Origin of the sequence: Lysobacter soli, assembly GCF_009755585.1 — a bacterium.
Classification (GTDB): domain Bacteria; phylum Pseudomonadota; class Gammaproteobacteria; order Xanthomonadales; family Xanthomonadaceae; genus Lysobacter_J; species Lysobacter_J soli.
Map to the genome: position 1 here is coordinate 2,225,882 of NZ_CP046603.1, position 53,503 is coordinate 2,279,384.

60 protein-coding genes (1 of these 60 only partly in view) are annotated in these 53,503 nt (G+C 68.3%); 33 read left to right on the forward strand and 27 right to left on the reverse strand.

Going from position 1 to position 53,503, the window contains the following annotated elements; all coding sequences use genetic code 11:
* A protein-coding gene (locus GOY17_RS09950) for a MipA/OmpV family protein (protein WP_157030291.1) crosses the window boundary here: on the reverse strand, window positions 1–144 show its 5' end (the start). The gene continues 1,296 nt to the left of window position 1, outside the view; the window shows 144 of its 1,440 coding nt (coding positions 1–144); it begins with the start codon at window positions 142–144; its stop codon lies beyond the left edge, outside the window.
* Window positions 145–374: 230 nt separating this feature from the next.
* Between GOY17_RS09950 and GOY17_RS09955 the strand changes: the two genes are divergently transcribed.
* Together GOY17_RS09955 and GOY17_RS09960 are read left to right on the forward strand one after the other, a co-directional pair.
* Window positions 375–833, forward strand: a complete 459-nt coding sequence (locus tag GOY17_RS09955; protein WP_198173644.1) for an outer membrane lipoprotein — start codon at window positions 375–377, stop codon at window positions 831–833.
* A gap of 99 nt (window positions 834–932) precedes the next feature.
* Window positions 933–1,409, forward strand: a complete 477-nt coding sequence (locus GOY17_RS09960; protein ID WP_157030292.1) for a DUF6491 family protein — start codon at window positions 933–935, stop codon at window positions 1,407–1,409.
* 2 nt (window positions 1,410–1,411) lie between these two features.
* Here GOY17_RS09960 and GOY17_RS09965 read toward each other — a convergent pair whose 3' ends face one another.
* The gene (locus tag GOY17_RS09965; protein ID WP_157030293.1) at window positions 1,412–3,145 is read right to left on the reverse strand and encodes an alpha/beta hydrolase; all 1,734 of its coding nucleotides are present in this window, start codon (window positions 3,143–3,145) and stop codon (window positions 1,412–1,414) included.
* 81 nt (window positions 3,146–3,226) lie between these two features.
* Window positions 3,227–4,222, reverse strand: a complete 996-nt coding sequence (locus GOY17_RS09970) for an AraC family transcriptional regulator (RefSeq protein ID WP_157030294.1) — start codon at window positions 4,220–4,222, stop codon at window positions 3,227–3,229.
* Window positions 4,223–4,296: 74 nt separating this feature from the next.
* Between GOY17_RS09970 and GOY17_RS09975 the strand changes: the two genes are divergently transcribed.
* From GOY17_RS09975 to paoC, 5 genes are all read left to right on the forward strand, one after another.
* Window positions 4,297–5,526 (forward strand): MFS transporter, encoded by a 1,230-nt coding sequence (locus tag GOY17_RS09975; protein WP_157030295.1) that lies wholly within the window; start codon window positions 4,297–4,299, stop codon window positions 5,524–5,526.
* 10 nt (window positions 5,527–5,536) lie between these two features.
* Window positions 5,537–6,568, forward strand: coding sequence for an NADPH-dependent curcumin/dihydrocurcumin reductase (locus GOY17_RS09980; RefSeq protein WP_157030296.1), 1,032 nt, complete (start codon window positions 5,537–5,539; stop codon window positions 6,566–6,568).
* A 93-nt stretch (window positions 6,569–6,661) separates the two neighbouring features.
* Window positions 6,662–7,348 carry an aldehyde dehydrogenase iron-sulfur subunit PaoA gene (gene paoA / locus GOY17_RS09985; RefSeq protein ID WP_157030297.1) on the forward strand — a complete coding sequence of 229 codons (687 nt, stop codon included), beginning with the start codon at window positions 6,662–6,664 and terminating at the stop codon, window positions 7,346–7,348.
* Entirely contained in the window at window positions 7,345–8,301 is a 957-nt protein-coding gene (locus tag GOY17_RS09990) for an FAD binding domain-containing protein (protein ID WP_157030298.1), read from the forward strand. Before paoA ends, GOY17_RS09990 begins: the two co-directional genes overlap by 4 nt.
* A complete protein-coding gene (paoC, locus tag GOY17_RS09995) occupies window positions 8,298–10,496 on the forward strand; it encodes an aldehyde oxidoreductase molybdenum-binding subunit PaoC (RefSeq protein WP_157030299.1) in 2,199 nt (732 codons plus the stop codon). Before GOY17_RS09990 ends, paoC begins: the two co-directional genes overlap by 4 nt.
* A gap of 31 nt (window positions 10,497–10,527) precedes the next feature.
* On the opposite strand, the gene GOY17_RS10000 is transcribed toward paoC, so the two are convergent.
* The 4 genes from GOY17_RS10000 to dmeF form a co-directional block, all read right to left on the reverse strand.
* The gene (locus GOY17_RS10000; RefSeq protein WP_115842303.1) at window positions 10,528–10,839 is read right to left on the reverse strand and encodes a hypothetical protein; all 312 of its coding nucleotides are present in this window, start codon (window positions 10,837–10,839) and stop codon (window positions 10,528–10,530) included.
* Between the two features lie 59 nt (window positions 10,840–10,898).
* Window positions 10,899–11,477, reverse strand: coding sequence for a TetR/AcrR family transcriptional regulator (locus tag GOY17_RS10005; protein ID WP_157030300.1), 579 nt, complete (start codon window positions 11,475–11,477; stop codon window positions 10,899–10,901).
* Window positions 11,478–11,503: 26 nt separating this feature from the next.
* Entirely contained in the window at window positions 11,504–11,998 is a 495-nt protein-coding gene (locus GOY17_RS10010; protein ID WP_157030301.1) for a hypothetical protein, read from the reverse strand.
* A gap of 83 nt (window positions 11,999–12,081) precedes the next feature.
* The gene (gene dmeF / locus GOY17_RS10015; protein WP_157030302.1) at window positions 12,082–13,038 is read right to left on the reverse strand and encodes a CDF family Co(II)/Ni(II) efflux transporter DmeF; all 957 of its coding nucleotides are present in this window, start codon (window positions 13,036–13,038) and stop codon (window positions 12,082–12,084) included.
* Window positions 13,039–13,089: 51 nt separating this feature from the next.
* Here dmeF and GOY17_RS10020 point away from each other — a divergent pair, with 51 nt between their 5' ends.
* Complete coding sequence (locus GOY17_RS10020) at window positions 13,090–13,362, forward strand: metal/formaldehyde-sensitive transcriptional repressor (protein ID WP_115842306.1); 273 nt, start codon at window positions 13,090–13,092, stop codon at window positions 13,360–13,362.
* Window positions 13,363–13,695: 333 nt separating this feature from the next.
* A complete protein-coding gene (locus tag GOY17_RS10025; protein ID WP_198173645.1) occupies window positions 13,696–14,907 on the forward strand; it encodes a S1 family peptidase in 1,212 nt (403 codons plus the stop codon).
* Window positions 14,908–14,982: 75 nt separating this feature from the next.
* Here the strand turns inward: GOY17_RS10025 and GOY17_RS10030 are convergent, their stop codons facing one another.
* The 4 genes from GOY17_RS10030 to GOY17_RS10045 form a co-directional block, all read right to left on the reverse strand.
* Window positions 14,983–15,990, reverse strand: coding sequence for a bestrophin family protein (locus tag GOY17_RS10030; RefSeq protein WP_157030304.1), 1,008 nt, complete (start codon window positions 15,988–15,990; stop codon window positions 14,983–14,985).
* 36 nt (window positions 15,991–16,026) lie between these two features.
* Entirely contained in the window at window positions 16,027–16,797 is a 771-nt protein-coding gene (locus GOY17_RS10035) for an SDR family oxidoreductase (protein WP_157030305.1), read from the reverse strand.
* Between the two features lie 141 nt (window positions 16,798–16,938).
* Window positions 16,939–17,982 (reverse strand): LysR family transcriptional regulator, encoded by a 1,044-nt coding sequence (locus GOY17_RS10040; RefSeq protein ID WP_157030306.1) that lies wholly within the window; start codon window positions 17,980–17,982, stop codon window positions 16,939–16,941.
* Window positions 17,979–18,245 carry a sigma factor-like helix-turn-helix DNA-binding protein gene (locus GOY17_RS10045; RefSeq protein ID WP_157030307.1) on the reverse strand — a complete coding sequence of 89 codons (267 nt, stop codon included), beginning with the start codon at window positions 18,243–18,245 and terminating at the stop codon, window positions 17,979–17,981. Before GOY17_RS10045 ends, GOY17_RS10040 begins: the two co-directional genes overlap by 4 nt.
* 153 nt (window positions 18,246–18,398) lie before the next feature.
* Here GOY17_RS10045 and GOY17_RS10050 point away from each other — a divergent pair, with 153 nt between their 5' ends.
* The 7 genes from GOY17_RS10050 to GOY17_RS10080 all read left to right on the forward strand — a co-directional run bounded on the left by GOY17_RS10050 (window position 18,399) and on the right by GOY17_RS10080 (window position 23,269).
* Entirely contained in the window at window positions 18,399–18,809 is a 411-nt protein-coding gene (locus GOY17_RS10050) for a cupin domain-containing protein (protein ID WP_157030308.1), read from the forward strand.
* Window positions 18,810–18,880: 71 nt separating this feature from the next.
* Window positions 18,881–19,777, forward strand: coding sequence for an RNA polymerase sigma-70 factor (locus GOY17_RS10055; RefSeq protein WP_157030309.1), 897 nt, complete (start codon window positions 18,881–18,883; stop codon window positions 19,775–19,777).
* A 106-nt stretch (window positions 19,778–19,883) separates the two neighbouring features.
* Entirely contained in the window at window positions 19,884–20,705 is an 822-nt protein-coding gene (locus GOY17_RS10060) for an alpha/beta fold hydrolase (RefSeq protein WP_157030310.1), read from the forward strand.
* Window positions 20,706–20,859: 154 nt separating this feature from the next.
* Window positions 20,860–21,066 carry a hypothetical protein gene (locus tag GOY17_RS10065; RefSeq protein ID WP_115842315.1) on the forward strand — a complete coding sequence of 69 codons (207 nt, stop codon included), beginning with the start codon at window positions 20,860–20,862 and terminating at the stop codon, window positions 21,064–21,066.
* Window positions 21,067–21,145: 79 nt separating this feature from the next.
* Entirely contained in the window at window positions 21,146–21,913 is a 768-nt protein-coding gene (gene modA / locus GOY17_RS10070) for a molybdate ABC transporter substrate-binding protein (protein ID WP_157030311.1), read from the forward strand.
* 2 nt (window positions 21,914–21,915) lie between these two features.
* Window positions 21,916–22,632, forward strand: a complete 717-nt coding sequence (gene modB / locus GOY17_RS10075) for a molybdate ABC transporter permease subunit (RefSeq protein ID WP_157030312.1) — start codon at window positions 21,916–21,918, stop codon at window positions 22,630–22,632.
* Complete coding sequence (locus GOY17_RS10080) at window positions 22,619–23,269, forward strand: ATP-binding cassette domain-containing protein (protein ID WP_157030313.1); 651 nt, start codon at window positions 22,619–22,621, stop codon at window positions 23,267–23,269. Before modB ends, GOY17_RS10080 begins: the two co-directional genes overlap by 14 nt.
* On the opposite strand, the gene GOY17_RS10085 is transcribed toward GOY17_RS10080, so the two are convergent.
* Window positions 23,259–24,050, reverse strand: coding sequence for a molybdenum-dependent transcriptional regulator ModE (locus GOY17_RS10085; protein WP_157030314.1), 792 nt, complete (start codon window positions 24,048–24,050; stop codon window positions 23,259–23,261). The two genes, GOY17_RS10080 and GOY17_RS10085, sit on opposite strands and share 11 nt — an antisense overlap.
* 82 nt (window positions 24,051–24,132) lie before the next feature.
* Here GOY17_RS10085 and GOY17_RS10090 point away from each other — a divergent pair, with 82 nt between their 5' ends.
* The 6 genes from GOY17_RS10090 to GOY17_RS10115 all read left to right on the forward strand — a co-directional run bounded on the left by GOY17_RS10090 (window position 24,133) and on the right by GOY17_RS10115 (window position 28,937).
* The gene (locus tag GOY17_RS10090) at window positions 24,133–24,762 is read left to right on the forward strand and encodes an NAD(P)H-binding protein (protein ID WP_157030315.1); all 630 of its coding nucleotides are present in this window, start codon (window positions 24,133–24,135) and stop codon (window positions 24,760–24,762) included.
* Between the two features lie 65 nt (window positions 24,763–24,827).
* A complete protein-coding gene (locus tag GOY17_RS10095; protein ID WP_157030316.1) occupies window positions 24,828–25,502 on the forward strand; it encodes a type 1 glutamine amidotransferase domain-containing protein in 675 nt (224 codons plus the stop codon).
* Between the two features lie 271 nt (window positions 25,503–25,773).
* Window positions 25,774–26,193 carry an organic hydroperoxide resistance protein gene (locus GOY17_RS10100; RefSeq protein ID WP_115842321.1) on the forward strand — a complete coding sequence of 140 codons (420 nt, stop codon included), beginning with the start codon at window positions 25,774–25,776 and terminating at the stop codon, window positions 26,191–26,193.
* 79 nt (window positions 26,194–26,272) lie between these two features.
* Entirely contained in the window at window positions 26,273–26,809 is a 537-nt protein-coding gene (locus GOY17_RS10105; protein ID WP_157030317.1) for a thioredoxin family protein, read from the forward strand.
* Between the two features lie 56 nt (window positions 26,810–26,865).
* A complete protein-coding gene (locus tag GOY17_RS10110; RefSeq protein WP_157030318.1) occupies window positions 26,866–27,606 on the forward strand; it encodes a response regulator in 741 nt (246 codons plus the stop codon).
* Window positions 27,603–28,937, forward strand: coding sequence for a sensor histidine kinase (locus tag GOY17_RS10115; RefSeq protein WP_157030319.1), 1,335 nt, complete (start codon window positions 27,603–27,605; stop codon window positions 28,935–28,937). Before GOY17_RS10110 ends, GOY17_RS10115 begins: the two co-directional genes overlap by 4 nt.
* 13 nt (window positions 28,938–28,950) lie before the next feature.
* On the opposite strand, the gene GOY17_RS10120 is transcribed toward GOY17_RS10115, so the two are convergent.
* Complete coding sequence (locus tag GOY17_RS10120; RefSeq protein ID WP_157030320.1) at window positions 28,951–30,195, reverse strand: MFS transporter; 1,245 nt, start codon at window positions 30,193–30,195, stop codon at window positions 28,951–28,953.
* A 367-nt stretch (window positions 30,196–30,562) separates the two neighbouring features.
* On the opposite strand from GOY17_RS10120, the gene GOY17_RS10125 reads away from it, so the two are divergent.
* On the forward strand, window positions 30,563–32,833 hold the full coding sequence (locus GOY17_RS10125; protein ID WP_157030321.1) for a methyl-accepting chemotaxis protein: 2,271 nt from the start codon (window positions 30,563–30,565) through the stop codon (window positions 32,831–32,833).
* 114 nt (window positions 32,834–32,947) lie between these two features.
* Window positions 32,948–34,030 carry an OprO/OprP family phosphate-selective porin gene (locus tag GOY17_RS10130; RefSeq protein ID WP_157030322.1) on the forward strand — a complete coding sequence of 361 codons (1,083 nt, stop codon included), beginning with the start codon at window positions 32,948–32,950 and terminating at the stop codon, window positions 34,028–34,030.
* A 2-nt stretch (window positions 34,031–34,032) separates the two neighbouring features.
* Here the strand turns inward: GOY17_RS10130 and GOY17_RS10135 are convergent, their stop codons facing one another.
* The 3 genes from GOY17_RS10135 to GOY17_RS10145 all read right to left on the reverse strand — a co-directional run bounded on the left by GOY17_RS10135 (window position 34,033) and on the right by GOY17_RS10145 (window position 35,396).
* Window positions 34,033–34,407: a DUF4124 domain-containing protein gene (locus GOY17_RS10135; RefSeq protein ID WP_198173646.1), complete on the reverse strand. Its 375-nt coding sequence runs from the start codon at window positions 34,405–34,407 to the stop codon at window positions 34,033–34,035.
* 139 nt (window positions 34,408–34,546) lie between these two features.
* Window positions 34,547–34,834: a hypothetical protein gene (locus GOY17_RS10140; RefSeq protein WP_198173647.1), complete on the reverse strand. Its 288-nt coding sequence runs from the start codon at window positions 34,832–34,834 to the stop codon at window positions 34,547–34,549.
* A gap of 34 nt (window positions 34,835–34,868) precedes the next feature.
* Window positions 34,869–35,396, reverse strand: a complete 528-nt coding sequence (locus GOY17_RS10145) for a phage baseplate assembly protein V (RefSeq protein ID WP_115842330.1) — start codon at window positions 35,394–35,396, stop codon at window positions 34,869–34,871.
* A 206-nt stretch (window positions 35,397–35,602) separates the two neighbouring features.
* Here GOY17_RS10145 and GOY17_RS10150 point away from each other — a divergent pair, with 206 nt between their 5' ends.
* The 4 genes from GOY17_RS10150 to GOY17_RS10165 all read left to right on the forward strand — a co-directional run bounded on the left by GOY17_RS10150 (window position 35,603) and on the right by GOY17_RS10165 (window position 37,576).
* The gene (locus tag GOY17_RS10150) at window positions 35,603–35,935 is read left to right on the forward strand and encodes an ArsR/SmtB family transcription factor (RefSeq protein WP_232338397.1); all 333 of its coding nucleotides are present in this window, start codon (window positions 35,603–35,605) and stop codon (window positions 35,933–35,935) included.
* On the forward strand, window positions 35,932–36,375 hold the full coding sequence (locus GOY17_RS10155; protein ID WP_157030324.1) for an SRPBCC family protein: 444 nt from the start codon (window positions 35,932–35,934) through the stop codon (window positions 36,373–36,375). The genes GOY17_RS10150 and GOY17_RS10155 overlap by 4 nt, the downstream gene beginning before the upstream one ends.
* Before the next feature lie 13 nt (window positions 36,376–36,388).
* Window positions 36,389–36,925, forward strand: a complete 537-nt coding sequence (locus GOY17_RS10160) for an SRPBCC family protein (protein ID WP_157030325.1) — start codon at window positions 36,389–36,391, stop codon at window positions 36,923–36,925.
* Window positions 36,926–37,123: 198 nt separating this feature from the next.
* Entirely contained in the window at window positions 37,124–37,576 is a 453-nt protein-coding gene (locus GOY17_RS10165; RefSeq protein WP_157030326.1) for an FKBP-type peptidyl-prolyl cis-trans isomerase, read from the forward strand.
* A 10-nt stretch (window positions 37,577–37,586) separates the two neighbouring features.
* Here GOY17_RS10165 and GOY17_RS10170 read toward each other — a convergent pair whose 3' ends face one another.
* A complete protein-coding gene (locus GOY17_RS10170) occupies window positions 37,587–38,576 on the reverse strand; it encodes an LLM class flavin-dependent oxidoreductase (protein WP_157030327.1) in 990 nt (329 codons plus the stop codon).
* A gap of 120 nt (window positions 38,577–38,696) precedes the next feature.
* Entirely contained in the window at window positions 38,697–39,185 is a 489-nt protein-coding gene (locus tag GOY17_RS18790; RefSeq protein WP_198173648.1) for a hypothetical protein, read from the reverse strand.
* Window positions 39,186–39,322: 137 nt separating this feature from the next.
* On the opposite strand from GOY17_RS18790, the gene chrA reads away from it, so the two are divergent.
* Window positions 39,323–40,483, forward strand: a complete 1,161-nt coding sequence (chrA, locus tag GOY17_RS10180; RefSeq protein ID WP_198173649.1) for a chromate efflux transporter — start codon at window positions 39,323–39,325, stop codon at window positions 40,481–40,483.
* Between the two features lie 57 nt (window positions 40,484–40,540).
* Here chrA and GOY17_RS10185 read toward each other — a convergent pair whose 3' ends face one another.
* On the reverse strand, window positions 40,541–42,145 hold the full coding sequence (locus GOY17_RS10185; RefSeq protein ID WP_157030329.1) for a serine hydrolase: 1,605 nt from the start codon (window positions 42,143–42,145) through the stop codon (window positions 40,541–40,543).
* Window positions 42,146–42,290: 145 nt separating this feature from the next.
* Between GOY17_RS10185 and GOY17_RS10190 the strand changes: the two genes are divergently transcribed.
* Complete coding sequence (locus tag GOY17_RS10190) at window positions 42,291–43,538, forward strand: TIGR03862 family flavoprotein (RefSeq protein WP_157030330.1); 1,248 nt, start codon at window positions 42,291–42,293, stop codon at window positions 43,536–43,538.
* A 533-nt stretch (window positions 43,539–44,071) separates the two neighbouring features.
* On the opposite strand, the gene GOY17_RS10195 is transcribed toward GOY17_RS10190, so the two are convergent.
* The 6 genes from GOY17_RS10195 to soxR all read right to left on the reverse strand — a co-directional run bounded on the left by GOY17_RS10195 (window position 44,072) and on the right by soxR (window position 48,542).
* Window positions 44,072–44,713: a hypothetical protein gene (locus GOY17_RS10195; RefSeq protein WP_157030331.1), complete on the reverse strand. Its 642-nt coding sequence runs from the start codon at window positions 44,711–44,713 to the stop codon at window positions 44,072–44,074.
* 78 nt (window positions 44,714–44,791) lie between these two features.
* On the reverse strand, window positions 44,792–45,532 hold the full coding sequence (locus tag GOY17_RS10200) for a sulfurtransferase (RefSeq protein WP_157030332.1): 741 nt from the start codon (window positions 45,530–45,532) through the stop codon (window positions 44,792–44,794).
* A 53-nt stretch (window positions 45,533–45,585) separates the two neighbouring features.
* Window positions 45,586–46,239, reverse strand: coding sequence for a DUF998 domain-containing protein (locus GOY17_RS10205; RefSeq protein ID WP_157030333.1), 654 nt, complete (start codon window positions 46,237–46,239; stop codon window positions 45,586–45,588).
* Window positions 46,239–46,748: a DUF1993 domain-containing protein gene (locus GOY17_RS10210; protein ID WP_115840427.1), complete on the reverse strand. Its 510-nt coding sequence runs from the start codon at window positions 46,746–46,748 to the stop codon at window positions 46,239–46,241. The genes GOY17_RS10205 and GOY17_RS10210 overlap by 1 nt, the downstream gene beginning before the upstream one ends.
* Before the next feature lie 90 nt (window positions 46,749–46,838).
* Window positions 46,839–48,032, reverse strand: coding sequence for a glycosyltransferase (locus GOY17_RS10215; RefSeq protein ID WP_157030334.1), 1,194 nt, complete (start codon window positions 48,030–48,032; stop codon window positions 46,839–46,841).
* A gap of 66 nt (window positions 48,033–48,098) precedes the next feature.
* The gene (soxR, locus tag GOY17_RS10220; RefSeq protein WP_157030335.1) at window positions 48,099–48,542 is read right to left on the reverse strand and encodes a redox-sensitive transcriptional activator SoxR; all 444 of its coding nucleotides are present in this window, start codon (window positions 48,540–48,542) and stop codon (window positions 48,099–48,101) included.
* Window positions 48,543–48,609: 67 nt separating this feature from the next.
* Here soxR and GOY17_RS10225 point away from each other — a divergent pair, with 67 nt between their 5' ends.
* Complete coding sequence (locus tag GOY17_RS10225; protein WP_198173650.1) at window positions 48,610–49,605, forward strand: NADP-dependent oxidoreductase; 996 nt, start codon at window positions 48,610–48,612, stop codon at window positions 49,603–49,605.
* Window positions 49,605–51,062: an MFS transporter gene (locus tag GOY17_RS10230; protein WP_157030336.1), complete on the forward strand. Its 1,458-nt coding sequence runs from the start codon at window positions 49,605–49,607 to the stop codon at window positions 51,060–51,062. The genes GOY17_RS10225 and GOY17_RS10230 overlap by 1 nt, the downstream gene beginning before the upstream one ends.
* On the opposite strand, the gene GOY17_RS10235 is transcribed toward GOY17_RS10230, so the two are convergent.
* Both GOY17_RS10235 and GOY17_RS10240 read right to left on the reverse strand, forming a co-directional pair.
* Window positions 51,059–51,280 carry a hypothetical protein gene (locus GOY17_RS10235; RefSeq protein ID WP_157030337.1) on the reverse strand — a complete coding sequence of 74 codons (222 nt, stop codon included), beginning with the start codon at window positions 51,278–51,280 and terminating at the stop codon, window positions 51,059–51,061. The genes GOY17_RS10230 and GOY17_RS10235 overlap by 4 nt on opposite strands.
* Before the next feature lie 48 nt (window positions 51,281–51,328).
* Window positions 51,329–52,258: an AraC family transcriptional regulator gene (locus tag GOY17_RS10240; RefSeq protein ID WP_157030338.1), complete on the reverse strand. Its 930-nt coding sequence runs from the start codon at window positions 52,256–52,258 to the stop codon at window positions 51,329–51,331.
* Window positions 52,259–52,432: 174 nt separating this feature from the next.
* On the opposite strand from GOY17_RS10240, the gene GOY17_RS10245 reads away from it, so the two are divergent.
* Window positions 52,433–53,431, forward strand: a complete 999-nt coding sequence (locus GOY17_RS10245) for an aldo/keto reductase (RefSeq protein ID WP_157030339.1) — start codon at window positions 52,433–52,435, stop codon at window positions 53,429–53,431.
* The last annotated feature ends 72 nt before the right edge of the window (window positions 53,432–53,503 follow it).

Genomic DNA, 53,503 nt, shown 5'->3' on the forward strand with positions numbered 1-53,503 from the left:
GCCCATCATCGCGTCCTGCGCGAACGCCGCGATCGGAGTGGCGAGCATCGAGGCGAGCAAGGTCGCGGCAAGCGTGCGGCGGCGCAGCGTGGCGCGATGCCGCAAGGCGGCCGACCGGCGGCGGGTGATCGCTGGCATCGTCATGGCACCGTCCCTCCGGGGACGCCGAGCGCAGCGTGCGCCGCATTCCTCGCGCACGAGCAGCGACAGTCGTTGATTTCGCGTGGGCGCCGCGTGAAGCCTTCGTCACGTCCGGCAGCGGGCCGTCACAAGCGTTTCACCATCGCGTCACTCCGACCGGAGTAATCCGGCGACCACAAGCGCAAGCCGTTGTGGGGCCGGCACCACGCCGGAATGGACATGGAGGCACCGCAATGAAAGTCACCGCAATCAAGGCGACGCTGCTCGTCGTCGGGCTGGTCCTGGCTTCGGGCTGCGCAACGCACAGCACGCCGTCGACGTTCAACCGATCGGAAGTCGGTGCCGCGCGCACCGTCGAGATGGGCACGGTTCGCGGCCTGCGCGATGTTGCAATCCAGAACGACTCGCGTGGCATCGGCACCGCCACGGGCGCGGCGCTGGGCGGTATCGCCGGAAGCACCATCGGCAGCGGCACGCGCGCGAATACGGCCGGCGCAGTGGCCGGTGCCGTCGCTGGCGGCGCGGCCGGCAACGCGATGTCGCGGAACCAGCGCGCCGGCGTGGAGATCACGGTCGAACTCGACTCGGGACGCACCATCGCCGTCACGCAGGACGGCACGAGTCAGCAGTTCCGCGTCGGCGATCGCGTGCAGGTCTCGTCCGACGGCACGACCACACGCGTCACGCGCTGATCCTGCGCGAAACGGAGCCGGCCGGCTCGCGGCCGGTTCCACATCTCGTCGGCGTTCGTTCGTCGGACACGGATTCCATCGGACATGGACGGTAGCGACATGAAACCTCACGCCCTGATTGCCCCGATGCTGGCGGCGGTTGCACTGGCCGCCTGTTCGCACGGCCCGACATTGACCACGCAGGAACGCCTGGATCTGTATCGCGCGCACGCCGGCGCGCCGGTGATGTCGTTCCGGCTGGATCGCATGACCGGCATGCAGCAGTGGACGCCGCTGGGCGACCAGGCGCTGGCGGTGTGGTCCAGCGCCAGCCGCGGGCATCTGCTCGAACTGCGCAACCGGTGTCCGTCGATGCTGTCGGCCGGCGGCATCTCGATCACCAATTCGCTCGGCAACGTCAACGCACGGATGGACAGCGTGGTCCCCCGCACCGCCGGCATGCGCACGTCGTGTCGCATCGACTCGATCCGTCCGATCGACGGCAGCGCCTTGCGCGATGCGAAGCGCGAACTTCGCGACGCGCAGATCGTCGATCGCAGCACGGCGCCAGCGGACGAAGGCACGCCGCAGCCGTAGATTCAGCCCCCGCCTTCGTCTTCGTCGCGCGCGATTTCCGCGGCACGCCGCGCGTCGAGCATGCGCGACAGCCGCGCCAGATCCGCCTCGGACCAGCCGTCGATGCCGGCGACCTGCCGCCACGCGGCGACGTAGTGCGACGGCGCGAAGACGTGGCCGAAACCCATCGGCGCGTCGTCGGCCAGCATCATGTCGAGCACCAGCTGCATCGTGGATACGACCGGATACCAGCGCATCTGCGGCGCCACATCGGGACCGCGCGGATGCAGCCAGTCGGGCGCGCTGAAAAGATCGCGGTGATCGAAGAAGGTGATCGCGTCGCTGGCGTATTGCAGGTACATCACGCGCATCGGACCCCACGGCGCGTCCGTCGGCACGGGCGATCCATCCTGGTTCATGAAACGCACGAAGCGGCCGTCGCGGAATTGCGGCAGCCACGCAGGCGATCCGGGATTGCGCGTGTGCGTCATGCGACGCCATTGCCGCGCCGCGAATGGCGGCCCGCTCCACAAGGCGCCCTGCGGCGGATCGCCAAGCACGTCGAACAGTTCCAGCGAGCGCTCGGAGTTCAGCGCACCCAGACTCAGGCCGTGCAGGTAGAGCCGCGGGCGCGCCTCGCGCGGCAGCGTTCTCCAGTAACCGTAGATCGCCTCGAACAACGCCTGCGAGCTCTCTTCGCCGTACTCGGGTTCGATCAACAGCGAGAACGGGCTCGACAGATACGAGTACTGCATCGCCACGCTGGCGACGTCGCCGCGGCGCAGATACTCGATGGCCTCGATGCCGGCCGGATCGACCCAGCCGGTTCCCGTCGGCGTGATGATCACCAGCGCGCCGCGCGAGAAGCCGCCGACGCGTTTCAGTTCTTCCAGCGCGAGTTGCGCGCGCGCCTGCGCCGAATCCGCCGACGGCAGGCCAGCGTACACGCGCAGCGGCGTGCGTGCGGGCGCACCGGCGAGCGCGCCGATGTCCGTCGTCGTCGGCGCGGACGACACGAAGCGGCGCCCCATCCGCCCCAGGTTTTCCCATGCGATGAGCGATTGCGGGCCGCCCGTTTGCAAGGCGCCGATCGGTGGCGCAGTGTCGGGCGGAATCAGCGCATCGGCCTGGCGGAACGACGAGTCGATGACCTGCAGTGCGATGCGCAGCACGATGCTGTTGCTCAGCACGATCACCACCACCAGCACCGCCGAGACGCCCAGCACGCTGGCGACGCGCCGCGGCAGCACCTTCGCCAGCGAAAGCGAGAACACCACCGCCATCGCGCGAAGCACGCGTGCCAGGGCGAGCCACGCTCCGAACGCGACCAGCGCTGCAGCCGCGACGGTGAACGAATCGGCGCCCTCCTCGGCCGGCATGCGCAGCGCGGCGCGAACGTGGTTCTGCCAATGCGGCGCGCGCCACAGCGCCCACAGCGCGACGAGGGCGCAAAGCCAGTACAGCGCACGCTTCACACGCCACGGCGTGCGCCCGCGCGAGGGCGGCAATTCGAGGTATTCCCACAGCCAGCGCAGGAACACGCCGATGCCGTAACCTGCTGCGAATGCCGTTCCGCCCAGCACGCCCTGCATCGTCGGCGTGCGTGGAATCAGGCTCGGCGAGAACGAGGCGACGAGGAACGCGGTGCCGATCAGCAGGCCTGCCGGCGAGAGCGGCGCGACCAGCCGCGCGAAGGCCGCGGCCCGTTTCCGCGACACTGCGACGATGCCGTTCCGATCGGCGATCTCCGCGCGCATGGCCCCTTCGCGATGGCGTGTCGGGATCGCTGGAGCTTAGGTGGACGCGGCGTTAAGCGCCCGTGATCCGTCTTTGATCGATCACGCGCGCAGCGGTCCCTCGGCCGCACGCACCGCGCTGGGCGGCATCCCCATGATGCGCTTGAAGGCGCGGCTGAAGGAGGCTTCGGAGTCGTAGCCCAAGCGCTCGGCGGCGACGGTGACGCGCATGCCTTCGTGCTGGATCCAGCGCCGCGCCTGGAACATCTTCACCTTCGCGACATAGCGCGCGGGACTTTCGCCGACGGTGCGCGTGAACGCTTCGGCGAAGCGCGAACGCGAGGCGCCCATCAACCGGGCCAGTGCCGGCACGTCCCAGTCGCGTTCGGGCTCGGCGTGGATCGCGGCGATCACCTTGCCCACCTTCGGGCACTGCACCGCGGCGATCCAGCCGGTGGAATCGCTGCAACCGCATTCGACCCAGGCGCGGATGATGCTCGCGGCGAGCACGTCGGCCAGCCGCGCGAGGATCCCGCACGCGCCGATGCGATCGAGCGACACCTCGCGCTCCATGGCTTCGAGAACCGCGAACACAGCCGGATCGCGTTGGACCAGATCGCCCGCGTGCATGAGGTCGGGCATCATCGCCAGCAGCGGATGCAGTGGATCGAGGTTGAAGCGCATCGCGCCGCAGAACATGACATCCGCATCGGCCGGATCGCGCGGCGCATCGTCGGTGGAACGCACCAGGTACAGGTTTTCCGACACCGGTTCGCGCGCGAGTTCGTGGATGTCGACGGCGGGAACGTCGGGCGAACTCGCCATTACGTGGAAGCTGCCGCGCGGCAGCAGCACGGCGTCGCCGGGCCCCAGCCGCTTCCATTCGTCCGCCGCCGTCCACAGCCAGGCAGTGCCGCGTGCGACGAAATGGAACCGCGCGTCGCGCTGCGCCGGAAACGCGATCGCCCACGGCTCGTGCATCACGCAGCGGCCGTATTCGACGCCGTCCAGCCGAAGTCCAAGCAGCACGCGGGTCAGCAGGTCGCTCGCTTCGGGGGGCCGCACGGCAGCCACGTGGCGGGAGGAATCGTCATGCATTGCGGTCGTTCCGGCATTCAAACACCTGCATCGTACGCCTAACCTGCGCTGCCCTTCCCCACTGGCAGCTCCTCGTGTCCTCAACCGAGTGTTCTGTTCCTGATGGCGATGCCGCGCCTGAGGCGTCGTCGGATGCCGCGCATTGGCCGGCCGTCGCGTCCCTCACCCTTGGCGTCTTCGGGCTGGTCACGGCCGAGTTCCTCCCCGCAAGCCTGCTCACCGCAATGGCCGCCGACCTGCGCATCAGCGAAGGCGCCGCAGGCCAGACCGTGACCGCAACGGCGCTCATCGGCGCCATCGCCGCGCCTTCGATTCCCGTGCTCACGCGACGCATGGATCGCCGGCGGGTGATGCTCGCCCTCACCCTCGCGCTGTTGCTGTCGAACACCATCGCGGTCTTCGCCTCGAACCTGACGACCTTGCTGGTCGCACGGGTGCTGCTGGGCGTCGCGCTCGGCGGGTTCTGGTCGATGGCGGCACCGCTCGCGCTGCGGCTGGTGCCCGAGCCGCTGTTTCCGCGCGCGATGTCGCTGATCCTCACCGGCGTATCGGTCGCGACGGTCTGCGCGGCGCCGATCGGCGCGTGGATGGGCGATGCGTGGGGCTGGCGCAGTGCGTTCGTGGCGGCGGGCGCGGTCGGCGTGATCACGCTGGTTGCCCAGTGGCTCACCCTTCCGGCGCTGCCGCCGAAGACGCAGCCGGACCTTCGTGTGCTCGCCGAACTCGTCACGCGAGGACCGGTACGCGCCGCGCTCGTCGTCGTGCTGCTGGTGATCTCCGGGCACTTCGCCGGTTTCACCTACATCCGGCCGCTGATGGAGAACGTCACGCACCTGTCGATCGGCGCGGTCTCCGCCGTGCTGCTGGGTTACGGCATCGGCGGCTTCTTCGGCAACCTCGCGGGCGGCTACGTCGCCGGGCGCAGCGAACGTCACGCGATCGTGTTCGGCAGCGTCGCCATCGCGGCACTTGCCGTCGCGCTGCTGATCGCCGGCCAGTCGGCGGGCGTCGCGTCCGTGGCGATCGTGCTGTGGGGCTTCGCGTTCGGCGCGTTTCCGGTCGGCTTCCAGATCTGGATCGTGCGCGCTGCGCCGGACCAGGCCGAAGGCGCGAGCGGCCTGCTGGTGGCGGCGTTCCAAACCGCCATCGCCACGGGCGCGATCGGCGGCGGCGTGCTGGTCGATCGCATCGGCGCACTGGGCGGTCCGCTGTTCGCCGTCGCCGCGATGACGCTCGGCGCGATGCTGACGCTGCGTTACGGCCCGCGCGGTTCCACTCCCCTTGCCGTCACGGCGTCCCACTGAGACCACGACCATGAGCGAGACCCGCCTCAACCGCCGCTTCACGCTCGCCGCGCGTCCGCAGGGCACGCCGACCGCACGCGACTTCCACTTCGAGACGCAACCCGTGCCGGAACCAGCCGACGGCCAGGTGCTGCTGCGCACGCGCTACCTGTCGCTCGATCCGTACATGCGCGGAATGATGGACGAGGCCGGTCCGGGCTACGCGCCCGCCGTGCAACTCGGCCAGACGATGGTCGGCGGCACCGTCAGCGTCGTCGAAGCCTCGCGCCATCCGCGCTTCAGCGTCGGGCAGCTCGTCCTGTCGAACTCGGGTTGGCAGGACTACGCGCTCTCCGATGGTGCGGACCTCACGCCGCTGGGCGAGATGGCGCAGCCGTCGCTGGCGCTGGGTGGATTGGGCATGCCGGGATTCACGGCCTACGTCGGCCTGCTCGACATCGGCGAACCCAAGCCGGGCGAGACCGTCGTCGTGGCCGCGGCGACGGGCGCGGTCGGTTCCGTCGTCGGCCAACTGGCGAAGCTCAAGGGCGCGCGCGTGGTCGGCATCGCGGGTGGCGCGGACAAGTGCCGGCATGCGGTCGACGTGCTGGGCTTCGACGCCTGCCTGGACCATCGCGAACCCGATCTGAAATCGCGCCTGGCCGCCGCATGCCCCGACGGCATCGACGTGTATTTCGAGAACGTAGGCGGCGAGGTGCTCGACGCGGTACTGCCGCTGCTGAACCTGCACGCGCGCGTCCCGGTGTGCGGGTTCATCGCGCACTACAACCAGCCACGCGGCGGCGAGGCGTCCGTCGACAAACGCACGCAGCTGCTCGGCGTCATCCTCGCCAGGCGCGTGCGCATGCAGGGCTTCATCATCCTCGACCATTACGCGACGCGATTCGCCGACTTCCGGCGCGACATGGCGCAGTGGATCGACGAAGGCCGCATCGTGCTGATCGAGGACATCGTCGATGGCCTCGAACAGGCACCCGATGCGTTCATCGGGCTGCTGCAGGGCCGCAACTTCGGAAAACTCGTCGTGCGCGTATCGGACTAGCGTTGCTGCGATCACGCAGCGCTACCGGGAGTCGTGGTAACAATCGGGAATCGCGATGTCCCCTAGCCATTCCTCTCCCCGGAACCCTAGCCAATGGACAAGGAATCTCCGCTCGACCCGCGCGGTCTCGACATCAATCCGCTCGAAACACGGGTGAGCCGGCGAAAGGTGCTGATCGCGGGCACCGTCACGGCTGCGTCGGGTGCGCTGCCCGCCATGGCGACGCTGGCGAACGAAGCGACCGCCCCCGCGGAGGCCAGGCCAGTGGTGATGTCCAAGGTGACGTTCGAAGTGAACGGCCAGTCGCGCTCGCTCGAACTCGATACGCGCACGACGCTGCTGGACGCGCTGCGCGAGCACTTGCGCCTTACCGGCTCGAAGAAGGGCTGCGACCACGGCCAGTGCGGCGCGTGCACGGTCATCGTCGACGGGCGGCGCATCAATTCGTGCCTGACGCTGGCGGTGATGAACGAAGGCGCGAAGATCACCACGATCGAAGGCCTGGGCACGCCGCAGAACCTGCATCCCATGCAGGCCGCGTTCGTGAAGCACGACGGCTACCAGTGCGGCTACTGCACGCCCGGGCAGATCTGCTCGGCCGTGGCGATGCTGGACGAAGTGAAGGCCGGCATTCCCAGCCACGTGACCGGCGACCTCACCGCACCGACGCGCCTGAGCGTGGACGAGGCGCGCGAGCGCATGAGCGGCAACATCTGCCGGTGCGGCGCCTACTCCAACATCATGGACGCCATTGGCGACGTCGCGGGAGGGCTGGCATGAAGGCCTTCTCGTACGAACGCGCCCGCACGCCGGCCGAAGCCGCCGCGGCGGTCGCACGACAGCCCGGCACGAAGTTCATCGCCGGCGGCACCAACCTGCTCGACCTGATGAAGCTCGACATCGAGACGCCGACGCACCTGGTCGACGTCAACGGCGTCGGGCTCGACGAGATCGCGAAGGCCGATGGCGGCGGGCTGCGCATCGGCGCGCTCGTGCGCAACACGGACTTGGCCGCAGACAAGACCGTGCGGCGCGCCTACCCCGTGCTGTCGCGAGCGCTGCTGTCGGGTGCGTCGGGGCAGCTTCGCAACCGCGCGACCACCGCCGGCAACCTGCTGCAGCGCACGCGCTGCCCCTACTTCTACGACACCGACCAGGCGTGCAACAAACGCCTGCCCGGCAGCGGATGTTCCGCGCTCGGCGGCTTTTCGCGCCACAACGCGATCGTCGGCGTGAGCGATGCCTGCATCGCGACGCACCCCAGCGACATGGCCGTCGCGATGCGCGTGCTCGACGCGGTCGTCGAAACCGTCGACCCGCAGGGCCAGACGCGCGCGATCCCCATCGCCGATCTCCATCGCCTCCCCGGCGAGACGCCGCAAATCGAACACACCTTGAGACCCGGCGAGATGATCACCGCCGTCACGCTGCCCAAACCCGTCGGCGGAACGCAGATCTACCGGAAGGTGCGCGATCGTGCGTCGTATGCCTTCGCGCTCGTGTCGGTGGCGGCGATCGTGCAGCGCGATGGCACCGGGCGCGTGGCGATGGGCGGCGTCGCGCACAAGCCGTGGCGCGTCGAGGCCGCCGACGCCGCGATGCCGCAAGGGGCTCGTGCGGTTGCCTCGGCGTTGCTCGACGGCGCACGCACCACGCACGACAACGCGTTCAAGAAGCCGCTCGCCGAACGCACCATTGCCGCCGTTCTGGTCGAGGCCAGGAGGACCGCATGAAGTTCGACACGCCCGCCACCACCAATCCGATCGACCAGGGCAAGGTCGTCGGCAAGGCGACCGATCGCATCGAAGGCCCGCTGAAGACCACCGGCACCGCGCCTTACGCCTACGAACGCCACGACGTCGTGCCGAACCAGGCGTACGGCTACGTCGTCGGCGCCGGCATCGCGAAGGGGCGCATTGCGCTTCTGGACGACAGCGCCGCGCGCAAGGCGCCGGGCGTGCTCGCCGTCGTGACCGCGAAGAACGCCGGCACGCTCGGGCTGGGCCGGTTCAACACGGCCAGGCTGCTCGGCGGGCCGGAGATCCAGCACTACCACCAGGCCATCGCCGTGGTCGTCGCCGAAACCTTCGAGCAGGCGCGCGCCGCCGCGCAGCTCATCCGCGTCGACTACCAGCGCACGAAAGGCGCGTACGACCTGGAGAAAGCCAAGCCTGACGCCATCGCGCCGAAGAACGAGAAGCCCGACAGCGGTGCGGGCGATTTCGAAACGGCCTTCAGGAACGCGCCGGTGCAGTTCGACGCGACCTACACGACGCCCGACGAATCGCACGCGATGATGGAGCCGCACGCGTCCATCGCCGCGTGGAATGGCGACAAGCTCACCGTGTGGACGTCGAACCAGATGATCGACTGGGGCGTCGGCGACCTCGCGAAAACGCTCGGCATCCCGAAGGAGAACGTCCGCCTCATCTCGCCCTACATCGGCGGCGGCTTCGGCGGAAAGCTCTTCCTTCGCGCCGACGCACTGATGGCGGCGCTCGGCGCGCGCGCGGCGAAGCGGCCGGTGAAGGTCGCGCTGCAGCGCCCCCTGATGATCAACAACACCACGCATCGCCCCGCCACGATCCAGCGCGTGCGCCTGGGCGCGACGAAGGACGGCAAGCTCACCGCGATCGGCCACGAGAGCTGGAACGGCGACCTGCCTGGCGGCGGGCTCGAAGTGGCGACGCAGCAGACGCGCCTGCTCTACGCCGGCGAGAACCGCATGACTCGCATGCGCCTGGCGACGCTCGACTTGCCCGAAGGCAACGCGATGCGCGCGCCCGGCGAAGCGCCGGGCATGATGGTGCTGGAAGTGGCGATGGACGAGATGGCGGAAAAGCTGGGCATGGACCCGGTGGAATTCCGCATCCTCAACGACACGCAGGTCGATCCGGAAAACCCGTCGCGACCGTTCTCCAAGCGCCAGTTCGTGCAATGCCTGCGCACCGGCGCCGAGCGTTTCGGCTGGAACAAGCGCGCGACCAAACCCGGCAGCGTGCGCGAAGGACGCTGGCTGGTCGGCATGGGGATGGCGAGCGCGTTCCGCAACAACCTGCTGACCAAGTCGGCGGCGCGCGTGCGGCTGGATGGACGCGGCATCGTCACCGTAGAAACCGACATGACCGACATCGGCACCGGTTCGTACACGATCATCGCGCAGACCGCCGCGGAGATGATGGGCGTGCCGCTCGACAACGTCGTGGTGAAACTGGGCGATTCGACGTTCCCCGTTTCGTGCGGCTCGGGCGGACAGTGGGGCGGCAACAACTCCACCGCGGGCGTATTCGCCGCGTGCTCGAAACTGCGCGAGGACGTCGCGAAGAAACTCGGCGTCGATCCCGCGACGGCGACGTTCGTCGACGGGCGCGTCGAATCGGGCGATCGTCGCCTCGCGCTCGCCGATGCCGCGAAGGACGGGGAACTGGTCGCCGAGGACCGCATCGAATACGGCGACCTCGACAAGCGTTACCAGCAATCCACCTTCGGCGCGCATTTCTGCGAAGTCGCGGTGCATGCCGACACCGGCGAGATCCGCGTGCGTCGCATGCTGGCCGTGTGCGCGGCCGGCCGCATCCTCAACCCGAAGGCGGCGCGCAGCCAGGTGATCGGCGCGATGACGATGGGCGTGGGCGCCGCGCTGATGGAGGAACTCGCCATCGACCAGCGCCTGGGCTTCTTCGTCAATCACGACCTCGCCAGCTACGAAGTGCCGGTGCATGCCGACATCCCGCACCAGGACGTGATCTTCCTCGACGAAACCGACCCGATGTCATCGCCGATGAAAGCCAAGGGCGTGGGCGAACTGGGCATCTGCGGCGTCGGCGCGGCGGTGGCGAACGCGATCCACAACGCGACGGGATTCCGCGTGCGCAAATACCCGATCACGCTGGACAAGCTGCTCGATCACCTGCCGGAGATCGCCTGACCTGGAACTTCCGTGCGGCGAGCGATCGCCGCTACGGAAGCTTGAACTTGCGCGTCGTGCGCAGCGGCCAGAGCGAGGTGAACTTCGCGCCGCCGACGAGGCGATAGGCGCTCGACACGCCGTTCTCGATGCCCATGCGCTCGAGCACGTCACGCGCCTTGCGAAACGACTGCCGCGGATCGGCCGTCAGCATGAACAGGTTGATCTCGTCGCGACTGACGTCATAACCCTCGAGTTCGACCTTGTCGCCAAGCGCCTGCTTCAGCTCGGCCTCGATGGTCGCAAGGAAGTCCTCGTTCGCCAGCGACTTGCGCCAGAACTTGATGATCAGCTGGTAGTCCATGGGGCGATTGTAAGTGCATTGGGGTGACGGGCTCGCGGGCTTCGAGCGCACACGCCGCGTCAGGACGCCTTCAACCGGTCGGTTGCCGTCCTCGCGATCGTCCAGAAGAGCGACGCGTCCCCGGCCGCACGCGCGGCGAGCATGGCCCCGTGGATCGAGGCGACGAAGGTCACTGCTTCCGACGCAGCGCTGTCGCGCAATTCGATGACGCCCTTCGAAGTGCCCTCCTCCAGCGTGCTGGCGATCCAGGCGTGCAGCTCGTCGAAGTGCCCCTTCACCTCATCGGCGACTTCGGCCGGGACCGAAGGCAGTTCCGCTGCCAGCAACGCACAGATGCAGATCGGCGGGCTCGCCTTCTCTATGCACTCGGCCCAGAAGCGGCTGTAGGCCGTCAGTCGATCCATCGCATCGGGGACCGCATCGTCCAGCGCCTGCAGGCCGGCGCGCGTCGCATTCCGATGCACGACGACCGTGGCTTTGACCAGGTCGGCCTTGCTCGGGAAGTGGTGATGGATGCTGGCCTTGCGCACTTCGACCAGCTCGGCGATATCCGCGTAGCTGAAGCCGTTGTAGCCACCCGCCGCGATCAGCTCGTTCGCACGCTGGATGATTTCCTGCGCTTTCGGGGAGTACTGCATCGACGTCTCCGGATCGGGCTGCGACATCACGCAGCTGACGGATTCAAGGCGGGACGCTGCTTCGCGATCGACCGCAACTGCAGCGGAACGCCGACCAGCAGCAACAGCAGCAGCACGCCCTGCGCGCCGAGCAGCAGCGGGTCCTTCATGTCCGTCACCAGCGGATGGCCGGCGGGCAGGCGGCGGAGGCTCTCGCTGACGGTCGGCACCATCAGCAGGAATACGCTGAGGCTCAGCGCCGTCGTTTCGACGTAGTGCGCGGCGCGCGGCCGGCCCGGCCACTTCGAGAGGCCATAGCCCACCAGCAGCGCGACGAGCGTGACCGTGGCGACGATCGCGCTCACGGGTTGGTGCGCGATCGGATAGACCGTGAGCACGCCGACCAGCATGAACCAGAAGTACGCCCTCCCCGCCCGGGTCGCCGGGGCGATGCGGCCATGCTTGAACAGCATGTACGCGGCGAGCGGGATGGCCGGGAGGCTGCCCAGCGTGTGCAGCCAGCCGAGGGGGGAAATGGTCATGGGTCGCTCCTGTAGGTGCAGGAACTCTACCTACCAGTTGGTAGGCTGGCAAGCCCTCGCCACACACAAGGGCTTCGCTGACCCTACCGGGTGGCGTGCCGCACCTCGATCGTCGCGTGCACGATCTCCTCGTGGACGGACAGCGCCTTGTGGAAGACGTCCGGTTCGACCGGCGCATCGGTGACGACCTCCGCCGTGCAGGCGTACTTTCCGCGTCCGACCTGCCAGACATGCAGATCGCTGATGCGAGCGCGAACGTCGCCCTCCTCGATCGCTTCGCGGATCTCCTGCACGACCGGCGCGTCCATCTGTGCATCGAGCAGGATGCGCCCGCTGTCGCGGACCAGGCCCCAGGCCCAGACCGCCACCAGCGCCGCACCGACGAGGCCCATCACCGGATCCAGCCACGCCGCGCCGAACATCATGCCGCCCAGCAGCGCCACGATGGCGAGCACCGACGTCGCCGCATCGGCGATCACGTGCAGGTAGGCGGAGCGCTGATTCAGATCGTGGTGGTGGTGAGGTCCGTGGTGATGATGGTCATGGCCGTTGTGATGGTCATGGTGGTCGTGCCCATGCGAATGATGGTCGCGCAGCCACCACGCGCACAGCAGGTTGACCGCGAGGCCGACCACCGCGATGGCGATGGCCTGCTCGTAATGGATCGCGCTCGGGTTGAACAGGCGTTCGACCGACTGGAACGCCATCAGCGCCGCCACGCCCATCAGCGCGATGGCGCTGGTGTAGCCGCCGAGGATCTCGATCTTCCAGGTGCCGAACGCGAATCGCCGGTCGCCCGCGTAGCGCCGCGCGCATGCGTAAGCGAACGCCGACAGACCCAGCGCCAGCGCGTGCGAGCTCATGTGCCAGCCGTCGGCGAGCACGGCCATCGAGTTGAACCACCAGCCGCCGGTGATCTCGATGACCATCATGGCCAGCGTCAGCCACATCGCGCGGCGGGTGTTGCGTTCGGCGAGCGGGTTGCCCTGGTCGAAGGCGTGACTGTGGCGCCGGCTGTCGGCGATGGCGTCGAGGTTCATGCGTGAGGCGTGCTGGACTGGATACCCCCATAGGGTATAGCCTCGCGTCCCATGGCGCACGTCAATCGCGACAAGAAGAAGCTGCTGACCCGCGTACGGCGCGTGGCCGGCCAGGTGGCGGCGCTCGAGCATGCGCTCGAAGCCGATGCCGACTGCGCGGACGTGCTCATCCAGATCGCGGCCGCCAAGGGTGCGATCCACGGGCTGATGATGGAAGTCCTGTCCGGCCACCTCGCCGAACACGTCGTGGCCGAAGCGTCGCCGACGAAGCGTGCCCGCGAAGCGCAGGCGATCGTCGAGCTGCTGAAGGGCTACGCGAAGTAGTTCGCGGCAACCAACCCGGTGGCAAGAACGCCCATTCAACCGGGTAGCGAAAGCAGCCTCATCCATCGCAAATGCGCGGGCGGCGTGATCTCCACGCGCGGCCTTGCTTCACGAACTTCCGACAGTTCTCCGACAGCAAGAGCCTGCGATCGCGTAGCGCATCACAGAAATCGGCGTGCGATCGTCGGGCGATCGGAGCCTGCGGCGAACTTCACACGCTGCTAGCAAAGTCGACAGCAGCATCCGTCGTCCGGGCCGTTCGACTGCACCCAGACCACGCCGTAATCGCGAAAAGCCCGGCGAATCCGACCTTCCACTTCCGGGGTAATGCCGATGCGCAAGTTCGCTTCCTGGGCCCGTCGCGGCCTGATTCTGCTTTCGCCGATTCCGCTGTTCGCCGCGATGACGGCGCACGCTGCCGATCCGTCCGACACGCTGCACGCCTCGGTGCGCGCGGCGATGGAGCGCGACCTCAATCTCACCTCGAACCAGCTCTCGCAGTACCTGCGCATCGAACGGCTTGCGAACGTGCAGGAGAGACAACTGGCGAAGGCGCAGGGTCGCGCGTTCGCGGGAAGCTGGATCGAACGCAAGGCCAACGGCGAATTCCATGTCGTCGTGGCGACGACGTCCCTGCGCGCAGCGAAGGGAACGGCCGACGTCGAAGTCCGCAATGCCCGCCACAGCCTGGTGCAACTTGAAACCGCCAAGGGTCAGCTCGACGGCCTGCTCGCTCGCGCCGGCAAGGTGCCGGCGGGCGTGTACGGCTGGTACGTCGACCTGCCGCGCAACAGTCTCGTGGTGAGCGTGGGCAAGGGCCGGGAACAGGCCGGCATCGATTTCGTCGCCGCCAGCGGCGCCGACGTGCAGACCGTGCGCATCGAAACCGCCGAGGAACAACCGAGCCTGCGCGTCGCGCTCGAAGGCGGCCTGGGCTACCTGCGCAATCCGGGAGACGGTTACCTCTACGCCTGCTCGATCGGATTCCCCGTGACCCAGGGCGGCTACGTCACGGCCGGCCACTGCGGCGACGCGGGCGAGCCGGTGTACTTCGAGCCGTCGCAGTGGACGCTCGGGCCGAAGATCGGATCGTTCGTCGCTTCCAGCTTCCCCGCGGCAGGACAGACCGGTAACGACTTCGCCTGGGTGAAGGTCGATTCGGGCCACACGCTGGCGCCGACGGTCGATGGATACGGCAACGGAGACGTCACCGTTCGCGGCAGCACCGAAGCGGCGGTCGGCGCGGCGATCTGCCGTTCGGGTCGAACGACCGGATGGCGCTGCGGCACCATCGAGGCGAAGAACCAGACGGTGAGCTACAGCACCGGCGAGACGATCCTCAACCTCACGCGCACCACGGCGTGCTCCGAAGGCGGCGATTCCGGCGGCTCGTTCATCACCGGCGCGGGCCAGGCACAAGGCGTCCTTTCGGGCGGCAGCGGCAGCTGCAAGGGCAAGACGCCGAACAACCGCACGCGCAGCTTCTACCAGCCGGTGCTGCCGATCCTGCAGAACTACAACCTGACGCTGCTCACCGGCACCTGATCGCCGTTCCGTATCGCGTGACAGCAAACGCCCCGGCTTGCCGGGGCGTTTCTTTGTGCGGTCGACGAGTCCGCCTCACATCGCGATGTCGCCCGTCGCGAGCGTTTCGGCCGGCACGCCCTGCTCGCCCAGCAGTTCGCGCAGGTCGATCTCCACTTCCTGGCTGATGCGGCTGATCGGCACGTCGTTGGCGCCGCCTTCGAACGGGTTCTCCGTGCTCTCGCCGACCAGGTCGAGCGCGCAGTACATCCACGAAATCAACAGGCTCAGCGGGATGACGAGCCACACCATGCCGCCCTTCGCCCAGCCGTCGACCGCCGCGTTGAGGCGCTCGAACTCGCCGATCATGCCGAACGGCAGCAGCACGCACATGATCCGCACGAACAGCGTGTTGATGAACGCATGCTGCCGCGGATACGGGAAATCCTTGATGCGTTCGCTCTTCCCCTGCAGGTCCTGGAAATCGCGAATGAGCTTCTGCAGATCGGAGAAACCGTTCATCGTGAGCTTGCCGTCGGCGAGCATCTCCTTCGTCGCGCGGCTTTGAAGCCCCAGCACCTGCAGGGCGCGATTGCGCGATTCCAGTACCTGCGCCGCCTCGCCCGGCGGCAGGTACTTCACCAGTTCGTTCGCCAGCGTCTGCTCGCGTTCGGGGATGCGGTAAAGGCGGAGGTATTCGACGTTGTTCGCCTTCCGCGCGTTCTCCCACACGCGCGGCTGGCGCATCTCGAAGCGCAGTGCGGCCAGCCACGCAAGGTGGCGATACACCAGGCTGCGCGCAGCGTCGCTGTTTGCGCAGAGGTCGCGCGCCGTCGCGCCCAGCACGCGGCTGCTGCTGGCGATCGACGACCAGACCTGCTGCGCCTCCTGCATGCGGTTGTAGGTCTGCACGTTCTTGAAGCCCGACGACAGCGCCACCGTGGTGCCCAGGAGGAACACGACGCCCCAGGGAATCGCGAGCCAGTGCCAGCCCGCCAGCTGGTACAGCAGGACGGGCACCGCGCTCACCACGATCAGCACGTAGATCGTGCGTCGCGTCCAGCCGATGAACTCGGGCAGCTTGTAGGACTTTCCGGTGTGCATGACGGTTGCTCCTCGACGCTGGATGCGTGAACGGCTTCAGCCGCGGGCGGCGGGACGTGCGACGTCCGCGCGCTGCAGCCACTGCGCGAACCCGAGTTCGCCCTGCCACGCTTCACCGTCGGGAACGAGCGTGTCGTCCTGCAGTTCCACGCCGAAGTACAGCGCGTGCGGATCGCCGACGACCTTGCGCTCGTCCTTCGTGCTGTCGAGAAATCGCTGCGCGAGTTCGGACAGGCGAACGCGCTCCGGCCCGGCGATCTCGGTCACGCCGTTCACCGGCGCGCCGAGCGCATGGCGCGTCACCGCATCGGCGACGTCGTCGGACGCGATGGGCTGCACGTTGGCGGTGGGCAGTCGCACGACGCCGTCCTGCTCGCCGGACTTCACGATGCCCGGCAGGAACTCGAAGAACTGCGTGGAATGGATGATGGTGTACGGAATGCCCGATTCGCGGATCAGTCGTTCCTGCTCGGCCTTGCCGACGAAGTATCCGCTGCCGGACAGCTTCTGCGTGCCGACGACCGACAGCGCGATGTGGTGGCCGACGCCCGCCTTCGCTTCCGCGGCGAGCAGGTTCTGTCCGGCGGTCTGGAAGAATTTCAGCGCCGATTCGCGATCGAACGCCGGCGAGTTCGCAAGATCGACCACGACCTGCGCGCCGGCCAGTGCGGCGTCGAGCCCTTCACCACTGAGCACGTCGATGCCGTTGGCCGGTGCGCCTACGACGACTTCATGGCCCGCCTTGCGGAGGCGCTCGACGACCTTGCTGCCGATAAGCCCGGTTCCACCGATGACGACGACTTTCATGACGACCTCCGCTAGCGGGTGAGCCGACGCGCACGAACGCTGCGCCGGGATGGTGGATGAACTTCGATGCTAGGAATCGCGTCGCCGTGGCGGTAGACCTTCACGCGGACGCAGGTTGTTGCCCTGGACGCATCAATCGCATCAGGCCGCGACTGCGCGCGATGCCTGCGTCGATTCCCAGTGCGCCATCACGTCCAGATCCAGCGCCCGCACCTGCGCGGTGATGTAGTCGATGAACGCGCGGATGCGCTTGGGTTGCTGGCGTCGGCTCAGGTAGCACAGGTAATGGCCGCGATCGTCCGGGGCGAACGCATCCAGGCACGTCACCAGCGCGCCGTCGCATATCGCATCGCGCACCTGGTAGGCAGGCAGCTGCGCGATGCCCTGCCCGTCCAGCGCGGCCTGCATCGCGAGGTCCGCATCGTTGAACACCAGCGTGGACGATGGCCGCAGGCTCAGCGGCTTTCCATCCACACGGAAATCCCACGATTGCAGCCGCCCGTTCGCCAGGCGCTGGTTGATGCACGGGTGCGCGTCCAGCTCGGCGACGATCTGCGGCAAACCATTGCGCCGCGCGTAATCGGGCGAAGCGCATGCCAGCAGCTGCATCGGAATCAGCTGTTTCGCGATCACCTGGCTGTCTTCCAGTGCGCCGTCGCGGAATGCGATGTCGATGCGGTCGCCGGCGAGATCCAGGACTCGATCTTCGAGCAGGAGTTCGATCGACACGGCAGGAAACTGCGCGCGGAAGCCCGCCAGCAGCGGCGCGATGACCTTGCGCCCGAAGGCGTGCGTCGCGCTGATGCGGAGCTCGCCTCGGGGCGGGCCTTCGCGCAGGTCGCGCATCTCCTCCAGCGCCTGCAGGATGCGTTCGACGCCCGGGCGGCAGCCTTCGTAAAACAGCTCGCCCTCGCGCGTGAGCGAGGTCGAACGCGTGGTGCGCAGGAACAGTCGCGCGCCGAGCTGGCTTTCGAGTTTCTGGACGCTGCGACTCACCGCCGAGCGGCCGATGCCGAGGCGATCGGCGGCACGCGCGAAGCTGCCTTCGCTGGCGACGGCGATGAAGGCGACCACGCCGGCGTAACTGGCGGCGAAGCTTGCGGTCAGCGCATCGCTGACGTCGATTTTCGCGATGGCCTTGATCGCGTGCGGATCGGGTTCGGGTGCGAGGCGGGCGATATTCATGACGGTCTCGTGGGAGAAGCCAGGCGCCGTGCGTGTTCGTGCGCGCAGCGGCGCGCCGTCGCCAGGTGCTCGCCGCACGCCGCAGGCGGCTGGCCGAGGACGAGCGAGACATCCTCGAGGGTGGCGCCGAACACGTCGTGCAGCATGAAGGCGGCGCGGGCGGTGGGAGGCAAGGCATCCAGCACGGAAAGGAATTCCGCCCACACGCGTTCGGCCGGCGTCGGCAGGCGCTTGTCGAGAGGCAGGGGGAAATCCGCGTCCATGCCCTGTAGACGTTGCAGGGCGGCCGCGTGTGACGAGGCCGTTCCGGCGCGCCATTGGTGCACCGCGCGCAACACGGTGCGTCCGCGGCGATGGCTACCCGCGCCCTCCCCGACTGCCTAGCCTGACCTCGTCCCCCACACCGGTCCTTCGCCATGCGCCTGTCGCCGATCGCCTTCGCGCTGACGTCCTTCTTCGTCGTCGGCACGAGTCTTGCCGCCGAACCCGCCACCGCACCGGAACCCGTCGTCACGCCCGTGATGACCAGGGCGCTGGAGGATTACCCCGGCAAGGAAGTCACGATCCTCGAGGTCGCGTACCCGCCCGACGGCGCCGACCCGATCCACCGCCATGACGCACACGGCTTCGTGTACGTGCTCGAAGGCAGCATCGTCATGGGCGTGAAGGGCGGACCGGAAATCACGCTGAAGCCCGGAGAAGCCTTCCACGAAGGCCCGCGCGACCTCCACACCGTCGGCCGCAACGCAAGCAGGACCGAGCCGGCGAAGTTCGTCGTCTTCCTGCTCAAGGACGTGGGCAAGCCGCCGGTCCTTCCGCCGAAGTGACCGCGCCGCGCTGTCATCCCGGCGCCGACGCGCTGTGCCACACTCGGGGTTCCGATCCGTTCGAGCGCGCGATGGACGACGCCACCGCCACCTTCGGTCGCCTGCAACCGCGCCTGCTCGGCGTGGCATACCGGATGCTCGGATCGATGGCCGAAGCCGAGGACGTGGTGCAGGACGTGTGGCTGCGCTGGCACGACACGGACACCGGTCGCGTCGACAACGCCGAAGCCTGGCTGGTCGCGTCCACCACGCGGCGCGCGATCGACAAGCTTCGGCTCGCGCGCACGCATCGCGAACATTACGTCGGCATCTGGCTGCCCGAACCGGTACTCACCGATTTCGACGGCGCATCGCCCACGCCGGAACAGGTGGAGGAAGCGGCGAGCGACCTGTCGATCGCCTTCCTCACGGTGCTCGAACGCCTGGCGCCCGACGCGCGCGCGGCCTTCCTGCTGCATGAAGTGTTCGACGCCGATTACGCGCAGATCGCCGAGGTCGTCGGCAAATCCGAGGCCGCGTGCCGTCAGATCGTGCATCGCGCGAAGGCGCAGCTGCGCGACGAACGCCCGCGCTACCACGTGCCCGACGACGTGCATCGCCGGCTGATGCAGCGCTTCCTCGACGCGGTCGCCAGCGGCGATTTCAGCGGCATGAAGGCGTTGATGGCCGAGTCGGCGGTGCTGGTCGGCGACGGTGGCGGCGTGGTCACGAGTTTCCCGAGGCCGATGGTCGGTGGCGATCGCATCGCCGCGCTGCTCTACGCCGCGCGACTGCGCTTCAAGGAAGGCCTGCGCCACGAACTGGCGCTGGTCAACGGCCGCATGGGATTGCTGCGCTACATACAGGGCGAACTGGAATCGGTGATGTCGTTCGAAACCGACGGCGAGCGCATCGTCAACGTCTTCGTGCAACGCAATCCCGAGAAATTGCGGCTGGTTTCGGCGCATCACGTGTTGCGATTGCAGTAAGCCGAACACGTTCATCACTGCGCGGCGGCGAACCGGCGCGCATCAGGATCCATGTTGTTGCTGCTCCACCCGATGCTCCACCCTCCCCCACACGAGGACCACCGACATGAGCTACATCACCACGCAGGACGGCACCCAGATCTTCTACAAGGACTGGGGCACCGGCCAGCCCATCGTCTTCCACCACGGCTGGCCGCTGTGTGGTGACGACTGGGACACGCAGATGCAGTTTTTCCTGGCGGAGGGCTATCGCGTGATCGCGCACGACCGCCGCGGCCACGGCCGTTCGACGCAGACCGCCACCGGCAACGAGATGGACACCTACGCCGCCGACGTCGCCGCACTCGCGAAGGAACTCGACCTGCGCGACGCGATCCACATCGGCCATTCCACCGGCGGCGGCGAGGCGGCGCGCTATGTCGCAAAGCACGGCAAGGGCCGCGTCGCGAAGCTGGTGCTGATCGGCGCCGTGCCGCCGGTGATGGTGAAGTCGGCAAGTAATCCCGGCGGCCTGGACAAATCCGTGTTCGATGGCATTCGCGCAAGCGTCATGGCCGATCGCGCCGGCTGCTACTGGGACTTCCCGGTGCCGTTCTACAGCTACAACCGCGATGGGGCGAAGCTGTCGGAGGCGGTCCGCCAGAACTGGTGGCGCCAGGGCATGATGGGCGGCGCGAAGCCGCAGTACGACTGCATCGCCGCGTTCTCCGAAACCGACTTCACTGAAGACCTCAAGAGCATCGAGGTGCCCACGCTGGTGATGCACGGCGACGACGACCAGATCGTGCCGATCGACGATTCGGCGCGCCTCTCGGCCAAGCTGCTGCGCAATGCGACGCTGAAGGTGTATCCGGGTTTCCCGCATGGCATGTGCACGACGCACGCCGACACGATCAACCCGGATCTGCTGGCCTTCATCCGCAGCTGATCCACGCTTGATCGGACCATCGGTGCGCCGGCGTTCGCGTCGGCGCACCTCGCAAACGTTCCAACGCGGGAAAGGCTCCGCCGTTCAGGCATTCAGCCACGTCGTAACAAAAGTGGCGTAGGGTCGTACATCCCCGTCGAATCGGGAGTGCGCCATGCACGAGCTGCCCGTCACCGATAGCCAGCGGTCGTTCCTCGAGGATCTCGGACGCACCGCACGCGCCCATCTGTCGCACCTGGACTGGGATGAAGTCGAGCCGCACCTGCGGCTGGGCTGGTACTCCAGCGTCCTGTCCAACGACCTGGACTGGGGCCACGTGGAGGCGATCGCGCACGAGAGCTGGGCGCGGGATCCGTTCTGACCGGACAGGGCTCCGAGGAGGCGCCGTCGCGGCGGATGCGCTATATAGCGCCCTATATCCCGCCCGCCAGGAGCCTCCGATGTCCGCCTGGATCCGCCGTGCCGCGCTGTGCGCGCTGGCGCTTGCCCTCGCCTTCCCCGCGCTCGCCGAACCGCCGGTCCGCGTGTTCGCCGCCGCCAGCCTGACCAACGCGCTCAACGACATCGCCACCGAATGGCAGAAGGCCGGCCACGCGAAGCCGAGCCTCGCCTTCGCGGCGTCTTCGGCGCTCGCGAAGCAGATCGAGGCCGGCGCGCCCGCCGATGTCTTCGCCTCGGCCGATCTCGTGTGGATGGATTACCTGGCCCAGCGCGGCAAGCTGCAGCCCGGCACTCGAGCCAACGTCGTCGGAAATTCACTCGTCCTGATCGTGCCGCAGGGCCGGCGCTTCCCCATGACCATGAAGCGCGGCTTCGACCTGGCCCGCGCGTTCAACGGAAAGGTGTGCACCGGCGAGCCCGGCGTCGTCCCGGTCGGCATCTACGCGCGCGAGGCGCTGCAGCAGCTGGGCTGGTGGAACGCGCTACAAACTCGCGTCGTCGGCACCGACGACGTGCGCACGGCGCTGGCGTTCGTTGAGCGCGGGGAATGCCCGCTCGGCATCGTCTACGCGACCGACGCGAAGATCAGCCGGAAGGTCGAAGTCCTCGCGACATTCCCCGCCGACACGCACAAGCCCATCGTCTACCCGATCGCCGCCGTGCGTGGCGCACGCCCCGAAACCGCGGCGTTCCTGCAGTTCGTGAAGACGTCGAAGACGGCGGCGCACATCTTCGCAAAGTATGGATTCACCACCGGAACGCGCTGACGATGTGGCTGTCGCCTGAAGAATGGGATGCGCTGGCGCTGTCGGCGAAGGTTGCGCTGTGCGCGACGGGCGCATGCCTGCCGTTCGGCATCGCGCTGAGCTGGCTGCTCGAACGTCGCCAGTTCCCCGGCAAGGTCTGGATCGACACGCTCGTGCAGTTGCCGATGGTGCTGCCTCCCGTGGTGCCGGGCTATCTGCTGCTGTTGCTGCTGGGCACGCAGGGGCCGCTGGGTGCCTGGCTGCTTGCGACGTTCGGCATCACGATCGCCTTTACGTGGAAGGGCGCCGTCATCGCATCTGCGGTGATGGCGTTTCCGCTGATGGTGCAGCCGATCCGGCTCGCGATCCGCCTCATCGATCCCCGACTCGAGAAGGCCGCGGCGACGCTCGGCGCGAAGCCGTGGGACACGTTCTTCAGCGTAACGCTGCCGCTGTCGGCACCGGGCCTGATCGCCGGCTGCATCCTGTGCTTCTCGCGCAGCCTGGGCGAATTCGGCGCGACGATGGCTTTCGTCGGCAACATCCCGGGGGAAACGCGTACGTTGCCGCTGGCGATCTACAGCCTCACGCACGTGCCCGATGGCGAAGCGGCGGCGTTGCGGCTGTCCCTGCTGTCGATCGCGCTGGCCGTGGCCGCGTTGCTGGTCAGCCGCTGGATCAGCCTGCGCGCCGAACGCCGGCTCGGTTACCTCGACCGGGGGCCCCATGCTGAGCTTTGACCTCCAGTTCGCGCGCGGCGATTTCGTGCTCGACGCCGTGGCCGACGTCGGCGGTGGCGTCACCGGCGTGTACGGGCCGTCGGGCTCGGGCAAGAGCACGCTGCTGGCGCTGCTCGCCGGACTGCTGGCGCCGTCCAACGGCCGCGTGCGGCTGGGCGAACGCGTGCTGGTCGATACCGATGCGCGCCGGTTCGTGCCCGCATGGGATCGCCACGTCGGCCTGGTGTTCCAGGACGGTCAGCTGTTCCCGCACCTGACGGTTCGCCAGAACCTCCTGTTCGGGCATGCGCGCATTCCACCTCCGATGCGCCGCTTCGACCTGTCCGGCGTGGCGGAACTGCTGGAAATCACGCCGCTGCTCGATCGCCGCCCGACGCTGCTGTCCGGCGGCGAACGCCAGCGCGTGGCGCTCGGCCGTGCCCTGCTCTATTCGCCGCAGTTGCTGCTGCTCGACGAACCGCTGTCCTCACTGGACGACCGCCTCAAGCAGCAGATCCTGCCGTTCCTCAAACGCATCAAGGACGAAACGCGCCTGCCGATGCTCTACGTCACCCACGCGCACAGCGAGCTGGATTACCTCGCCGATCGCGTGCTCGGCATGGAACGCGGCCGGTTGCAGCCGGCGGTCACGGACTGACGGCGAGGATCACGCTCGACGCCTTGAACAGCGCCGTCGCCGGTTTTCCTTCGGCGAGCGCGAGGCGTTCGGCCGATGCATTGGTGACGATGGCGGCGATCGAATTGCCGCCATCCACGTCGATCACCACTTCCGTATTCACCGCGCCGTGGTCGATGCGGGCGACGGTGCCGGGCAGCTGGTTGCGCGCGGAGAGTTTCACGCCCTCCAGATCAGTGCCGACGATGACGCTGGATGCCTTCACCAGCGCGATCGCCTTCATGCCGATCGCCAGCCCCATGCTCGCCGTGCTCTCGTGCGTGACGATGGCGACGATGCGCCCGCCGCCGCCCAGTTCGAGTTCCACTTCATCGTTCACGGCGCCACGCGTGATGCGCGCGATGCGGCCGGCCAGATGGTTGCGGGCGCTGGTGAGCATGGCGAACCTCCCAATGATGTCCAGATCGCGTCCGGCATGCGCGATGCGCTCGTTGAGCATCTCAACGAAGCGCGCGTTCTGCGCTTCGACTTCGCGCCACGTTGCGACGAGGCGTTCACCGTCCGGCGTCAGTCGCGTCCCGCCACCGCCCTTGCCGCCGACGACACGTTCGACGAGCGGCGCATCGGCAAGGTTGTTCATCGCGTCCACCGCATCCCACGCGGCCTTGTAACTCAGGCCGACACTGCGCGCGGCGGCGGCGATCGACGCCTCGCTGCCGATGGCCGTCAGCAACTCCATCCAGCGGCGGCTGCCGAACGTGCCGTGCGTGGCTTCGACGGTGAGCGAGCTCTGGATGCGCATTCGACGTTTCGCCTGGCCGGACCGGCGCACTGTAGCGCAACGGCTGGTTACACTCGCCGGGTCGCGGACGATGGGAGCTCGCATGAAGCTGATGATCGCAGGCTCCACCGGTCTGGTCGGACGCCATGCATTGCAGCTCGCCCTCGCGCATCCGGGCATCGCACAGGTCGTGGCGCCCGTTCGCAGGCCGGCGGAACCGCACCCGAAGCTCCTCGCGCCCGTCGTCGATTTCGATGCGTTGCCGCCGGATGCGCCCTGGTGGAATGTCGACGCGGTCGTCTGCGCGCTCGGCACCACCATCAAGGTCGCGGGCTCGCAGGACGCCTTCCGCCGCGTCGATCACGATTACCCGCTCGCGGTCGCACGCCTTGCGCACGCGCATGGCGCATCGACCTTCGTGCTGAATTCGGCGATGGGCGCCGATGCCGGATCGCCCATCTTCTACAGCCGCGTGAAGGGCGAAGTGGAACGCGACCTCGCCGCGCCGGGCTTCGCCTCGCTGACCTTCGTTCGACCGGGCCTGATCGGCGGCGAACGCGACGAGTTCCGCGCCGGTGAACGCGTGGCGACCGTTGTCCTGCGCGCGTTGCATCCGCTGCTGCCGCGCCGCTGGCGCATCAATCCGGCCGAACGCATCGCGCAGACCATGATCGACGCCGCGGTGCGCGCCACGCCGGGACAGCACGTGATCGCGTCCGACGCGCTGACCTGACGCATCACCGCGGCCTAACCCGTTGCGGGCGAAGCTGTCGCTCCCCCATTGGCGACGACACCGCAATGAAGATCCTGATGGTGCTTACCTCGCACGACCGCCTCGGCGATACAGGCGAGAAAACCGGCTTCTGGCTGGAGGAATTCGCCGCGCCGTACTACGTGTTCACCGATGCCGGCGCGCAGGTGACCGTGGCCTCGCCCAAGGGCGGGCAGCCGCCGATCGATCCCAAGAGCGACGATCCCGCGAACCAGACACCCGCGCAGGACCGCTTCAAGGCCGACGCGAAAACGCAGGCCGTGCTTGCCAACACGCAGCGGCTCGATTCGGTGGCCGCCGACGAGTTCGACGCGGTCTTTTACCCCGGCGGACACGGCCCGTTGTGGGACCTCGCCGAGGATCCCGCATCGATCCGGCTCATCGAAACGTTCTACGAGTCCGGAAAGCCGGTCGCCGCCGTCTGCCATGCGCCCGGCGTGCTGCGGCACGTGAAACACGAAGGCGAGCCGCTGGTGAAAGGCAAGCGCGTCACCGGCTTCACCAATTCCGAGGAGGAAGCGGTGAAGCTGACGAAGGTGGTGCCGTTCCTGGTCGAGGACGAACTCAAGCGCCTGGGGGGCAAGTACGAGAAGGCCGACGACTGGCAGAGCTTCGCGATCGTCGACGGACGGCTGGTAACGGGCCAGAACCCGGCGTCGTCTGAAGCGACGGCGGAGGCGTTGCTGAAGCTGCTGCGCTGAGCGCACGCGGCGACGAGGCCGCCGCCGACTGAGGACAACGGAACGAGGGGCGGCGATTTCGCCGCCCTTTTCGTGTGGGCGCTCGCACGCGGCCGGGAGGGCCTGCGGCAACGTCGGTGCGCGAGCGCTTTGTATCGAACTGTATCCAGGGCCCGACCGGGCACGTTCGCCGACAAAAGCCCTCAACACCCGACACGTGCGCGATACCGCGCGGCCTCGGAATGGCGCCACCGGAAACCACCGGCCCACCTTCCCCCACGAGGACATCGCCATGACCCATTCCCTCCAGACCGTCGTCTACACCGCGCACACGCACGTCACCGGCGGTCGCGCCGGCACCGGCCGCTCCAGCGACGGCGCCATCGACGTCGCGCTGAGCACGCCCGGCTCGAACAAGCCCGGCACCAATCCCGAGCAGCTGTTCGGCATCGGCTGGTCGGCGTGCTTCATCGGCGCGCTCGGTTTCGCCGCGCAGGAACTGAAGGTGAAGCTGCCGGCCGACACGGCGGTCGACGCGGAGGTCAACCTCGGCAAGACGGCCGCCGGCGAGTACCAGCTCGCGGTGAAACTCGACGTCAAACTTCCCGGCATCGACGAGGCCACGCGCCGGCAGCTGGTCGAGAAGGCGCATCAGACCTGCCCGTACTCGCGCATGACGCGCGGCGACGTGGACGTCGAGATCGTGACCTGATCGCGCAGCCGTCGCTGCAACGCTCCGCCGCCGCGCGTGCGCTTCCCACGCCGGCGGCACATCCCTACAGGAGTCGCCCATGTTCAAGTCGATCCTTGCGGCCTTCGCGCTGTCGCTGTCGCTGCTCGCCGGCTGTGCGCCGGGCGCGCAGGCCGAGCCGGCGCGCGGGACGCCCGCACCGGAGTTCACCGGCATCGCCCACTGGCTCAACGCGCCGCCGCAGACCATGGCGGGGCTCAAGGGCAAGGTCGTGCTCGTGGAGTTCTGGACCTACTCGTGCATCAACTGCATCCACGTGCAGCCCTACGTGAAACAGTGGTACGACCGTTACCACGACCAGGGACTGGTGGTGATCGGCGTGCACACGCCCGAGTACGACGAAGAGCGCAGCACCGCCAACGTGAAGCGCGCGATCGAGCGCTTCGGCATCGCCTACCCCGTTGCGCAGGACAACGACTACGCGACGTGGAACGCCTACGGCAACCGTTTCTGGCCGGCGATGTACCTGGTCGATCGCGACGGCCGCATCGTCCATCGCCATTACGGCGAAGGCGATTACGACGGCATGGAGCAGCGCATCCGCCAGCTGCTGGCCACCGCGCCAGTCGCGCACTGACGACCAGCGGGCGGTGGCACAATCCGGCCATCGCCCCACTTCACCACGAGCGCCCCATGGAACACGCAGACCACATCCTCGTCGTGGACGACGATCGCGAGATCCGCCAGATGGTGGCCGACTACCTGCGCAAGAACGGCCTGCGCGCGAGCGAGGCCGCCGACGGGCGCGAGATGCGCGCCGTGCTCGACACGCACGCCATCGACCTGATCGTGATGGACGTGATGATGCCCGGCGAGGACGGCCTCACCCTCACCCGCAACCTGCGCGCCGGCAAGCATCGCGCCGTCCCCGTGGTGATGCTGACCGCGCGCGAGGACCAGACCGACCGCATCATCGGCCTGGAAATGGGCGCCGACGACTACGTCACCAAGCCCTTCGCCGCGCGCGAGCTGCTGGCACGCATCAAGGCGGTGATCCGCCGCACGCGCATGCTGCCGCCGAACCTGCAGGTGACCGAGGCGGCGCAGATGCTCGCCTTCGGCCGCTGGCGCCTGGACACGACCGCGCGCCACCTGCTCGATCCGGAAGGCACGGTGGTGGCGCTCAGCGGCGCGGAATTCCGCCTGCTGCGCGTGTTCCTCGACCATCCCAACCGCGTGCTCAACCGCGACCAGCTGCTCAACCTGACGCAGGGCCGCGACGCCGAACTGTTCGATCGGTCGATCGACCTGCTCGTCAGCCGCCTGCGCCAGCGCCTGCAGGACGATGCGCGCGAGCAGAGCTACATCAAGACCGTCCGCAGCGAAGGCTATGTCTTCAGCGCGACGGTGACGATCGTGGGCGAGGACGGATGAGCGCAACGACTCCTCGCGGCGTCATGCGCTGGCTGCCGCGCACGATGGCCTCGCGCCTGTACGCGCTGCTGGCCGGCGGGCTGCTGCTGGCGCACGCGCTGTCGTTCGGGCTGCTGTTCTACGAGCGCTACGAAGCCGCCTCGTCGATGCTGATGACCAACCTGGAACAGGACGTGGTCGTCGCAGTGAACCTGCTCGATCGCCTGCCCGCGAACGAACGCGCCGACTGGCTGCCGATGCTGCAACGGCGCACGTTCCGCTACTCGCTGGACGAAGCCGCATTCGATGCGCAGCCGGACGCGAAGCTCGACGGCGCGACCTCGCGCGAGATGGCGGGCATGATCGAAAGCGCGCTGGGACCGCGCTGGTCGACGCAGGCGCGGCAGGTCTCGCGCGATCCGGAGCGCTTCCAGGTCAAGGTGCGCCTGCACGACGGCAGCGCGGTGGTCGTCGACGTGCAGCCTTCGGTGATGCCGCTGGCGAAGTGGCTGCCGTACGTGCTGGTCCTGCAGCTGATCGTGCTGCTGCTGTGCGCCTGGGCCGCGGTGCGACTGGCGACGCGACCGCTCGCGCGGCTCGCGCAGGCCGCGGAGAACGTGCGGCCCGACGGCGACGGCGAGCGCCTTCCCAACGGCGGGCCGACCGAAGTCGCGCAGGCGGTGGGCGCCTTCAACGCCATGCAGGACCGGATCGCGCGCTACATGAAGGAACGGCTGCAGATCCTCGCGTCGATCTCGCACGACCTGCAGACGCCGATCACGCGCATGAAGCTGCGCGCCGAATCGATGGACGAGGTGCCCGAGCGAGCGAAGATGCTCGACGATCTCGACCAGATGCAGCACCTGGTGCGCGAGGGCATCGCGTACGCACGCAGCGCGCACGGCAACAACGAGGCCGCGGTGCGCGTTGACCTGGACGCGTTCATCGACAGCCTGGTGCTCGACTACCTCGATACCGGCCGACCGGTGAGCCTGCAGGGCCGCATCGGCACGCCGGTCGTCACGCGCCCGCATGCCTTGCGACGCGTGGTCGCCAACCTCATCGACAACGCGCTCAAGTACGCCGGCTCGGCGGACGTCGAACTGGAGAGCCGCTCCGACGCGCTCGTGATCCGGGTCGGCGATCGCGGCCCGGGCATTCCGGAATCGGAACTGGCGCGCGTGATGGAGCCGTTCTATCGCCTCGAAGCCTCGCGCAACCGCGATACCGGCGGCACCGGGCTGGGCCTGGCGATCGCGCAGCAGCTTGCGGCATCGATCGGCGCCACGCTCACGCTGCGAAACCGCGAGGGCGGCGGCCTGGCCGCCGAGGTGCGACTGCCGCGCGCGTGAACCATCGCGCGCGTCAGCCTTCCTGCGGCAGCGCCTGCAATGTCTCCGGTTCGCGCGGCTTGCGCTTCGACGGGAACCACAGCGCGATCGACGCCGCGCCGAGCCCCACCGCCATCGAGCCGATGTACATCCAGGTGTAGCTGCCGTAACGGTCGAACAGCCAGCCGCCGAGCAGCGGACCGAGCGCCATCCCCAATGCCGACAACATGCCCGCCGCGCCGAGCACCATCCCGAGGATCTGCGGGCTGAACGCTTCGCGCGCGAGCGACGCGTACAGCGGCATCGTGCCGCCGTAGGCCATGCCGAACACGATCGCCACCGCGTAGAAGCCGTTCAACTGGCTTACGCTCAGGTACGAGACCGCGGCGACGGCCTGGATCAGCAGCCCCGCGACCAGGACCGGCTTCGCGCCGAGCCGGTCGGCCATCAGCCCGAACAGGATGCGTCCGCCCAGTCCGGCCGCACCTTCCATGCTGTAGATCGTCACCGCAGTTGTCACCGCGAGGCCGCAACCGACGGCATAGCTCACGGTGTGGAAGATCGGCCCCGAATGCGCGGCGCAGCAGGCGAAGTACGTCACCGCCAGCACGATGAAGGCGCGCGAGCGCAGCGCCTGCCCCGCGTTCGCGACCGTTGCGTCGGCGATGGTGCCGGGCGACGTCGGTTCCGGAATCGGCGACGCGCGCACGAACCATACGGCAGGCAATGTCAGCGCCCATGCGACAAGACCGACGATGAGCAGCGTCTGGCGCCAGTCGTAATGACTGACCAGCCACGCGACGAGTGGCGACATCGTCATCGGCGCGACACCCACACCCGCCGACACCAGCGAGATCGCGATGTTGCGTCGCTTCTCGAACGACGAGGCCGTGGCGGCGATCACCGGTGCGAAGAAGCTCGACACCGCCACGCCCATCAGCACGCCGTAGGTCAGCCGGAACTGCCACAACGTTGCCGAGCGGCTCGCGAGCACGCACGCCAGGCCCAGCAGCAGCGAGCCCACCAGCACGACCTTGCGCGGGCCGATGCGGTCGCTCAGTGCGCCCCAGACGAAGCCGCCAACGCCCATGCTCAGGAATGCGAGCGTCATCGCGCTCGACAACGCCCCGCGCGACCAGCCGGTGGCGGCACTCATCGGGCCAAGCAGCACGGCCAGCGCGAAGATCACGCCTACGCCGACGCAGCCCAATACGGCACCGGATGCAACCAGCGGCCAGTTGCGGTCCGGCGGATAGGAAGCGGCGGCGATGCGGTTCATGCGGTGGATCTCCGGGGGCTCATCAAGGGGACGAACCAGGGACGCGGGATTCGACATTGCCGGCGGACCGCGCCCCGATCCTCAGGCGATGCAGAAGCGAACGGCATCTCGTTCATTTCATGTCGGAAGCATTCCGACATTCGTTCGGGCCTGCGATCACTCATCGCAAGATGAGCGTATCGCGCGCTCGGACGCACGCGCGCTCGTCGAAATGCGCGCTTTCGCATACGTCGCCGTGGCGGTCGACGCGCGTATACACCGCGAATGTGTCGTTCAGGTTTCCGCGCTTTAGCGAGCTGTGCCAATGCCGTTAACCAGATCGAAGCGCATCCGCGATTCGTCCGCCCTCCTCCTACGAGCCGTTGCCATGAGTGGATTCAAGAACCTTTCCATCGCCAGAAAGTTGGCGGTGGCTTTCACCGCCTTGATCGCGCTTGCCGCGCTGCTGGGTGGTTACGCAATGCTGCAGTTGCAGGCACGCAACGCGCAGATCGCCGAAATCAACTCGAACTGGGTGCCGTCGGTGCGCTACCTGCTGGGTATGCGCGGACAGTTGGGCGAATACCGGACGTACGAGATCTCGCAGTTCCAGTTCAAGGACGACCCGGCGGAACTGGCCGACTACGCGAAGCGAATGGACAAGCTCCGGGGCGAGATGAACGACTCGTTGTCTTCGTACGAGAAGCTGATCGAGGGTGACGAAGAGCAGGCCCGCTACAAGGCGTTGACCGCAGGCATGGCGGGGTACTTCGCCGCGCACGAGAAGCTGATGGCAGCGGTTGCAGCCAATGATTTCGTCGAAGCCGGCCGTGTCTCCAACGAAGAATCGCGTCCCATGCGCCGCAAGCTCTTCGAGGCGCTGATGGAGCTGACCGACTTCAACGTCAAGGGACTGAACGCGATGGTCGCGCAGTCCGACGCCGCCTACCGGAGAACGCAGCTGCAGCTCACCGTCGGCATCGGTCTTCTCGTCGTGCTGGGTGCCGTGTTCGGGTTCTTCCTTGCCCGCGCCATCTCCCGCCCGCTGCAGCGCGCCACCGGCGTCGCGCAGAGCATCGCCGCCGGCCGCATCGACGAGCGCATCGTGGTGGACAGCACGGACGAAGCCGGCCAGCTGCTGCGCAGCATGAGCCAGATGCAGTCGACGCTGCAGCGCTTCGCGCAGGCCCAGGGCGAGATCGCGCGCCGCCATGACGAAGGCGACATCGACTTCCGCATCGACAACCGCGAGCTTCCCGGTGCCTACGGCCAGATGGCCGGCGAGATCAATACGCTGGTGGACTCGCACATCCAGCTCAACGCCCGTGCGGTCGGAATCGTCGCGGCGTATGCGCGCGGCGACCTGTCGCAGGACATGGACCGCCTGCCGGCGCAGAAGGCGCGCATCACCGATGCCGTCGACTCGGTCAAGCACGGCATGAACGCCATCAACGCCGAGATCAAGACGCTGGTGGACGCGGCGGTCGCTGGCGACTTCGGCCGCCGCGGCGACGCGAGCCGCTTCGAGTTCGTGTACCGCGACGTGGTCAACTCGCTGAACCAGCTGATGTCGACCGCCGACAACGGCCTCAACGAAGTCGGCAGCCTGCTGTCGGCCGTGGCCGATGGCGACCTCAACCGTCGCGTCGAAGTCGAACTGCCGGGCCAGTTCGGCCGCCTCGCCAACGACGCCAACCGCACCGTGGACAAGCTGTCCGACATCGTCGGTCAGATCCGCGAGGGCTCGGATGCGATCAGCTCGGCGGCCGCGGAAATCGCCGCCGGCAACAACGACCTGTCGCAGCGCACCGAATCGCAGGCCGCTTCGCTGGAGGAAACCGCTTCGTCGATGGAGGAACTCACCAGCACGGTCCGCCAGAACGCCGACAACGCACGCCAGGCCAACCAGTTGGCGCAGAACGCGGCGGAAGTCGCCGGACAGGGCGGCACGGTCGTGGGCGAAGTCGTCGAAACGATGAACGCCATCAACCAGTCGTCGAAGAAGATCGCCGACATCATCGGCGTGATCGACGGCATCGCGTTCCAGACCAACATCCTGGCGCTGAACGCTGCGGTGGAAGCCGCACGTGCCGGTGAGCAGGGCCGCGGTTTTGCCGTCGTCGCCAGCGAAGTGCGCTCGCTCGCGCAGCGCTCCGCCAATGCGGCGAAGGAGATCAAGCAGCTCATCGGCGACTCGGTGGCGAAGGTCGAGGAAGGCAGCCAACTCGTCGACCAGGCCGGCAAGACGATGGAGGACATCGTCGTCAGCGTGCGCAAGGTGACGGACATCATCGCCGACATCAGCGCCGCCTCGCAGGAGCAGTCGGCCGGCATCGAGCAGATCAACCAGGCCATCACGCAGATGGACGAAGGCACGCAGCAGAACGCAGCGTTGGTGGAGGAAGCCTCCGCCGCCGCGCGCAGCCTGGAACAGCAGTCCGAGCAGCTGGTGCAGACCGTCGCGGTGTTCCGCGTCGCGAACGGTACGAACGCCGTCCGCACCTCGCGCCCGGCGGTCGTCGATCTGCCTACCGCTCCGCGCGCGGCCGTCGCCAAGACGCCGGTCAAGGCAGTTGCGTCCCGACCGGTCGCCGCGCCGCGCAAGGCCGTCCGCGGTGCCGTCGCAGCCGCGACCGATTCGGACTGGCAGGAATTCTGATCCGGCCGGCTCGCTGATGCATTCGTAGTTCCGTGCGCGCCCGCAGACCGCGGGCGTTGCACCTCCCTTCTCTTCCGGCGCCGTGATCGCGGCGCTGCTTCCACCGGTTCCCCGATGCCGCAACTTCTTACCCGACGCCTGTCGGCCGCGCTGGCCGCCGTCGTACTCCCCTTCTGCGCCCATGCCGGCGCGGTGTCCTTCAAGCCGACCGGCGTCGTCTACTACGACGGCGTGGACGCGCATCCCGACGTCAAGCCGTTCGAGGACGTCGACAAGGTGCGCTCCGGACGCCTGGGTTTCGTCGCCAAGGCCGGCGAACGGTGGCAGCTCAACGTCGAGCACGAATTCACCGATCGCTCGACGCCCGACGCCGTCCTGCAGTTCACGCCCGCCAAGGGCCACGCGTTGCGCCTGGGCCAGTTCAAGCAGCCGTTCCTCATGGAAGACGCGACCAGCGCACGCCAGACGCCCTTGATGGAAGCCTCGCTGCTCGGTGCGTTCGCGCTCGGTCGCCGCATCGGCCTGGGCTACGCGTGGTCGGACGCGAACCACGCCGTCAACGCGACCGTGTTCGGCCAGCGGCTGGACGGCAAGAACGAAGGCATCGGTGCCGCGGTACGCGCCTCGCGCGCGCTTCATTTCGGCGACGACCTGCTGCACCTGGGTGTCGGCGCCTCGGTGGATTCGCCGGACAGCGAGACCGCGCGCTTCTCCAGCAAGCCCGAGGCGGCGCTGGCGACGTCGAGCCTGGTGGACACGGGCACGCTCGGTGACGTCCAGCGCACGACCCGCGCGGGACTGGAAGCGTTGTGGATCGGCGGCCCCTGGTCGGTGCAGGCCGAAGCCGCGGCCGTGCAATCGCACCGCGACGACGCGGCGGACGTACGCGGCACCGGCGGGTACGCACTCGCCAGCTGGTCGCCCACCGGGCACCGCCGCAACTACAAGGCCGGCACGGCGAGTTCGCCGACGATCGGCAAGGACGTGGCGTGGGAGCTGGTCGTGCGCTACAGCGTCCTCGACCTCGATTCGGCGGCGTCGCAGGGCGGCGTGCAGTCCGACTGGAACTTCGGCGCTACCTGCTACCTGACGTCCTACGCGCGGCTGATGGCGAACTACGTCGTGGCCGACAGCCGGCGTCGCGGCGTCAACGACGACCCGCGCCTGTTCCTGATGCGCGTGCAGTTGCAGTTCTGACGTCATCGGCATGCGTTGCGGACCTGCTCGTCCAGGCGACTGAGCAGGTCGAAGGTGCGCTTGAGTCCGACGCGTTCAAGCGTGCGTTCGCGATTGGCCTTCGCTGCCTCACAGGCCGACGGCTTCACCGCATTGCGCGCGATGTGCGCGGTGCCCGTTCGCGTGGAACGTGGTTCTGACGCGTGCCGCTCCGGATTCGCTACTGACCGATGCACCCGCGACGGCGGATCCGGCGGCGCGTCCCATCGCGCCGTCTCGCGTGCGCCGTGCTCGCAGGGCGCGCTCTGGTAGCTGACCACGCCGCCCGCTGCCACGCACTTGTAGACGTTCTGCGCGGCTGCGTGCGTGCACGACAGCGCGATGACACATCCGAACATCGTTCGCCAAGACATCCCTGCCCGCCCTTCGTTGACGAAGACAGGCTACGGACGCGAACAGTCGCGCTGTATCGGGAAACACGCCGTCTAGCCGGGCACGGGCACGCGATTGCCCGTCGGAGTTCGCCGTGTCGCAACGTCAGACGGCGTTGACCCGCGTCTGGCACTCGAGCACGAGCATGACCGCGCCGTTGGGCACGCACATCGACGGGCTGCTATCGAGCACCAGCGCACGCCCGCCCGCGAACACGCGCGTGCTGCCCTGCAACCATTGGCCGCCGGTGCAGCGGAGCGCCTCGGCCGGTGCCGGCAGGTTGCAGTGGGCGATTTCGTAGGGCGCGGCGACGGTTACCACCGGGTGGCCCTGCAGCGTGACGCGCGAGTACGGCACCGTCGGCACGGCGGGGCCGCCGTGGGAGCACGTCACGCTTGCGCCGAGATGGAGGATCAGGCCGCCCACGTCACACCACCGTCAGCGCGCCGTCGTTGATCGTCACCATCGAACCGGCCAGCACGATGCTCGCGCCGCGTCCGTTGCTGATGGTGATGCCCGCTTCGTTCACTGCGATGCACGCGCCGGTATGCGATCGAAGCAGCACGCCGCCGTCGGGGCCCGGCATGTCCGACACCGTCAGCGCGTTGCGCCCCGGTGTCTGCAGCAGCACGGCCGGCGCGACCGCCTGTCCTGCGTGGGCGAACGACGGAAGCTCCGCCGCATCCACCCAGTAGCCGCCGACCCAGATCGGCAGTTCGGCGTCGCCCTGTTCGAACTCCACCCACACCGGCGCGCCCACCGGTGGCAGCAGGAACAATCCGCTCTGGTGGCCGGCGACCGGCACGCACGGCATCGCCCAGCGTGCATCGCCATCGAACACACGGGGCACCTGCACGAGCACGCGGCCCAGTTGCAGGGGATCGATGTTGTCGACGACGACGCCGCGGAACTTCCCGTACTGGCGCTGCGGCGCGGGCTTGCTCGTGTGCGGCATCGGCCGTTTCCTGGGCGTGGGGTCCCCTGTGTTCTTTCGAACGTGAACGGCCGCCGGCGCAGGCCACGGCTCGCCGCTCGTCGGAACATTCAACCCATTGGTTGACAATCGAGCCGGCCACGCGGATATTCAACCACATGGTTGAATCTAACTCCGATCGTCTCGACGCCGTCTTTCGCGCCCTCGCCGACCCAACGCGACGCGCAATGGTCCGCAACCTCGCGCGCCAGCCGCGCAGCGTGGGCGAACTGGCCGAACCGTTCGAGATCTCGCTGGCCGCTGCTTCAAAGCACATCAAGGTGCTCGAAGGCGCCGGCCTGGTGCAGCGTGACGTGCAGGGCCGCACGCACGTGTGCCGGCTCGATGCCCGCCCGCTGCACGCGGGCATGGAATGGATGCGGCACTACGAACAGTTCTGGAACCAGCGCCTCGACGCGCTCGAGGACCTACTCCGCGCCGAGGATCGCGACGACGCCACGCGCAAGCCGCCGCGCAAACCCGCCGCCAAACCCGCGCGATCGAACCGGAGCAAGCGATGAACCCGCCCGTCACCGTGCGCGTGAGCCGCCGCTTCGATGCCAGTTGCGAACGCGTGTTCGACGCGTGGCTCGATCCGGCGACGCTCGGCCGCTGGCTGTATGCGACGGCGGACGGACAGATGCTGCGCGTGGACGTCGATCCGCGCGTCGGCGGCAGTTACGCGATCGTCGAACGCCGTGCGAACGGCGACGCCGCGCACTACGGGCGATATCTGGAAATCGATCGTCCGCATCGCCTGGTGCTGACGCTCGCGCTGGAGCCGGACGCCGAAGGCGATCGCATCACGGTCGACATCGCGCCCGACGGCGACGGCTGCGTGCTCACGCTTACCCACGAAATGGCAGCCGAGTACGCGGAGTACGCGAACCGCACCGAACACGGCTGGACGACGATCCTCGCATCGCTCGAACGGCACCTGCACACCGCTTCCCCCACGTGAAGGAGCACCACCCATGAACGACTTCGGCATCGTCACCGCGCCCGACACCGTGCGCATTGAACGTCTCCTGCCCGGCCCGATCGAACGCGTCTGGGCCTACCTCACCGAATCGGAAAAGCGCGGCACCTGGCTCGCGCGCGGCGACATGGACCTGCGTCCCGGCGGCGCGATGGAACTGGTCTTCCACAACAACCGCCTCACCGACAACGACGTCGCGCCGCCGGCGAAGTACGAGAAGTACGGCGGCGAACTTCGTTCGCACGGCCACGTGGTCGAATGCGATCCGCCGCGGCTGCTGGTGTTCACCTGGGACGAGGAGGCCGGCGGCGATTCGCAGGTGCGCATGGAGCTCGCGCCGAAAGGCGACCAGGTGCAGCTGATCGTCACGCATAGCCGCCTGGCGAGCCGCGAAGGCATGGTCAGCGTGTCGGGCGGCTGGCACACGCACCTGGGCATCCTCGCCGATCGCCTGGCCGGGCGTACGCCCGAGGGCTTCTGGAAGACGCTTGCGCCGATCAGTGCGGAGTACGAGAAGCGTATTCCGGCGTAATGCACGAAGCCTGTCATCCCCGCGTAGGCGGGGATCCAACTCTGCGCGCATCACGCTCTACGGAGGCGTTGATGCGCTCACGGTTGGATTCCCGCCTTCGCGGGAATGACGCAAGGAATCTATGTCGCTGGATTCCAGCCTTCGCGCGAATAACGACAAGAAAAGCCAGCAAAGCGGGCGACACGCTATGCTTCGTGCATGACCACCTTCCAGCGCATCCGCAGCGGCCTCGCCGCTTTCGCCACCCTCGCCCTTCTCGCCGCGTGCGCCGATCCCGGCCCGCCGCCGGGCGGCGTGATTCCGAAGTTCGAAATCATCGACCAACAGGTCGGCACCGGCGCCGAAGCGAAGTCAGGCATGGACGTCACCGTCCACTACACCGGCTGGAATTACGACAAAGCCAAGCCCGACGGCCGCGGCGAGAAGTTCGACAGCTCGCGCGATCGCAATGAGCCGTTCACCTTCCTGCTCGGCGCAGGTCGCGTGATCCGCGGCTGGGACGAAGGCGTCGCCGGCATGCGCGTGGGTGGCAAGCGCGTGCTGAGGATTCCGGCCGAGTACGGCTACGGCCGCAAGGGTGCGGGCGGTGTCATTCCGCCCAACGGCTCGCTCGTGTTCGAGGTCGAACTGCTCGACGTGCGCGCGCACTGAGGCGCGCGCGTCACGCCAGTGCGCGGCATGCCTGCGCCGCGATCTCGAACGAGCGCACGCGCGCCGCGTGCTCGAACACATTGGCGGTGATCAGCAGTTCGTCCGGCTTGTGGCGTTCGATGAACGCCGCGATGCCTTCGCGCACCGTCTGCTCGTCGCCGACGACCGAGCATGCCAGCGCCTGCTGCACGCCGCTTTTTTCCAGCGGATTCCAGTAGGTCTCGATGTCGTCGATCGGGGCCGGGATCAGCCCCGGATGGCCGCGCCGCAGGTTGACGAACGACTGCTGCAGCGTCGTGAACAGACGCCGCGCCTCCGCATTGTCGTGCGCGCCGACGACGTTGAGCGCCAGCATGGTGTGCGGCTTGTCCAGGCGCCTGGACGGCTTGAATTCGCGCCGGTACATCGTGAGCGCGTGATCCATCGCGTCGGGCGCGAAGTGCGAGGCGAACGCGAACGGAAGGCCCAGCTGCGCGGCAAGTCGCGCCGAAAACAGGCTCGAGCCGAGCAGCCACACCGGCACGTCCACGCCCGCACCGGGCACTGCGCGCACCGCCTGGCCGGGCTGCACGGGTTCGAAGTAATGCAGCAGTTCCACCACGTCCTGCGCGAACATGTCGGCCGCTTCGAAATAGCGACGCAACGCATGCGCGGTGGCGTGGTCGGTGCCCGGCGCGCGACCGAGGCCGAGGTCGATGCGCCCCGGATACAGCGACGCGAGCGTGCCGAACTGCTCGGCTACCTGCAGCGGCGCGTGGTTCGGAAGCATGATGCCGCCGGCGCCGACGCGGATCGTGCTGGTGCCGCAGGCGACATGGTCGATCAGCACCGCGGTGGCCGCGCTGGCGATGCCGGGCATGTTGTGGTGTTCGGCGAGCCAGTAGCGCTGGTAGCCGAACCGCTCGGCGTGGCGCGCGAGGTCCAGCGTGTTGGCGAACGCCTGTGTGGCGTCGCTGCCCTCGGTGATCGGCGCGAGGTCGAGGACGGAAATCGGGATCATGCAGGCGCTCCTTGGCGGCGAGCCTTCGTACTGGGGGCGGACGCGCGTATTGCCAGCGGCGCGGCGTTCCATCCCTGCACGTTCAGCATTGCACGGACGCCGGCATCGCCGCGTGAGGCCTCACCACAGGTCGAATGCGACGCCCTCGCGTTCGTTGTCCCACACGGTGCTGAAGACCCACCAGCGGCCATGTTCGAAGCACAGCTGGATGCTGTTGGCGCCGCGCTTGATCACCGGCGTTTCGAGCGATTCGCGCGCCTCGTAGCGGCTCCACACGTGCGCGACCTGGCCGAAGCGCTCGACGCGCTGGTCGATCTCCACTTCGAAAAAGCCATTCGCGGCAAAGAATGGCGTGACGTCGGCGATGTAGCTGTCGACGTCGAACGCCATGGCGTGCGTGCTGCCGTCGGGATCGACGACCGTGCGCAGGCTGCGTGCGTCCGGATGCTGCAGGTACCGGAAGCGCGCCCAGTCGCGCGGCGCGCCCGCCGGGCCGGAAATGCACTCGTAGATGGCGCGCACGATGGTCGGGATGTCCTGGGTGTCCTGCCACCATTGCGGGTTCTCGCCCGTGGCGGTCGTGCCGTGAGTCGGCGTGGCGTGGTGCATGGCCTGCTCCTCTGCTTGGACGTCCATCATGCTGGGCACGGTGTCAACGGAAGTGGAAGGGCCAGCCGGCATACTCGGCACGATTTTCTCCATGGAGCGGCGCCATAGAACCCACCTCCGCCCTCGCCGTCTTCCGCGTGTTCCTGCGCCTGGGGCTGGTGTCCTTCGGTGGGCCTATCGCGCACCTGGGCTATTTCCGCGAGGAATTCGTCGCGCGCCGGCACTGGCTGGACGACGCGCGCTACGCGCAGCTGCTGGCGATCTGCCAGTTCCTGCCGGGGCCCGCGAGCAGCCAGATGGGGTTCGCCATCGGCCTGCTGCGCGCGGGCTGGCGCGGTGCGCTGGCGGCGTTCGTCGGGTTCACCCTGCCCTCCGCGCTGCTGATGATCGGCTTTGCGTCGATGTCGGCGCAGCTGGATCGCGGGTTCGGCGCCGCGGTCGTGCATGGGCTGAAGCTGGTCGCCGTCGCGGTGGTCGCGCACGGACTGCTCGGCATGGCGCGACAGATGACGCCGGACGTCCGGCGCCTCGCGATCGCGGCCATCGCATGCGCGACCGTCGTCTGGCTCGGTACGGCATGGGCGCAACTGGCGGCCATCGCGATCGGTGCGATGCTGGGCGCGGTGCTATGCAGGCGTGTCGCGTCGAAGTCGTCATCGCAGGACCCGCTGCCGGTGATGTACGGGCGCGGCGTGGCGACGGCATTGTTCATGGTGTTCGCGTGCGGGCTCGTTGCCGCGCTCGCGTTGCCGTCGCGCGAACCGACGCCCGGCGCGATGGCCGCCGCGTTCTATCGCGCCGGCGCGCTGGTGTTCGGCGGCGGCCACGTCGTGCTGCCGCTGTTGCAGGAAGCGTTGGTCGATCCGGGCTGGATCGCGCCGGACCGTTTCCTCGCGGGCTACGGTGCGGCGCAAGCCGTGCCCGGGCCGATGTTCTCGATCGCCGCCTACCTCGGTGCGATCGCACCCACGGGGTGGCCGCCGGCCGTTTCGGCGCTGGTGGCGTTGCTGGCGATCTTCCTGCCGGGCTTCCTGCTGCTCGCAGCGACGCTTCCCGTGTGGCAGCGCGTGCAGGCGATGCGCGGCGCGGCCCCGATGCTCGCCGGCGTCAACGCCGCGGTCGTCGGACTGCTTGCCGCCGCCTTCCACGATCCGGTGTGGGCACAAGGCATCGCGTCGTGGCGCGATGTCGTGATCGTGATCGTCGCCTTCGCGCTGCTGGTTCGGCTGCGCGTGGCCGCGTTGTGGGTGGTGACGTGGTGCGTGGGGGCTTCGGTCGCGATGTATCTGATGGGCTAGTCGGCGACTGCCCTTACCCCAACCCTCTCCCGCTCGCGGGAGAGGGCCTTTGTGATGTCAGGACTTCGGCTTCTCTTCCTCGACCGGTTTCAGGCGCAGGTCCTGGAAATCGAAGCTGAAGTCCGTCAACGGCGAGATCGCTTCCATCCGACCTTCGCGCACTTTGCCGTCGGCATCCAGCGAAAACGTCACGAACGCATCGGCGTTGAGCCATCGCTCGTTCCAGCGCACCACGAAGGTGTCGTGCTGCCACGGTTCCATCTTGCCGACGAGGTCGGGCGTGCGCGTGAAGCGCATCACCAGTCCGTCCTTTGCCTGTTCGACGATGATGTCGCCGTACCACGGATCGCGATACGTGCGCGCGTACGCCGACCGCGGGCGCGACGGCGGCGCGTTCGCGGCGCGCGCCTCGACGTGCTTGCGCCAATCCTCGTCCGACTTGTCCGTCGACTTGGCGAGCGCGGCGGCGTAGGCGGCGGTCCAGTCGGTGCGCGGCGCGTCGAGGAACGCATCGAGCACGCGCATCGTCACCGCGTTGAACGCGCCGCCGACCTCGGCGTTGGTCAGCACGATCACGCCCAGCTTCTGCTGCGGCACCAGCGTCACGCGCGACACCATGCCGGGCCAGCCGCCGGTGTGCGACACGAGCTTGCGGCCGCGGTAATCCGACAGCGTCCAGCCTTCGCCGTAGCCGAGGAAGTTCGGCTTCGCGGCTTCGAGTTCGGGCACCGCCGGCTTGGGGATCGGGATCGGCGTGATCACCGACCACATTTCCTGCTGGCGCTCTTCGGAGAACAACCGCTGCTGCGTGCCCTTCGCGTCGGTGAAGGTGCCGCCGGCCAGCTGCATGTTCATCCAGCGGCTCATGTCGTGCACGCTGGAATAGATGCCGCCCGCGCCGGAGACGTTGTGCCACGTCATGCGCGGTGCGGGTTGCAGGTCCTTGAAATCGGCCTTCGCGTGACCCGTGGCCACGTTGTCGCGCGGACGCAGCGCATCGGAGTTGAAGCGCGTGTCGCGCATGCCCAGCGGCGCGAAGATGCGCTGCTGCAGGAACTGCGCGTAACTCTGCCCGCTGGCCTGTTCGATTACCAGCTGCGCCACGCCGTAGAGGATGTTGTCGTACGCGTATTGCCCGCGGAAGCTGCCGGTGAGCGGCACGTCCTTCAGGCGGCGCGCGACGTCTTCCGTCGTGTAGTCCGTTCCTGGCCAGTACAGCAGGTCTCCTGCGCCCAGCCCGAGGCCGCTGCGGTGCGCGAGCAGGTCGCGCACGCGCATTTCCTGCGTGACGTAGGCATCGGACATGCGGAACCACGGCAGGTGCTCGATCACGCGATCGTCCAGGCTCAGCTTGCCTTCGTCGGCGAGGATCGACAGCGACGCCGCGGTGAAGGCCTTCGTGTTGGATGCGATCGCGAACAGCGTGTTGGCGTCGACCTGCGCCGGCTTGTTCATCTCGCGCACGCCAAAACCGCGTTCGAGCACGACCTGCCCGTCCTTCACCACTGCCACCGCGATGCCCGGCACGTCGAACTGCTTGCGCACGCCTTCGACGTAGGCGTCGAAATCCTGCAATTGCGGCGGCAGCGCGGTGTCGCTGGCATGCGCGGCGCCGGTGGCGATCAGCAGCGCCAGGGCGGCGGAAACGGTGCGACGGTGCATGGGCGGAGCGGCTCCTTCGGTGCGAGCGCTCGAAGATACCTGCTTTGGCCCGCCGACGAATCGCACGGAAGTTGGCCTCATGCGGCGAATGGGCGAGGAAAACGGCAGCGCAGGCATAATTGCCCGCCCGATCGACCGATTGCGCATGTCCACTCTTCCGCAGCTCCACGCCCGCCTCGCCATCGTCGGCGGAGGCCCTGCCGGCCTGATGGCGGCGGAAGTCGCGCGGGCGGCCGGCGTGGACGTGGACCTGTTCGAGGCCAAGGGCTCGGTCGGCCGCAAGTTTTTGATCGCCGGCAAGGGCGGGCTCAACCTCACGCATGGCGAGCCGCGTCCTGCGTTCGATTCGAGATACGGCAACCGCGCGCGCGAGGTCGGCACCTGGCTCGATGACTTCGATGCCGACGCGCTGCGCGAATGGGCGCGCGGATTCGGGATCGACACCTACATCGGTACTTCGGGGCGCGTATTCCCGACCGACCGCAAGGCGGCGCCGCTGCTGCGCGGCTGGGTGCGTCGCCTGCGGGAGGACGGCGTGCGCTTCCACGTGCAGCATCGATGGCTGGGCTGGCGCGACGATGGCGCGTTGCGGTTCGCGACACCCGACGGCGAGATCGCCGTGCACGCCGACGCCACCGTGCTCGCACTCGGCGGCGGCAGCTGGCCGGAGCTGGGCTCCGACGGCGCGTGGGTGCCCGTGCTGCAGTCGCGCGAGGTCGACGTCGCGCCGCTGCTGCCGTCCAACTGCGGGTTCGACATCGGCTGGAGCGAGCACTTCGCCAGCCGGCATGCCGGTGCGCCGCTCAAGCCGGTGATCGCCCACTGGCACGATGAGGCGGGCCGTCCGCACGAACTGCAGGGCGAATGCGTCGTCACGCAGACGGGCATCGAAGGCAGCCTGATCTACGCGTTGTCCGCAATGCTCCGCGATGCGATCGCGGCGCACGGCGAAGCGACGCTCGAACTCGATCTTGCGCCGGGGCGCGAACTGCATCGTTTGCGTGCCGATCTTGAGAAGCCTCGTGGCGGACGCAGCCTCACCGAGCATCTGCGCCGGCAGGCCGGAATCGAAGGCGTGAAAGCCGCACTGCTGTACGAAGTGCTGGGCAAGGAAGCGATGCTCGATACGCAACTGCTGTCGCGCACGATCAAGCGCCTGCGGCTGCGGTTGCTGCGCGCGCGTCCGATCGCGGAGACGATCAGCAGCGCCGGCGGCGTGCGCTTCGAAGCGCTGGACGCCGGCACGCTGATGCTGCGCACGATGCCCGGCGTGTTCTGCGCAGGCGAAATGCTCGACTGGGAAGCACCGACGGGCGGCTACCTGCTGACGGCGTGCTATGCGAGCGGAGTGCGCGCGGGGCGTGGCGCGGTGGAGTGGTTGCGGCGCGTCTGATCGTCGTTTCGGATGGCTAAAAGCGACGTCTCGTTCAAGAAGCGGCGTCTCGCGCACTGAATCCGTCATCCCGGCGAAAGCCGGGATCCAGGCTGTCACGCCAATCGCCGGAGCACTCTTCGTCATTCCAGCGAAAGCTGGAGTCCATTTTGTTCTTTCGAACGCACGTTCGGCGTTAGTGGTAGAAGCAACAGCGCAGCGCTGTATCGCAACGGTTGGTCGCCGGTACCGCTTCGTTGCCCCTCACCCCAACCCCTCTCCCGTTGGGAGAGGGGTTCAATGCGGCGTCATGTTCGATTGAATCCGTCATCCCGGCGAACGCCGGGATCCAGGCTGTCACGCCATCGCCGCACTCTTCGTCATTCCAGCGAAAGCTGGAATCCATTTGATCTTCGAGTGCGCGTTCGGCGTTAGCGGTTGAACCAACACCGTAGCACTGTGCCGCAACGGTTGGTCGCCGCTGCCGCTTCGTTGCCCCTTACCCCAACCCTCTCCCGTCGGGAGAGGGGCTTCAAAGCGAGCGTCCGGATCGCCTAACGCTTCGCGACCTTCTTCCCTTCCGCGTCGCCGCCGCCGGCGATCGGGAAGTACTGCGTGCTCGCGCACAGCTCCACGCCGTTCGCGCTTGCGGCCGGCAGGTCGGTGCCCTTCAGGCCGATGAGTTTGAGCGTCTCGCCCGTCGCGTCCTCGACCTTCGCCAGCGCGATGAAACCGGTGCGGTTGCCGCCGCACAAGGCGTTGGCGGGCGACTGCGTCGGCGGAGTTTCCTCCAGCACGCGGCGCAGTTCGATCGGCTGCGACGCGTCGACGATCATCGCCTGCGCGTAGGTGGCGCCGGCCGAATACTGATCGCCGCCCGACACCAGCGCGACGCGCTCGGTGGTGAAGCTCGCGCCGTTCTCGCCCTTGATGAGCGTGTCTTCCAGCGACAGCTTGCCGGTGACGGCGGTCGCTACCGGGTTGCCCGGGTCGAATTCGCCCAGCGCGACCGGCTTAATCATGGGCGGCGCCGCGCGCTCTACCGGCTTGGCGTTGACGTCGGGCTGCGGGTTGGCGGCCGGCGGCGGTGCGGTGATCGCTTCCGGCGGCGCGGTGTTGACCGGCGTCTGCGGCTCGCAGGCCGACAGGCCCGCCACCAGCAATGCGGCCGCCACGCGCGGGGCCATCCAGGTCACACCTGTTCTCGTCATCGCCTTGCTCACTGATTCAAGCTCCTTGCGGGTCGTGGACGCGGCGGGGGAAGTCCGTGCCGGCTAGGCGGCGTCGTCCACGAGCGGTTGCAATTGCGGGTCGAGGGCGACACGCCCGTCGAACACGAAGCAGCGGCCATCGTAATGTCGGCCGCCGACCTGCTCAAAGTACCCCAGGATGCCGCCGTCGAGCTGCAACACGTTGCGCATTCCGTCGGCCTGCATCCACAAGGCGGCCTTCTCGCAGCGGATGCCGCCGGTGCAGAAGCTCACGACGGTGGCATCGCGCAGTGCGTCGCGATGGGGCTGCAACGCCTGCGGCAGGTCGGTGAAATTGTCGATGGGCAGGGTCAGTGCGCCCGTGAAGGTTCCGTAGCCGAACTCCTCGCGGTTGCGCGTGTCGAGCATCACCACCGGCTTGCCCGCATCGTCGAAACCCTGGTCGAGCCAGCGCGCCAGCGTGTGCGGTTCGACCATCGGTGCGCGGCCGTCGGACAGCGGCGACGCGTTGTCGCGACGGAAGCTGATGATCTCCGGCTTCACTTTGGTCTTGAGCCGGCCGAACGGCTGGGCCCGGCTGTGGCTGAACTTCACCAGCAGGTCGGCGAAGCGCGCGTCCTCGCGCAGGGCGTCGAGGAAGCCGTGGATCGCGTCGTCCTCGCCCGCCAGGAACAGGTTGATGCCCTCGCCCGCGACCAGGATGGTGCCGCGCAGCCCGGCGGCGTCCGCCCGCTCGTGAAGGACCTTCCCGAGGTCGTCGGGCTGGTCGATGGAAACGAAGTGGTAGGCGGCGATGTTGAGCATGCGCCTATTGTAAGCCGCAGTAATTACCTGAGCTTCGCGCCGTAACTAATTGATTAGTATTGCCCGGAAGGCGGCGTCCGGCGCAGCCAATGCGCCGCGAGCATCAGCCACACCGCGATCGCCGCGATCACCGCCTTCTGGCTGAGCCCGCGCGGCAGGTCGCGCCAGAGTGCATGCAGCCACAGCGCGACGAAGCACAACGCCGCCAACCCGAAGGCCAGCGCGAAGTGCTGCCGCCAGCGAGGATCGCGCCGGAACGCCCAGCTCTGCCAGAGCATGCCCAGCGTCGTACCGAGGAAAGCGAGCGGCGCGGAGATCGCGTGGATCTTCGCCGCCATCGTCATCGCAGCCGGGCCGCCGCGGTCGGTCTCGGCCCACGCGGTGACGGCCACGCCGATCGCGCCGACCAGGAACAGGCACAGCGCCACCGCGCTGCGCCCATCGCGCCCCGCGGCCCCGTAGTAGCCGGCGCCGATCAGCGCCAGGCTCATCGCCAGGCCGACATAGGCCAGCTGCAGCCACAACCCGAGCGGACCCAGCAGGTAGAAGCTCAGCGTCGCGCGGACGAAGTCCAGGTCCGTGCGCAGGAACTGCATCGCAATGGCGACGAGCGCGAACACCGCCACGCCGCCCAGCGCCCACGTCCCGATCGTCCGCGTACGGGCGGAGGCGATCCGCTGCTGCGCGACGGCCGGAACGTCGGACATCACCGCGCTCCCATGTAATCCAGCTTGCCGACCGGCACGCCGTTGTGGCGCAGCAGCGCGTAGGCGGTGGTCACGTGGAAGAAGAACTGCGGCAGGCCGTACTGGAGCAGGTAGTTGCGGCCGTCGAAGCGGCGCTCCTTCGGCGTGCCCGGGCGCAGGACGATCTCGCGCTCGCCGGCCCCTTCGAACAGCAGCGCGTCGAGGCCCTCGACGAAGGCCAGCGTCTTCGCGATGCGCTGGCGCAGCTCGGCGAAGGTGCGTTCCTCGTCCGGGATGGCCGGCACTTCGACGTCGGCCAGGCGCGCGCTCACGCTCTTGGCGAAATCGCAGGCGATCTGCACCTGGCGCGCCAGCGGGAACATGTCGGGGAACAGGCGCGTGTGCAGCAGCACCTCGGGGTCGTAACCCTGTGCCTTCGCGTGCGCCTCGCCCTTGGCGAGCACGCCGTCGAGCGCGCCGAGCATGTGGCGGAACACGGGCACGCTTGCGTCGTGCAGGGACAGGGTCATGCCGATCTCCAGATGAGGAATGCGGCGATGGTACACGGCGATCCGGAGGTTCCGCGTCGATCCGCATCGACCCGCGTCGATCCGCAGACCTCAGGTGGGCGCCAGTTCCGTGCGTCCCTGCGCCAGCGCGCCGTACAGCGATTCGACCTGGCGCATGAGGGTGTCCGAACTCCAGCGTCGCGCGTCGTCCGGACCGGCCGCGGACAGCCGCGCCCGCAGCTCCGGCGAACGCAGCACGTGCGCCGCCTGTGCGGCGAAGGCATCCACGTCCTCCGGCGCGATCATCGCGCTGTGCGTGTCGCGCAGCACCGTCGCCGTCCCCATCACGGCGGTGGAGACGATCGGCACGCCCAGCGCCATTGCCTCGATCAGTACCAGGCCCTGCGTTTCGGTCGGCGAAGCGAACACGAACGCGTCGCCGGCCTTGTAGGCGTCCAGCAGCGTGGTGCGGCGGTCGAGATTGCCGAAGAACCGCACGTTCGCCCCGATGCCGAGCTCGCTTGCCAGCCGGCGCAGGCGCGGCTCGTCGGGCCCTTCGCCTGCGATGAGGAACAGCAGTTCGGGGAATTCGCCCACCAGCCGCTTCACCACGCGCAGCAGGAAGGCGATGTTCTTCTCCAGCGACAAACGGCTGACCGTGACCAGCGTCGGGCGATCCGGCGCGATGCCGTGCTTCTCGCGAAACCTCGCGCCGTCTCCTCCGGTGAATTCGGCCATGTCGATGCCGGTCGGCAGCACGGTATGCGGCGTGGTGATGCCGTACCGCTGCAGCACGTCGACCATCTGCGCGCTGGGGACGATGAGGTGATCCACGCCATGGCACAGCTTGCGCGACGCCGCGCGCGCGACGAAGCGACCCACCGGCGTCGGCAGCCATGGCAGGTAATGGCCGACGTATTCCTCGAAGTAGGTGTGGTAGGTCTCGACCGTCGGCACGCCGAGTTCGCGCGAGAGCTGCACGCCCATCGCATGCGCGCGGAACGGCGTGTGGATGTGGATGACGCCCCACTCGCGGGCTGCCAGTGTTTCGCGCATCGCGCGCGCGGCGTCGGCGCGCATCAGGCGGTCTTCCGGATCGAAGAAGATCACCCGCGAGGGCACGCGCAGCACCTCGAACTCGCCCTGACCGTCGTGCTGGTCCTGTCCGCTGCCGTCGCCGTAGTCGGGCGCGACGATCGTCACCGCGTGGCCCATCCGCGCCAGCGAGCGGGCGAAGGTGCGGATCGAGGTGGACACCCCGTTCACGCGCGGGAAGTACACGTCCGACAGCATCAGCAGGTTCATCGCGTGCATCCGTCCGGCGCCGGCCGCCGGTTTGCACGATTGCAGCGGAGGTTTGTTACAGCCGTGTCACACCGGGCCGTCCCATCGCTGCGGCCCGGCGCCCTGGTCGCCCAGCCAGTCGCCCGGGTTCGCCAGCCGGCACCGGTCCAGCGACAGGCAACCGCACCCGATGCAGTCGTCCAGCGTGTCGCGCATGCGGATCAGTTCGGCGATGCGCGTATCGAGCTCCTCTCGCCACGCGCTCGACAGCCGCGTCCAGTCGCGGCGCGTCGGCGTGCGCGCTTCGGGCAGGCTGGCCAGCGCATCGCGGATCGTCGCAAGCGGCATGCCCACGCGTTGTGCGGCGCGGATGATCGCGATCCGACGCAGCGTGTCGCGCGCGTACCGCCGCTGGTTGCCTTCGCTGCGCTGGCTGTGGATCAGGCCCTTCGCTTCGTAGAAATGCAACGCCGACACCGCCACGCCGCTGCGCCGGGCGACTTCGCCGACGCTGAGTTCCTCGCTGCCCATCGGCTTGACCTCAACTTAAGTTGAGGTTCTATCCTCGCGTCCGTCACTGTTTCGAGTCAACCCGAGTATGGATACCCGCACCGCGCGCGACGGCTACGTCGCACGCTCCGCGCCTGCGCCGACGATGCAGGCGGTCGTGTTCGACGACTACGGCCCGCCCGATGTCCTGCGGCTCGCCGATCTCCCGGTTCCCGAACCGGCCCGCGGCGAAATCCGCGTACGTGTGCGCGCGGCTGGCGTGCAACCGGCCGACTGCGCGACGCGCAACGGCTGGTTCGCGCAGCGTGGCATCGGAATCGCGCCGTTTCCACGACAGCTGGGCAACGAATTCGCCGGCGTCGTCGACGCAGTCGGCGATGGCGTGACGTCGCTGGTCGTCGGCGACGAAGTGCTCGGCTGGACGAGTGCGAACGCCTACGCGGAAGCGGTCGTCGTACCGGTCGGGCAAGTGGTGCTCAAGCCGGTGATGATGTCCTGGGCCGTGGCGGGTGCGTTGTCGGCGTCGGGCCAGACGGCACACACCGCGGTCGAAGCGTTGTCGATCCGCCGCGGCGACACGGTGCTCGTCCACGGTGCGGCCGGCGGCGTCGGCACGATGGCCGTGCAGCTGGCGCGCCTGCGCGGCGCGCACGTCATCGGCACCGCCAGCCGCGAAAACCACGACTACCTGCGCGCGCTAGGCGCCGAGCCCGTGCTTTACGGGCCCGGCCTCGCCGAACGCGTCCGCGCCATCGCATCACACGGCGTGCACGCGGCGCTCGATGGCAGCGGGCGCGGCGCGCTGGATGCGTCGATCGAGCTCGGCATCGATCCGGCGCGCATCGGCACGCTGGTCGATTTCGAGGACGTGCAGCGCCTGGGCGTGCAGGCGATCCGCAGCGAGCGCAGCCGCGAACGCCTGCAGGCGCTGGTCGACCTGCACGATGCCGGCCGATTGCGGGTGCACGTGCGCGATATCTATCCCCTCGCCTACGCCGCCGTTGCGCATCGCGACGTGGAGAACGGCCACGGACGTGGCAAGGTGGTGCTCATGGTGTACGAGACGAAAGGATTCGCGCTGTGATGGAAGGACGTCGGGACGGCGAAGTCGATTCGCGTACGAACGAGATCAGCGATTCGCCCTCACCCCAACCCCTCTCCCGCCCGCGGGAGAGGGGCTCCGATCCGGGTGCCGAGACGGAAGGCCTGTTCGATCGGAAGTACCGCGCGACGACCATCGGCGCGGTGGTGCTCGTCGCGCTGTACGCCTTCGAGGCGCTTGCCGTCGCCACGGCGATGCCGACGGTCGCGCAGGCGCTGGACGGCTTGCCGCTGTATGCGCTCGCGTTCGGCGGCACGCTCGCCTCGTCGGTGATCGGCATGGTCGCGTGCGGCCCGTGGGCGGACCGGCGTGGGCCTGCGCCGCCCCTGCGTCACGGCATCGTGTGGTTTTCGATCGGACTGCTGATCGCCGGCTTCGCGCCGTCGATGGAAGTCCTGCTGCTGGGCCGCATCGTGCAGGGCTTCGGCGGCGGCCTGATGTCGGTGGCGTTGTACGTCGCGGTGGGTCGCGTGTATCCGCCCGCGATGCACCCGCGCATCTTCTCGTCGTTCGCCGCGGCCTGGGTCGTACCGGCGGTGATCGGGCCGACCATCGCCGGCGCGCTGGTCGAACACCTCGGATGGCGATGGGTCTTCCTGTCGGTGCCGTTGCTCGCGTTGGCTGCCGCCGCCTGCGTGCTGCCCGCGCTGCGCAACCTGCGCGAAGGCGAACTCGCGCACGACGACGGAGGCCTGTCGCCGCACCGCCTCGCCTGGGCGGTCGGCGCGGCGGCGAGCGCGCTCGCGCTGCATTACGCAGGGCAGCGCCACGGCGTCGCGGGTGCCGGGATGCTCGCGATCTCCGCCATCGCGCTGGTCGTATGCGCGTGGCACCTGCTGCCGCGCGGCACGCTGCGCGCCGCGCGCGGATTGCCGACGGTGGTGATGATGCGCGGCATCGCCTCGGGCGCGTTCTTCGGGACGGAGGTGTTCATCCCGCTGCTTCTTTCGCGGGAAAGGGGCCTGTCTCCGACGATGGCCGGCGCGGCGCTCACGCTGGGCGCGCTGGGCTGGTCGCTGGGCTCGTGGTGCCGCAGCCGGCCATCGCAGCCGTTCGCGCCGTCGCAGCTGCTGCGTTACGGGATGTCGTTGATCGTGGTCGGCATCGCGGGCGTGGCGTGCGCGGTGTCGCCCTCGGTGCCGGTCAGCATCGGCATCGTCGGCTGGATAGCCGCCGGCTTCGGCATGGGGCTGCTGTTTCCCACACTTTCGGTGCTGATCCTGGAACTGTCGCCGCCCAACCGCCAGGGCGTGAATTCCTCCGCACTGCATCTGTGCGATGCGTTGTTCACGGCGACGGTGCTCGCCGTTGGCGGCTCGGTCTTCGCGGCGTTGCTGACGCGTGCGCCGTCGATGGCGTATCTGGTCGGCTTCGCGATTTCCGCCGCACTCGCGCTGCTCGGCGCGGTGCTGGCCTCGCGCGTGCGTCCGATGCCCTAGCCTGCTTCGGCCAAACGCACCCAGCGTAAGCCCAGGAAGATGCCAGTGATCGCGGCGCCGATGGCCAGCGCCGTGCCCGTCGCATTCTGCGGGCCGTACGCGAGGATCAACCAGACGACGATGCCCGTCGCCGCCAGCGACACGGCCATGCGCCAGGACGTCACGCTATCGAGCGCAAGTTCCAGCACGAATTCCAGCACTTCCCCGACCAGCGACATCCCGGCATCCCTGCCGCGAACGCGGCGTCGACTTCCCCAGCCGGCAGCCTAGCCCGCCGGCCCGCGCATCGCCATCACCTCGCGACGCGGCGGCGCACCGAACAGGCGACGGTATTCGCGACTGAACTGCGACGGACTTTCGTAACCGACGCGATGGCTCGCAGCCGCCGCCTCGATGCCGTCGACCAGCATCAGGCGGCGCGCTTCCTGCAGGCGCAGCTGTTTCTGGTATTGCAGCGGCGTCATCGCGGTGGCGGCCTTGAAGCGCTCGTGCAGCGACGACGCACTCATGTGCGCGGCTGCGGCGAGCTGCTCGATGCGCAGCGGCTCGTGATAGCGCTGCTTGATCAGGTCGATGGCGCGCGCGACGCGCTGCGACGGGCCTTCCACGTCGCACAACTCGCGAAGGCGCCCGCCGAGTTCGCCGGTGAGCACGCGGTAATGGATCTCGCGCGTCGCCAGCGGTGCGAGGATCGCCGCTTCTTCGGGCGTATCGATCAGGCGCACCAGGCGCAGCACGGCATCGAGCAGCGTCGGACTCGTTCGACCGACGAACACCGCACGGCCGCCGCGACGCGACGCGCGTTCAGCCGGCAGCTGCTGCAGCAGTTCGTTGACCAGCGCGGTGTCGATGTCGATGCGCAGGCACAGGTAGGGCGAGTTCGGCGTGGCATCGAGGATCTGCCCGGTGATGGGCAGCGACATCGACACCACAAGGTAGTTCAGCGCGTCGTAGTGGAAGACATCCTCGCCCAGCAGCGCCCGCTTGCTGCCCTGCACGACCACGCACAGGCTCGGGTGGTAGACGCCGGGCAACGGCAGCGAGGGTTCGCTGGCCTGGATCAGCGAAAGGCCCGGCACGATGGAATCGTGCAGACCATCGCCGGGGATGTTTCGGGCAATCCGGTCGGCGAGCTCGGCCTGCTGGGCCTCCATGCCGTGCGGCGCTGCGATGACGTTGGAGCCTTGCGTGTTCATGGTCTACGCCTCCAATGGGCACGGGGCGATTATGCGCCGCCCGCCGAGTCCGCCAAGGACGCCGCGCACACCCCCGGAGGATCGGGCAAGGATCGCAGAGCATCGGGCTAACGTCGTCACAGGGGCCGGGCGCAGCATGTGTCCCACGCTTCCCCCACCTCGCAGGAGCCTCGCATGAACGTTCCCTTCCCCCGTCGCACCCTCGGCCGACAGGGCCTGGTCGTCTCCGCCATTGGCCTGGGCTGCATGGGCATGTCGGACTTCTACGGTCCCAGCGACGAGGCCGACAACCTCGCCGTGCTCAACCACGCGCTCGACATCGGCGTGAACTTCCTCGACACCGCCGACATGTACGGCGTCGGCCGCAACGAGGAACTGCTCGCCAAGGTGCTGAGTACGCGTCGCGACGAGGTCGTGCTCGCAACGAAGTTCGGCAACGTGCGCGCGCCGAACGGCGATTTCCTCGGCATCGACGGCTCGCCCGAATACGTGGCCGCCGCGTGCGATGCCAGCCTGAAGCGCCTCGGCGTGGACCACATCGACCTGTATTACCAGCACCGCGTCGATCCGAAGGTGCCGATCGAGGAGACCGTCGGCGCGATGGCGCGACTGGTCGAGGCCGGCAAGGTGCGTCATCTCGGCCTCTCGGAGGCCTCCGGCGCGACCGTGCGCCGTGCTGCCGCCGTGCATCCAATCGCGGCGCTGCAGAGCGAATACTCGCTGTGGACGCGCGATGTCGAACGCGATTCGCTCGCCGCCTGCCGCGAACTGGGCATCGGCTTCGTCGCCTACAGCCCGCTGGGCCGCGGCTTCCTCACCGGCGCGATCCAGAACACCAGCGAGCTGTCCGACACCGACTGGCGCCGCCAGAACCCCCGCTTCCAGGACGGCAACATCGACCAGAACCAGCGACTGGTGCAGGCCGTGACCGAACTGGCAAGTGAACGCGGTTGCACGCCCGCGCAGCTGGCTCTGGCGTGGCTGCTGCATCGCGGGCCCGACATCGTGCCGATCCCCGGCACGCGCCGCATTTCGCGACTGGACGAGAACGCCGCTGCGGCCCGCATCGACCTGACCATCGCCGAGCAGCAGCGCCTGGATGAAGTGCTCGCGACGCACGAAGTCGCCGGCACGCGCTATCCGGCCGCCGGCATGTCCTCGGTCAACGCCTGATCCACCGCCGGCGCGCAGGCGTCGGCTCCTTCGAAAAACGCCCTGACGCGGCCGGTGCATACGGCCGCGACG

What these genes read in the sequence shown, in the direction of transcription:
- GOY17_RS09955 (WP_198173644.1), top strand. Translation starts at nt 375, where the DNA reads ATGAAAGTCACCGCAATCAAGGCGACGCTGCTCGTCGTCGGGCTGGTC.
- GOY17_RS09960 (WP_157030292.1), top strand. Translation starts at nt 933, where the DNA reads ATGAAACCTCACGCCCTGATTGCCCCGATGCTGGCGGCGGTTGCACTG.
- GOY17_RS09965 (WP_157030293.1), bottom strand. Translation starts at nt 3,145, where the DNA reads ATGCGCGCGGAGATCGCCGATCGGAACGGCATCGTCGCAGTGTCGCGG.
- GOY17_RS09970 (WP_157030294.1), bottom strand. Translation starts at nt 4,222, where the DNA reads ATGCATGACGATTCCTCCCGCCACGTGGCTGCCGTGCGGCCCCCCGAA.
- GOY17_RS09980 (WP_157030296.1), top strand. Translation starts at nt 5,537, where the DNA reads ATGAGCGAGACCCGCCTCAACCGCCGCTTCACGCTCGCCGCGCGTCCG.
- paoA (WP_157030297.1), top strand. Translation starts at nt 6,662, where the DNA reads ATGGACAAGGAATCTCCGCTCGACCCGCGCGGTCTCGACATCAATCCG.
- GOY17_RS09990 (WP_157030298.1), top strand. Translation starts at nt 7,345, where the DNA reads ATGAAGGCCTTCTCGTACGAACGCGCCCGCACGCCGGCCGAAGCCGCC.
- paoC (WP_157030299.1), top strand. Translation starts at nt 8,298, where the DNA reads ATGAAGTTCGACACGCCCGCCACCACCAATCCGATCGACCAGGGCAAG.
- GOY17_RS10000 (WP_115842303.1), bottom strand. Translation starts at nt 10,839, where the DNA reads ATGGACTACCAGCTGATCATCAAGTTCTGGCGCAAGTCGCTGGCGAAC.
- GOY17_RS10005 (WP_157030300.1), bottom strand. Translation starts at nt 11,477, where the DNA reads ATGCAGTACTCCCCGAAAGCGCAGGAAATCATCCAGCGTGCGAACGAG.
- GOY17_RS10010 (WP_157030301.1), bottom strand. Translation starts at nt 11,998, where the DNA reads ATGACCATTTCCCCCCTCGGCTGGCTGCACACGCTGGGCAGCCTCCCG.
- dmeF (WP_157030302.1), bottom strand. Translation starts at nt 13,038, where the DNA reads ATGAACCTCGACGCCATCGCCGACAGCCGGCGCCACAGTCACGCCTTC.
- GOY17_RS10020 (WP_115842306.1), top strand. Translation starts at nt 13,090, where the DNA reads ATGGCGCACGTCAATCGCGACAAGAAGAAGCTGCTGACCCGCGTACGG.
- GOY17_RS10025 (WP_198173645.1), top strand. Translation starts at nt 13,696, where the DNA reads ATGCGCAAGTTCGCTTCCTGGGCCCGTCGCGGCCTGATTCTGCTTTCG.
- GOY17_RS10030 (WP_157030304.1), bottom strand. Translation starts at nt 15,990, where the DNA reads ATGCACACCGGAAAGTCCTACAAGCTGCCCGAGTTCATCGGCTGGACG.
- GOY17_RS10035 (WP_157030305.1), bottom strand. Translation starts at nt 16,797, where the DNA reads ATGAAAGTCGTCGTCATCGGTGGAACCGGGCTTATCGGCAGCAAGGTC.
- GOY17_RS10040 (WP_157030306.1), bottom strand. Translation starts at nt 17,982, where the DNA reads ATGAATATCGCCCGCCTCGCACCCGAACCCGATCCGCACGCGATCAAG.
- GOY17_RS10045 (WP_157030307.1), bottom strand. Translation starts at nt 18,245, where the DNA reads ATGGACGCGGATTTCCCCCTGCCTCTCGACAAGCGCCTGCCGACGCCG.
- GOY17_RS10050 (WP_157030308.1), top strand. Translation starts at nt 18,399, where the DNA reads ATGCGCCTGTCGCCGATCGCCTTCGCGCTGACGTCCTTCTTCGTCGTC.
- GOY17_RS10055 (WP_157030309.1), top strand. Translation starts at nt 18,881, where the DNA reads ATGGACGACGCCACCGCCACCTTCGGTCGCCTGCAACCGCGCCTGCTC.
- GOY17_RS10060 (WP_157030310.1), top strand. Translation starts at nt 19,884, where the DNA reads ATGAGCTACATCACCACGCAGGACGGCACCCAGATCTTCTACAAGGAC.
- GOY17_RS10065 (WP_115842315.1), top strand. Translation starts at nt 20,860, where the DNA reads ATGCACGAGCTGCCCGTCACCGATAGCCAGCGGTCGTTCCTCGAGGAT.
- modA (WP_157030311.1), top strand. Translation starts at nt 21,146, where the DNA reads ATGTCCGCCTGGATCCGCCGTGCCGCGCTGTGCGCGCTGGCGCTTGCC.
- modB (WP_157030312.1), top strand. Translation starts at nt 21,916, where the DNA reads ATGTGGCTGTCGCCTGAAGAATGGGATGCGCTGGCGCTGTCGGCGAAG.
- GOY17_RS10080 (WP_157030313.1), top strand. Translation starts at nt 22,619, where the DNA reads ATGCTGAGCTTTGACCTCCAGTTCGCGCGCGGCGATTTCGTGCTCGAC.
- GOY17_RS10085 (WP_157030314.1), bottom strand. Translation starts at nt 24,050, where the DNA reads ATGCGCATCCAGAGCTCGCTCACCGTCGAAGCCACGCACGGCACGTTC.
- GOY17_RS10090 (WP_157030315.1), top strand. Translation starts at nt 24,133, where the DNA reads ATGAAGCTGATGATCGCAGGCTCCACCGGTCTGGTCGGACGCCATGCA.
- GOY17_RS10095 (WP_157030316.1), top strand. Translation starts at nt 24,828, where the DNA reads ATGAAGATCCTGATGGTGCTTACCTCGCACGACCGCCTCGGCGATACA.
- GOY17_RS10100 (WP_115842321.1), top strand. Translation starts at nt 25,774, where the DNA reads ATGACCCATTCCCTCCAGACCGTCGTCTACACCGCGCACACGCACGTC.
- GOY17_RS10105 (WP_157030317.1), top strand. Translation starts at nt 26,273, where the DNA reads ATGTTCAAGTCGATCCTTGCGGCCTTCGCGCTGTCGCTGTCGCTGCTC.
- GOY17_RS10110 (WP_157030318.1), top strand. Translation starts at nt 26,866, where the DNA reads ATGGAACACGCAGACCACATCCTCGTCGTGGACGACGATCGCGAGATC.
- GOY17_RS10115 (WP_157030319.1), top strand. Translation starts at nt 27,603, where the DNA reads ATGAGCGCAACGACTCCTCGCGGCGTCATGCGCTGGCTGCCGCGCACG.
- GOY17_RS10120 (WP_157030320.1), bottom strand. Translation starts at nt 30,195, where the DNA reads ATGAACCGCATCGCCGCCGCTTCCTATCCGCCGGACCGCAACTGGCCG.
- GOY17_RS10125 (WP_157030321.1), top strand. Translation starts at nt 30,563, where the DNA reads ATGAGTGGATTCAAGAACCTTTCCATCGCCAGAAAGTTGGCGGTGGCT.
- GOY17_RS10130 (WP_157030322.1), top strand. Translation starts at nt 32,948, where the DNA reads ATGCCGCAACTTCTTACCCGACGCCTGTCGGCCGCGCTGGCCGCCGTC.
- GOY17_RS10135 (WP_198173646.1), bottom strand. Translation starts at nt 34,407, where the DNA reads ATGTTCGGATGTGTCATCGCGCTGTCGTGCACGCACGCAGCCGCGCAG.
- GOY17_RS10145 (WP_115842330.1), bottom strand. Translation starts at nt 35,396, where the DNA reads ATGCCGCACACGAGCAAGCCCGCGCCGCAGCGCCAGTACGGGAAGTTC.
- GOY17_RS10150 (WP_232338397.1), top strand. Translation starts at nt 35,603, where the DNA reads ATGGTCCGCAACCTCGCGCGCCAGCCGCGCAGCGTGGGCGAACTGGCC.
- GOY17_RS10155 (WP_157030324.1), top strand. Translation starts at nt 35,932, where the DNA reads ATGAACCCGCCCGTCACCGTGCGCGTGAGCCGCCGCTTCGATGCCAGT.
- GOY17_RS10160 (WP_157030325.1), top strand. Translation starts at nt 36,389, where the DNA reads ATGAACGACTTCGGCATCGTCACCGCGCCCGACACCGTGCGCATTGAA.
- GOY17_RS10165 (WP_157030326.1), top strand. Translation starts at nt 37,124, where the DNA reads ATGACCACCTTCCAGCGCATCCGCAGCGGCCTCGCCGCTTTCGCCACC.
- GOY17_RS10170 (WP_157030327.1), bottom strand. Translation starts at nt 38,576, where the DNA reads ATGATCCCGATTTCCGTCCTCGACCTCGCGCCGATCACCGAGGGCAGC.
- GOY17_RS18790 (WP_198173648.1), bottom strand. Translation starts at nt 39,185, where the DNA reads ATGCACCACGCCACGCCGACTCACGGCACGACCGCCACGGGCGAGAAC.
- GOY17_RS10185 (WP_157030329.1), bottom strand. Translation starts at nt 42,145, where the DNA reads ATGCACCGTCGCACCGTTTCCGCCGCCCTGGCGCTGCTGATCGCCACC.
- GOY17_RS10190 (WP_157030330.1), top strand. Translation starts at nt 42,291, where the DNA reads ATGTCCACTCTTCCGCAGCTCCACGCCCGCCTCGCCATCGTCGGCGGA.
- GOY17_RS10200 (WP_157030332.1), bottom strand. Translation starts at nt 45,532, where the DNA reads ATGCTCAACATCGCCGCCTACCACTTCGTTTCCATCGACCAGCCCGAC.
- GOY17_RS10205 (WP_157030333.1), bottom strand. Translation starts at nt 46,239, where the DNA reads ATGTCCGACGTTCCGGCCGTCGCGCAGCAGCGGATCGCCTCCGCCCGT.
- GOY17_RS10210 (WP_115840427.1), bottom strand. Translation starts at nt 46,748, where the DNA reads ATGACCCTGTCCCTGCACGACGCAAGCGTGCCCGTGTTCCGCCACATG.
- GOY17_RS10215 (WP_157030334.1), bottom strand. Translation starts at nt 48,032, where the DNA reads ATGAACCTGCTGATGCTGTCGGACGTGTACTTCCCGCGCGTGAACGGG.
- soxR (WP_157030335.1), bottom strand. Translation starts at nt 48,542, where the DNA reads ATGGGCAGCGAGGAACTCAGCGTCGGCGAAGTCGCCCGGCGCAGCGGC.
- GOY17_RS10225 (WP_198173650.1), top strand. Translation starts at nt 48,610, where the DNA reads ATGGATACCCGCACCGCGCGCGACGGCTACGTCGCACGCTCCGCGCCT.
- GOY17_RS10230 (WP_157030336.1), top strand. Translation starts at nt 49,605, where the DNA reads ATGGAAGGACGTCGGGACGGCGAAGTCGATTCGCGTACGAACGAGATC.
- GOY17_RS10235 (WP_157030337.1), bottom strand. Translation starts at nt 51,280, where the DNA reads ATGTCGCTGGTCGGGGAAGTGCTGGAATTCGTGCTGGAACTTGCGCTC.
- GOY17_RS10240 (WP_157030338.1), bottom strand. Translation starts at nt 52,258, where the DNA reads ATGAACACGCAAGGCTCCAACGTCATCGCAGCGCCGCACGGCATGGAG.
- GOY17_RS10245 (WP_157030339.1), top strand. Translation starts at nt 52,433, where the DNA reads ATGAACGTTCCCTTCCCCCGTCGCACCCTCGGCCGACAGGGCCTGGTC.